Origin of the sequence: Paenibacillus xylanilyticus, assembly GCF_047246825.1 — a bacterium.
Classification (GTDB): Bacteria; Bacillota; Bacilli; order Paenibacillales; family Paenibacillaceae; genus Paenibacillus; species Paenibacillus xylanilyticus_B.
Genome location: NZ_JBFOLB010000008.1, coordinates 1 through 57,671 on the forward strand (window position 1 = coordinate 1; position 57,671 = coordinate 57,671).

Here is a 57,671-nt window from a genome sequence, read left to right on the forward strand (position 1 = left end):
AAGTGGCCAAACGCATCAGACTGTAAATCTGCTCCCGTACGGGTTCGGTGGTTCGAATCCATCATCCTCCACCAGTTCTATGAGTCATTAGCTCAGTTGGTAGAGCACCTGACTTTTAATCAGGGTGTCGAAGGTTCGAGCCCTTCATGACTCATCTTGTTAGAGAAGAGTGATTAATCATTAATGTGATTAATCACTCTTTTTTGTATGTATCCATTATGCCGTTGAGGACAGGTCAATGTGGATCAAAGGCGATATAGTGTAAGATATGATAAAATAGTAGAAAAAAAGCAGAGTGGTGGCGTTCATTACATGAAGCTCATACTTGGTCTTAAAGAACAAATTGAATCCATTATTGGTACGTCCTTGGATGAATATGAAATCACGGTAAACGGGTGGAATCAATCCGCAATGCAGTTAACCGGTGAGGACCGTGCTCAAAGCAATATGATTATGGTGGAAGGTGCAGAGGAAGGACAACTTGATCAGGAGATAGGCTCAGATATATTAACAAATGTGAACAGCTTGAAAACAGAGGAGCGCATCTATTTTAGAGTTAGGATAAATGAGAATGAAGGAACTGTAGTGTGTTGGGGATGTTCTGCAGGCTCCATAACAAATGAGACCAGGCGCTTAATCGAACTGCTGATTGCCAACAGCGCAGACAGGATCATTGAAGAACAGCCTGTAGTTTATGAAAACAATAGGGAGCAGCAGCTTGCTGAATTGGGCCAGTGGCTACGGCAGAAGATTGAGCATCCTTCGCGGCAGGAGGACATTCCGGCGCAATTTTCATTACGGGAAGAACTGCAATCTGAAAAGATACCATTTTTGCTGCAATGTGAGACACCAGATGCCCATCGTATTCGTTCGAAGGAACTGAACAAGTTATTGGGAAGTTATTTCGGCGAAGAAATTATGTTAATTCCTTTGGGAGAACAGGACTGGCTCTTTCTGAGTGATGAGCAAATTGTTACAGGTGAAGCCGAGGAGGATACACTTGAAGCAAGAAAAGAATTATTAAATGCGTTTTGTTTGGGGCTATACGAGCTGGTAGCGAGTGAATGGGCGGGTGTGTTCCATTTATCTGCATCCATGCCATGTATTCCGAAGCACCAATTATCGACGATTACAGCGTTGCTTCATGAGAGTATTCACTTGGGCAGAGCATTTCATGTAGCGCAGCATATCCATCTTCCATGGAAATTGCAACTGGAGCGTCTGGTGGAGAGTATCCCTGAGCAGCAGCGTCTTCGTTTCATCAAGGAAACGGGTAAGGATACGACGATTTTTGATGATAGCGAGACACTGGTAACGCTGGAGACCTATTTTAGTTTGGATTGTAATGTCAGTGAGACAGCAAAACGCCTTTTCATCCATCGTAATACGCTTATTTACCGTCTGGATAAGATCAAACAGGAGATCGGCTATGATGTGAGAAGCTTCGAAAGTGCTGTTCTGGTGCGGCTTTTGCTCCTTATGTACAAAGTGACGAAAAAGCTCTGATATTTTTGTGCAGTTTGCGAATAGTCAAACATCACAGCGTTGGGTTAATATAAAACTACAAAATGTATTCGATTACAAAATGATCTCTGAGGAGGCAACAATCATGGCTGGTGTACGTTTAGAGCATATTTTCAAAAAATACCCGGGTTCTGATAAAGCAACAGTAGTTGATATTAACCTGGACATCAAAGATAAAGAATTCTTGGTACTGGTTGGTCCGTCCGGTTGTGGTAAATCAACAACACTGCGTATGATCGCAGGCCTTGAGGAAATTTCTGAAGGTAAACTCTATATCGGTGACCGTGTCGTTAATGATGTTGCTCCTAAAGACCGCGATATCGCGATGGTATTCCAATCCTATGCCTTGTATCCGCATATGAGCGTATATCAAAACATGGCGTTTGGTTTGAAATTGCGTAAAGTGAAAAAAGACGAGATTGACAAACGTGTACGTGAAGCAGCTAAAATCCTGGATATCGAACATTTGCTTGAGCGTAAACCTAAGGCATTGTCCGGTGGTCAACGTCAGCGTGTCGCTCTGGGACGTGCGATTGTCCGTGATCCACAAGTCTTCTTGATGGATGAGCCGCTCTCCAACTTGGATGCTAAACTTCGTGGTCAGATGCGTGCAGAGATCACTAAGCTTGCAAAACGTTTGGAAACAACTGTTATCTACGTAACGCATGACCAGATCGAAGCCATGACCATGGGTGATCGGATCGTCGTTATGAAAGATGGTATCATTCAACAAGCAGCTTCTCCTGAAGAGCTGTATAACCACCCGGCTAACCTGTTCGTAGCAGGTTTCATCGGTTCCCCGACAATGAACTTTATCTCGGGTAAACTGGCTGAGCAAGGTGCTAACCTGCACTTCGTAGCTCCTGGCGTGGATGTTGAAATTCCGCAAGGTAAAGCACAAGTACTGAAATCAAGAGGATACATTGGCAAAGAAGTTATTCTGGGTGTTCGTCCAGAAGACATTCACGAAGAGCCAGTATTCCTGGAAGCATCCCCGAACTCTGTATTCTCTACACACGTAGACGTTACAGAGAACCTGGGTCACGAAATGCTCCTCTACTTGAGCGGTGTGGGTAACGATACTACGATCGCACGTGTAGACGGACGTTCCAATACTCGTGATGGTTCCACAGTTAAAATGGCAATTGACATGAACAAAGTTCATATCTTTGACAAAGAGACTGAAGTGAACGTTCTCCTTCAAGACTAATCATACTGGGATTCCTCGGATCCGATGGAACATCAGTTAACGCAATCATACATTGTATTCAGAGCCCCTTCCGTTGTTGCTGGAAGGGGCTTTTTTGATTCATGAACGGTCGTGGCCCGCGATTGCATTCATCCCCGAATTCATTTAAGATTATTTGAAGGTCGGTTTTACTTCATAGAATCTGTTACCTGAAACGAACAAGATGTATGCGCTAATAATGGAATGGAATTGACGCAAAAATGCTGATGTACATAGAGAGGCAGCGAATGCTGAAAGGAAGAGACAAATGGCGAAAAAAGTGAAAGTATCTGAATTGGTGCAGCAGTTCCAGCTTGAGGTTGTTTCCGGATCTCAAGGTTTGAAGAGAGTGATTACCGTAGACGATTTGAACCGCCCTGGCCTGGAAATGGCAGGTTATTTTGAATATCATCCAAAAGAACGGGTACAGCTGCTTGGAAGAACAGAGCTGGCCTTTTTTGCAATGTTGCCTGAAGAAGAGCGTCGTGACCGGATGCAGCGTCTATGCACGGAAGAAACGCCTTGTATCCTGGTGACTCGGGGACTGGAAGTACCACAGGAACTAATCGATATCAGTGAGGAGCAGAATCTGGCCGTGCTTCGCAGCAACATGGCTACGACGATCCTGTCCAGCCGGATTACCGGATTCCTTGAGGGTAAACTGGCGCCAACGGCAACGATTCATGGTGTACTGTGTGATGTGAACGGAGTTGGTATGCTGATTACAGGCAGCAGCGGTATTGGTAAGAGTGAAACGGCACTTGAATTGGTGAAACGTGGACACCGCCTGATTGCCGATGATGCAGTTGAAATCCGTCAAACATCAGACTTCCAGCTTCACGGAACGGCACCTGAGCTAATCCGCCACTTGCTTGAGATTCGGGGAGTAGGGATCATCAATGTGATGACATTGTTTGGTGCAGGTGCTGTGCGTAACAATAAACGGATCACCCTCGTGGTCCGTCTTGAAGCTTGGCAGCAGGATAAGCAATATGATCGCCTTGGTCTGGATGAAGAGACAACACGAATTATTGATACGGATGTACCTCTGGTAACCATTCCTGTTCGTCCAGGACGAAACTTGGCTGTAATTATTGAAGTAGCAGCAATGAACTATCGTCTCAAGCAAATGGGGCTTAATGCTGCTCTGCAATTCACCAACAAGCTGACAGCAACGATCTCGGAAGATATGGAAGACATGGACTAAGGAAATCTGAAGTGTGAAAGTAAAGAACTCAAATGCTTTAAAACATGGTTAATGCTTGGCCTGCTCTACTTCTTAAGGGATCAATGGAGCAGGTCCCATTTGGTCATGCATACAGATAAGCAAATTTTATAGGAGTGTGAATGAATGGACACATTATTACTGTTGAACCCGATTGCGTTCTCCATTGGAGCGTTAAAGGTTCACTGGTATGGGCTTATTCTCGGTACAGCGGCACTAGTAGGGCTGCTGCTTGTGATCCGGGAGGGGAAACGGTACAACATTCCGCAGGAAGTGTTTATGGACATGGTCCTGCTCGGTGTACCTTCTGCCATTATCGGAGCCCGTATATATTACGTAGCATTCCGATGGGATGATTATAAGGATAATTTCTGGGATGTCTTCAAGATATGGAATGGCGGTATTGCCATATACGGTGCGCTGATTGGTGCAATCATCTGTGCAGTCATTTTCTTCCGTCGCAAAGGATACAATTTCTGGCGTATGGCTGATATTTGTGCGCCAGGACTCATCGTTGGACAAATGATTGGGCGCTGGGGGAACTTTGTAAACCAGGAAGCCTACGGCGGGCCTGTGGAAGAGTCCTTTTTGCGGGACAAACTGCATTTGCCTGACTTTATCGTGAACCAGATGAATGTGGAAGGTGTATTCCATCATCCCGCATTTTTATATGAATCGATGTGGAGTCTTGTTGGTTTGGTCTTGTTACTGGTTTTGCGCCGGCAGAAGTTTCTACGTGCGGGTGAACTGTTTATGTCCTACTTTATTTGGTACTCCATCGGTCGTTTCTTCATAGAAGCACTGCGTACGGATAGTCTTGGCTTCCAGGCACCGCAGTGGCTTGCGTCGCTCGTCAACGGATTATGGTCTCCAATGACAGCAATGGGCTTCGAACAGGGTTATCTGGATCCAGCATACGGTAACGTGAGAATTTCACAATTGCTCGCCATTGGCATCATTATCGCAGCTATCATATTTATTGTAGTCAGAAGAGTAACAGGACGAGCTGATGCACGTTATAGCGATCCGATTGTATCGTCCAAGGTCCCATCCGAACCATCGGATGATATGCCGCAAGCAGGCCCGGTTGCCAGCAAAGAGAGTAAGGCAAGCCCAAGTCCCGTGAAAGAGGAGACGAAGCAAGCCGAGGAAAAAAAGGAGTAATGCAGCATGATTGAAACGGTGTTATTTGATCTGGACGGAACCATTATTGATACGAATGAGCTGATTATCAGCTCGTTCCTGCACGTCATGGAAGGCTGGGAGCATTCTGCCCCGTGGACACGTGAACAAATCATCCCACATATGGGAGGAACACTGGAGCAGCAGATGCGTACCTTCTCCGGACAGGAGGAAGTTGCCGAGTACGTAAAAGGGTATCGTGCTTATAATGATATCCATCATGAAGCGATGGTAAAACCATTTCCGCATGTGAATGAGGTTGTTGAATCTTTGCATCAGGCTGGAATTGTGATGGGAGTGGTAACAACCAAGATCCGTCCATCTACGCTTAAAGTGCTGGAACGTTTTGACCTGATGAAATATATGAAATCCATTGTGACGGTAACCGACGTAACACACCCGAAGCCTCATGCTGAACCTGTGCTGAAAGCGATGGAGGAGCTGGGTGCAGATCCAGCCAAAACATTAATGGTTGGTGACAGCCCGGTCGATATCCAATCTGCCAAAAATGCAGGTGCACTCGCGGCAGGCGTTGCCTGGTCTCTTAAGGGAGAAGCAGTATTGAGTGAATATGGCCCGGATTATATGCTGCACGATATGAAGGACTTGCTTACGCTGATCCGTACTGAAACGGAACGTTCATGAGAAAAGTCACCCGCTATCCGGTAGAAGGCCATAATGCACTCTGGCATATCTATAAAACGGTAAGTCCGTGGAAGGGTGTTCGTAACTTTATCTGGATCCAGTTGTCACGGTATTGCCCGATTCTTTCGGTTAAAAACTGGATCTATCGCCACATGCTTGGCATGAAGGTGGGCAAACATACGGCCTTTGGACTGATGGTGATGGTGGATGTGTTTTTCCCGGAGAAGATTACGGTAGGTGAGAACTCCGTCATTGGTTACAACACAACGATTCTGGCGCATGAGTATCTCATTAAAGAGTACAGATTGGGAGAAGTCATTATCGGCGAAAACGTGTTGATCGGTGCGAACACAACCATCCTGCCAGGGGTAACCATTGGGGATGGAGCTGTGGTCGCTGCAGGGGCAGTCGTTCATAAGGATGTGGCACCGGGAGCATTTGTCGGTGGAAATCCGCTTCGTGAGCTATCCCGTACGGTCGCCCCCTCTGAAATGGAGATGCTTGTGAAAACGGATGAGCGTGTCCATTAGTGTGGTAGCGGACAACGGGTAGACCCATGAAGGGTAGCACAAATAGGGTAGTACAAAATGCATTATAAACAGGAGGCACAATAGAACTGTGCTGTTGGTGAAGAGAAGCTGCTGAAGGCAGCTTTTTTCGTATACAGATATCGGTAGGCATGGCTTGCTTATGGCACAAGTTAAGCTGTCTGGCGCAGCAGGCTGGCAAGGGCATGGTATTGTTGACGATGTGGAGTCATTCATGTTATCATATCCCATATCCTTTAGTTTGTTAGCACTTTACCATATGAAAGTATTTGAGATAGTATAAATTCAGCATCAACTAATGAATCCAGAAATGCTGCCCGGCAGCATCTGCACAGAGTCCCTTTTTCCAGGGTAATAGAAGATAGAAATTGGGGATTTACGATACATAAATCCTGCCTGAAATAAGCCGTGTGCCACAACCAAACTACTGACTCGGGGTGAATGATACCAATGTCCAAACCAAAAGGCTTTGAAAAACCGACAGGTTTTCGTGACTATACACCGCTTGTGGTGAACAAGCTGAGAACGATTGAACGGAACGTACTGGAATGTATGGAACGCTGGGGTTATCGCCAGATTATGACGCCAACGATTGAATATTACGATACGGTGGGTGTAGCGAGTTCAACCTCGGATCGCAAATTGTTCAAACTGCTGAATAGCCGTGGAACAACGCTTGTACTGCGGTCGGATCTGACGGCGCCCATTGCACGAGTGGTATCTTCTCTTTTAAAAGATGAACAGCTCCCGCTGCGTCTGTCCTATCATGCGAATGTGTTTCGCTCCATTGAAGAAGAAGCAGGTCGTGAGGCTGAATTTTTCCAGACAGGCGTAGAGCTGGTAGGGGATGACTCACCGGAGGCGGATGCCGAAGTGGTTGCACTTGCGATTGCCTCGCTGCAGGCAGCGGGTGTGTCTTCTTTTAAGATAGCGATGGGTCATATGGGTTTTCTAAACGGTTTGCTGGAAGAAGTCATTCCAGGGCAGACGGTACAACAGGCCGCACTAAAAGAAGGGTTGCTCGGACGCGACTATGTTGGATATCGTCAATCGATCGAGGCCCTCAATCTGGAGCCAAAACTGAAAGAACAACTGGAAGCCATTCTGCGTTTGCGCGGTGGCAAAGAAGTGTGCGCACATGCAGCAGAACTGAGCGCAAGCGTAGAGGCAGCGCAATCGATTGCTCATTTGTGTGCTGTGTTTGAAGTACTGGAAGCATACGGTGTATCTGAACACGTACTGATTGATCTGACCATGATCGGTGATTTCTCCTATTATACAGGCATGACATTTGAAGGTTATGCGGCAGAGCTTGGATCTCCGGTATGCAGCGGGGGACGTTACGACAATCTGCTGCAGCAGTTCGGCCGTTCGCTTCCGGCAACAGGATTTGCACTGAAAACGAACCGGATTATTGATGGCGTACATGGCATTACGATAGAAGAGAACAAGCCTATACTTATCCAGTACAACAAGGCACGCCGAGCTGAAGCTCTGGCGGAAGCAGCCCGATTGCGCAGCAGCGGACAAAACGTGGTGACTCAACTTTTATCGGATCGTGAAATAACAGAACCTACAGCAGAGGTTTTTGCATCAACAGGGGGTAGCCCAGAGCGTTCCGCAAGGGACGTCTACGAGCAGGTTATCACCTATCAAGCTGAACAAGGAGGACGCTGAGATGTCGGATATTTTGAAGGTAGCCATGCCCAAGGGCCGGATCTATAAAAAGGCTTCCAAGCTCTTTCGCGAGGCGGGTCTGGATATTCCCGTTGATGTGGACGACACGCGCAAACTGGTCATTGAAGTGCCGGAAGCCGGGATGGAGTTCATCATGGCAAAGCCTGTGGACGTGCCAACGTATGTGGAGTACGGTGTAGCGGATATCGGGATTGTGGGCAAAGATGTGCTGCTTGAGGAGAATCGGGACGTCTACGAACTGCTCAATCTGGGTATCGCACAGTGCCGCATGTCGGTTATTGGGCTGCCGGATTGGACCCCAGGTATTCAGCAGCGTGTGGCAACGAAATATCCGAGAATTGCATCTCAATATTTCCGCGAACAGGGGCAGCAGGTGGAAGTGATTAAGCTGAACGGCTCGATCGAGCTCGCTCCCCTGATTGGGCTGGCTGACCGGATTGTCGATCTGGTGGAGACGGGACAGACACTGCGCGAGAACGGATTGGTTGAGATGACGGGTATTCTGGATATTACGAGCCGCCTTATTGCGAACCGGGTGAGTTATCGGATGAAAAACGGACGTATTCAGGCATTATGCGATGCGCTACAGCAGGTCATTCCATCGCCCAATGAAATCTCGGCGGGGAACCTTCAGGGATAATTCATCGGGCAAGAGGGATTAGAGGAACGGATTACGACTTATAGATGACGGGAATACAGGGCCAGGGAGGTAGAAGGCATGAAAATTGTACCTGCACGGGAATTTGATCTGAAGCGTGAAGTGGATTATGGTACACCTGAGCAAAACGAAACGGTCCGGCGCATTGTCAGTGACATTCGCCGGGAAGGGGATGCGGCGCTGCTGCGTTACACCGAGCAGCTGGACCGCACCAAACTGACGGCCGCGGGGCTACGTGTGCCGCAGGAAGAACTGCAGGCGGCTTACGCTGCTGTAGAGCCTTCCTTCGTGACGGCGATTCGACAAGCCGCCGCTAACATTCGTGCGTTCCACGAGAAACAGAAACGCAACTCGTGGATGGATTGGCAGCCGGACGGCAGTCTGCTGGGCCAGGTGATCCGGCCGCTGAAGCGGGTCGGCGTATATGTACCTGGCGGCAAAGCAGCGTATCCTTCGTCAGTGCTGATGAATGTGATTCCGGCACAGGTTGCAGGAGTGCCGGAAATTGTTATGGTGACGCCGCCGTCGACCAACGGTGGCGAAGGCATTAACCCGTACATTCTCGTGGCTGCTGCGGAAGCAGGCGTGAACGAGATGTACCGGGTTGGCGGCGCCCAGGCCATCGCCGCCCTCGCTTACGGCACGGAGAGCATTGCCCCGGTCGACAAGATCTGTGGACCGGGCAATATTTACGTGGCACTCGCGAAGCGCGAGGTATACGGCGCGGTCGATATCGACAGTATCGCCGGGCCGAGTGAAATCGTGGTGCTCGCCGATGAAACGGCGAACCCGGTGTATGCCGCTGCGGACCTGTTGTCGCAGGCGGAACATGACGAGATGGCATCGGCCATTCTCGTCACGACCTCGGCCGTGCTGGCGGAAGCCGTGCAGGCCGAAGTGCAGCGCCAGCTTGAAGCGCTGCCGCGGAAGGCTATCGCTGCTGCATCCGTGGAGCAGTATGGCGCGATTATTGTGGTCGATTCCATTGATGAAGGAATCGACGTGGTGAACCGGCTTGCACCAGAGCATCTGGAGATTTTGGTGCAGGAGCCGATGGCTTACGCTGGCCGGATTGAAAATGCCGGAGCGATCTTCCTCGGCCCGTACAGCTCAGAGCCGGTAGGGGATTATTTTGCTGGACCCAATCACATTATTCCGACCAACGGAACAGCCCGGTTCAGTTCACCGGTGGATGTGGATGACTTTATTAAAAAATCGAGTTTAATCTACTATAGCAAGGAAGCGCTGCTCCAAAACGGAGCGGCTATCATAGAACTGGCACGCCATGAGGGACTTGAAGGACACGCCCGTGCAATCGCTGTACGGTTAGAACAGGAAGGAAAGGCGGAATCGGACAATGGATAAGCAGAATAATGGTGTGGAACTTGAAAATAAAGGTGCGGTGCGCCAGGCAGAGGTTGATCGCAAGACGAACGAAACGAACATTCAATTGGCGTTTGCTGTGGACGGAAGCGGACAATCGACCATTGAGACGGACGTTCCTTTCCTGAACCATATGCTGGATCTGTTCACGAAGCACGGACAGTTTGATCTGAACGTACAGGCACGTGGAGACATTGATATTGACGATCATCACACCGTAGAGGATATCGGGATCTGCCTGGGTCAGACCCTTCGTGAAGCATTGGGAGACAAACGGGGTATCAAACGGTATGCCAGCGTTTTTGTACCGATGGATGAGGCACTTGCTCAAGTTGTAATCGATGTAAGCAACAGACCTCACTTTGAGTATCGTGCGCAGTATCCATCCCAGCAAGTGGGCAGCTTCTCCACGGAACTGGTGCATGAATTTTTGTGGAAACTGGCACTGGAAGCGCGGATTACATTGCATGTCATTGTACACTACGGTCAAAACACACATCACATGATTGAAGCAATCTTCAAGGCATTGGGACGTGCACTGGATGAAGCAACGATGATTGATCCGCGTGTAACAGGTGTGCCTTCCACGAAGGGAGTGCTGTAGACGATGGCGATTGCAATTGTCGATTACGGTATGGGGAACCTGCACAGCGTCGGCAAAGCGGTCGAACGTCTTGGCTATGAAGCGCTGGTGACCGGTGACCGGGAAGCAATTTTGGGTGCGGATGGTGTCATACTGCCTGGCGTCGGTGCATTTGGTGATGCAATGGTGCATTTGCGGGAGAGTGGACTGGACGCTGTAGTGAAAGAAGCAGCAGCTGGACCAAAGCCGCTGCTCGGCATCTGTCTGGGCATGCAACTGCTTTTTAGCTCCAGTGAGGAGCATGGGGAGCATACGGGGCTGGATATATTGCCAGGAAAAGTGGTGCGTTTCGCACCAGGAGAATTGAAGGTTCCCCACATGGGATGGAATCGGCTGGAGTTTCTTCACCCGGAAAATCCACTTTTCAGTGGGCTTGAAGCAGGTCATGTTTATTTTGTCCATTCCTATCATGCACGTACTGAAGTGGAGAGTGATCTGCTGGCCGTCACGGATTACGGCCACCCGGTTACTGCCATTGTCGGCAGAGGAACCAATTTCGGTATGCAGTTTCACCCGGAGAAGAGCGGCGAACTGGGCATGAAGCTGCTGGGTAATTTTCTGGCCCTGACGGATAAGCCTAATCAGGGTAAGTAGTGATTTTCTGAGCAGGAGATCCGTCATAGTTGAACACATGAACGGATAGGGCAGTCTTACGTAAACCGAAAACTGTAGATAAGCAGCAATACTCATAAAGTTTTATAAACCAATAAGAACAAATCAGGAGGCCTTGTATGTCATCTTTTATCATATATCCGGCAATTGATATCCGGGACGGCAAGTGTGTAAGACTGGTGCAGGGAGATTACAATCAGGAGACGGTATATAATGATGACCCGGTGCAAGTTGCCCTTTCCTGGGAAAAGCAAGGCGGTACATACGTTCATCTGGTCGATCTGGACGGCGCAAAAGCAGGTCATCCCGTTAATGACGAACTGATCGGGCGCATTGCATCCGCAGTGAACGTGCCTGTTCAGGTAGGTGGGGGACTTCGCACCGTAGCTGATGTGGAACGCTTGCTGGGTCTTGGCGTCAGCCGGCTTATTATCGGAACGGCAGCGATTGAAGATCGGGCGTTTACCGAAGAAGTATTGGGACGTTATGGAGATAAAGTGGCAATCGGTATTGATGCCCGAAACGGCTATGTAGCTACCCGGGGATGGTTGGAAACCTCAGAAGTACAGGCTGAAGTACTGGCGAAGGAACTCGCTGCATTCGGTGCCGAGACGTTTATCTTCACCGATATTTCCCGTGATGGCATGATGCAGGGGCCGAATGTGGAAGCCATTGTTTCTCTGGCCAAGGCAAGCGGACGTAATGTTATTGCTTCCGGAGGTGTAAGTGTGATGGATGATCTGCTTCGTCTGAGCCGTCATGCGGATGATGGAATTGGGGGAGCAATCGTCGGTAAGGCGCTATATACCGGCAGCATTGATCTGCCCGAAGCGGTGCGCGCAGTTAACAAGTAAAGGAATCGGGTAGAGAGGAAGAGGCGTATGCTGGCAAAAAGAATTATCCCCTGTCTGGACGTGAAGGACGGCCGGGTTGTTAAAGGCGTTAACTTCGTGAATCTCCGCGATGCGGGTGATCCGGTTGAGCTGGCGGCACTGTATGACCGTGTGGGTGCAGACGAACTGGTATTTCTCGATATTTCGGCTTCCGTGGAAGGTCGTGAAACGATGGAGGAAGTGGTGCGGCAGACCGCTGGCGAGATCGCTATTCCCTTTACTGTAGGTGGTGGCATCTCCAAAGTCGAAGACATGAAGCGAATTCTGCGTGCAGGTGCAGACAAAATTGCAGTCAACACGGCTGCTGTGCTTAACCCTCAGCTGATTGCCGATGGGGCTCGCCGCTTCGGTTCCCAGTGTATCGTGGTGGCGGTCGACGCCAAGTATAACGAAGCCTGGGGAGAGTGGGAGGTTTACACTCATGGTGGACGCAAACCTTCGGGAATCAAGGCGTTGGAATGGGTGAAACAGGCAGAAGCACTTGGAGCAGGCGAGATTTTGCTGACGAGCATGGATGCGGACGGAACCAAGGATGGATTCGATCTGAAGCTGACGGCAGCCGTATCGGAATCGGTGCGTATTCCCGTCATTGCCTCAGGCGGTGCGGGCAAGGAATCCCATTTCTACGATGTGTTTACGGCTGGCAAGGCTGATGCCGGACTCGCGGCAACGATATTTCATTATAAAGAAATCGCCGTACCGGCGTTAAAACAACATTTGAGAGAACAAGGGGTGGAGATCCGTGAGTAATGTAAGTAACGAGATCAGGGAGCGCTTATCCCTGGAGCAGGTTGTAGAGCACATTCGCTGGAGTGACGGGCTGGTACCTGCGATCGTGCAGGATGCCGAGACACGTCAGGTGCTGATGATGGCCTACATGAATCGGGAGTCGTTGAAATTGTCCCTGGAGTCCGGAGAAACCTGGTTCTGGTCACGTTCACGTCAGGAACTGTGGCACAAAGGGGCTACGTCGGGAAATGTACAGACAATTACTTCACTGAAATATGATTGCGATGGTGACACGCTGCTTGTGGAGGTTAAACCAAACGGGCCTGCCTGTCATACTGGAGAGGTAACTTGTTTCCACAATGAAATCGTGGGACTGCCTCAGAAATCTGCAGAACAAGACGGAAAAGAAGCAAACGACTCGGCAGGTTCACAAGCGGAAGGTCGCTTCGATGTGCTCGCTGAACTTGAATCCGTCATTGCTGAACGTGAACGTGAACGTCCGGAGGGCGCGTATACAACATACCTGTTTGACAAGGGCGTTGATAAAATACTGAAAAAAATCGGTGAAGAAGCGTCCGAGACCATCATCGCTGCCAAAAATAAAGATAATGACGAGCTTCGTCTGGAGGTCAGTGACCTGATGTATCACTTGCTTGTTCTGCTGCAGGAGCGCAAGCTGCCGCTGGACGACATTATGGCCGAGCTGAGCCGCCGTCATGAACGGCCTCGTCGCGATTAGGGGGTACTCCAGTGCGCATAGATTATCACACACACCATGAGCGCTGCGGTCATGCCGTGGGCAAGCTGGAGGCTTATGTGCAGCGGGGCGTGGAGATTGGACTGTCCCAGATTGGGCTGTCTGATCACATGCCTTTGCTGCATGTAGACCCGGCCAGTTATTATCCCGAAATGGCGATGCCTATGGACGAGCTGCCTCGATATGTGGAGGAGTGTTTCTCCCTGAAAGAGCGGTATCGCGGACAGATTGATGTACGTGTTGGTCTGGAGGGGGATTACATCGAAGGCTGGGAGAACGAAATCCGGTCAATCATTGAGCGTTATCCATGGGACTATGTCATCGGTTCGGTTCATTTTCTCGGGGAATGGGATATTACCGACTTCCGCCAGACCCATCACTGGGAAGGCAAAGATGTTCTGGAAGTATACCGTCAATATTATGATGCCGTATGTAAAGCAGCTGCAACAGGCATGTACGATATTATGGGTCACACAGACGTCATCAAGCGGTTTGGTTTCTCTCCATCACCAGAGCAGACGGAAGAGCGCATAGCATTGGAAGATGCTGCTTTGCAAGCCATAGCCAAGAGCGGCTGCGCCATGGAGCTTAATGCGTCTGGATTATCGAAGCCATGCGCTGAGATGTTCCCTGGCCGCCGGATGCTCACAGAGGCCATTAAGCTGGGGATTCCTCTCACACTTGGTTCCGATGCACACGATCCACTGAAACTGGGTGAACATTTGCCTGAAGCCGAAAAACTCCTACATGAGCTGGGCTGTACGGAGGTTGCTGTTTTTGAAAGCCGTCGTCGCTCGTTCGTTCCTTTAAATGTATAAGACAGTGGGGTATAATAAGGTTAGGAAATAACCTTGTACAATAAGGGATTATATAGGGACATTAACCCTCGGGAGGGGCATTATGCAACAGTCGTTACGTATTTTTTCCGGTTCATCGAACCCCAAGCTGGCAGAGCAGGTATGTGATAAGCTGGGTGTACAGTTGGGCAAGATCAAGCTGTCCCGGTTCAAGAGCGGAGAAATATACGTTCATTACGAAGAAACCATCCGTAACTGTGATGTGTTTCTGGTACAGTCACTGTCTCATCCAATTAATGAGCTGTTTGTTGAGCTGCTCGTTATGATTGATGCGGCCAAAAGGGCTTCTGCCCGCACAGTAAACATTATTGTTCCCTATTACGGATATGCCCGTCAGGAGCGTAAGTCTGCACCGCGTGAGCCGATCTCGGCCAAAATGGTGGCGGATGTCTTAACCACAGCCGGCGCAAACCGGGTAGTGACGATCGATCTGCATGCGGCAGCGATTCAGGGCTTCTTCAATATTCCTGTCGATCATATGACATCGCTTGATCTGATTAGTGAATACCTGCTCAGTAAAGGTATCGAAAATCCGGTGGTTGTATCCCCGGATGCAGGACGGGCTTCCATGGCGGAGAAGCTGGCGAATCGATTGGACTCCCCTTTTGCCATTATGATCAAAAAGCGTCCGAGCCACAACGAATCCATCATTACACATGTGATCGGAGATGTAGAAGGACGGACACCGATTATCATTGAAGATTTGATTGATACCGGAACAACGATTTTGAATGTTGTTGAAGGATTAAAGGAACGCGGTTCCAAAAATGTATATGTATGTGCAACACACGGTCTGTTCTCGGATGGTGCGCTGAGCAAGCTTAATCATCCATCCATTGCCGAGGTTGTTGTAACAGATTCCATTGCGCTGCCGGATGACCATCCGGAGTGTTTCAAAGTACTGCCTGTTGCCCCGATGCTGGCACGAGCGGTTCGCATTATTGTGGATGGCGGTTCCATGGCTACACTGTTTAAGGATTCGGGCATCTAAGCATGTTCATCCAGATTGGCTGGTCCGTGTTTGAGTAGTTAGCTGCTCAGCACGGTTTTTTTGTTTTTGTACCTGAATCCATTGTTGCTGTAATTCCTTACTTGGCTGTTCTGAAGCTTGTGCTATAATAACATCAAATTGTATCTATCGGAGTTTTCGAGAGTGTGCCAACCCCAGAGGGATGACAGCATATAATGTGATGAACAGTAGAACCACGGCTGATGTATATTGGCATGGTGGAGTGAGGAGTGGGGTCTATTGTCCCGTACTTGGTATTATCGGTTACTTTTTTCGTATTTTCCTATTTTTTTCCTTACCGTGACCATACTCATTTTTATCGCTTTTGTTTTCATTAATGACATCTCCAGGGAGGAAACGAGAAAGGCAGACCGTATCTCCTCCAGTTATCTGGCGGACAGCCTGGACCGCACTATTCGCGATATTGAACTGTCGGTAACAGAGGCGGTACAGAGTGAACAGGCGTATAAGCTCTATTTTAATAATCAAGGACAGCCAAGCAAGGATACGGTGTATACCATTGCTCAGAGTTTGCGGGAATTAACGAATTCCTCCTCGTGGATTCAATCCATATATTTATATGACAAGAAAAATGATAGCGCTTTAACGTCAAGCGGTTCAAGGGAAATAGACAGCTTTGCAGATCGGGAATGGATCAATCAAATTAGGTCTGGCTCTCTCACGCCGGGTTGGCAGCCTATTAGGGTATACGATGTTGAATCGGTTCAGCGTACCCCTATCCGTGTGCTCACGGTTAACAAGGACATGCCCCTGCCTTTTGGCACCGATGGTGTGCTCGTTATTAATATCAAAATGAGCAGTATTGAGCAGAGTATCGACAGCATGGTCAATGGACAGCTTTCCTTCATGACCGTCCTGGATCAAAAGGGTGAGACTGTATATAATGCGCATTCAGACAGTGATGGTGCTGAGGGAGGAAAACAATTAAATACTCTTTACCTCGAAAGACTTGGATGGACGCTCCATAGTGGCATTAAGGAGGGGAATTTGTTTGGCTGGGTATCGGTAATTTCCTACGTGTGGGTGTTCATCGCAGCCCTTACCGTCGTCTGCGCCATCATTTATATTGTCTATATTACACGTCGCAACTATAAACCCATTCAGATCATTATGAACCGAATTGAGGCCCATCAGATTAGGGCATTGGAGCAATCAGGCTCACGTGTTGATGAAATGAAGTTGATTGATGGTGTGCTGGAAAACCTGATCAACCACATGATGGATTATGACGAGAAAAGCAGGGAAAATGCGCTGCTGCAGCGCAGCAAGCTGTTCAACGATCTACTGCAAGGCGAGCATTTGGATCGTGCCACAGAACGATTAAAGGAGCTTTCCCCGTTAACAGACGTTGATCAATCATCATGTTTCACCGTTGTATTGGGCGAAATCAATCGTTATGAGAAGGGGTTCCAGGAACGATATACGCGAGGCGAGCAAAATACGTTAAAATTCGCACTCATGAACGTTCTGCAGGAACTTACACGCAATACGGGAATGCAATGCTGGATGGAATGGGTGAGTGCGGATCGAATTGCAATACTTTTTCAGTCCACAACTCATGGTGAAGATATGACAGAACAGATTCGTACAGTAGCGGAAGAATTCAGGTCCTGGGTGGAACAAAATCTCCGCATCTCCCTCAGCTTCGGGATCGGGCCAATTGCTGAGGGAATAAGAGCGATCCGGGAATCGTATACAGCTGCCGAAGCCGTAATGCAGCGCAAGCTTCTGATGAATGGCGATGTGGTTCTGGCCGGGTCTGGTGAAACATCGCAGCAATTGCTGGAAACCTACACGTATTTGCAGATGATAGCTGACTTTGTGAAGCGATTTCGAATGTCGAGCGGCCAGTGGCGGGATCAACTGGAGGAGATTTTCACGGCGTTTGAGCGTAACATGCTCCCCGATGACGATATACTCTCCTTAATCGAGGCCATGCTGCAGATGCTTCGCCGGGAAGTTGCGATGATGTCGGAGGAATTACAGGAGACATTATCAGAAGATAACTTGAACAAGTGGTTAAAAACGATGGAAGAGGCCGAGACCCTGGGGGATGTTAAAGCCATCCTGTTCGATGACCTGACCGATCTGTTCAGAACCTATGTATCCGTAACCGAAACGAAGAGTTATAGGGCACTGGTCAATGAGATGAAAACGTATATTGAAGAACAATTTGCGAATCCGGATCTTTCGCTGAAGCATCTGAGTGATCGGTTCCAGATATCGGGCAAACATGCCAGTTATTTGTTCAAAACCGAGTTTAACATGAAGTTTGTAGACTTCGTAACTGAGCTGCGGATGAAGGAAGTCGAGCGGCTTCTTATCAATACCGATTTTTCACTGCAGGACATTGCCTTGAAGGTCGGATACGCCAATGGGATTACGCTTGGGCGTGTATTCAAGCGGGTGGCAGGTATTACGCCAGGCGATTATCGCCGATTAAAGCGGGAGCATCCGGCGGACGAATAATGAAGAGAAAGAGATAAATAGATAAAGCTCTTATCTTATTACATCAGATATGCACAGGGCGGAATTCGTGCAGGCGCTCTCCGCCGGGAGAGCGTCATGCAGGGATTCCGTCCTTTTGCTGTTCGTACGAACCGGTAATTCTGACGAGGGCTTATTACTTTGGCTGAAGAATCCTGATTATTCCCGTTTGTTGCACGATCACGAATATAGGCAGTGTGTGAAAATGGTTTATTGTGGTCCGAATGCAGGTCAGTTGGGCTGGGACAGTGCCAAGTAGGGATGGCTGCTCGCATTGGACAAGGGAGCAATGAAAATAGTCAGTATACGAAAATCGTCGCTCGGGATAAACCATTATCCTTATGTAAGCGTTTACGAAACGAGTTTGTTGCCAATGTCAGGAGAGGTATGGAATACTCTGGGCAGGATTTAACCATTCACACAAGGGCAAAGGAGATGACACAAATGACAGGAAAAGCAACCAAAGGGAGTCTAAAGAAATGGGTAGGACTAGCGCTTACGATGGTAATGGGAGTTTCCTTGCTGGCTGGCTGTTCATCCGCATCGGAACAAGGCGGGGCAGACGGCAATGCTTCAGGCAATGGCGAGCGTGTCACCTTGAAAGTGGAAGTGTTTGATCGTGGTAACAGTCCTTCACCTTACACCATTACGAACAACTACTTATCGAAACTGGTGCAGGAGAAATTCGGTGACCCGAATAATATTGATGTACAATTCGTACCGATTCAGCGTTCGGAAGAAGTGACGAAGCTAAATGTTCTGATGGCCAGCAATACCGATGTTCCCGATATTGTTTTTGTATATGATTCAAGTGTTTTCTATCGCTATGCCCAGCAGGGTGGTCTGACGGATGTCGGAGAACTGCTGGATCAATATGGACCGAACCTGAAGAAATTCCTGGGCGAGGATACATTAAAGTTTGGACAGCTGGAAGGCCAGCAGTTTGCTATTCCAGGTAAACGTGCGATTACAGGCCGATACAGCTCGTACATTCGCAAGGATTGGCTGGATAAACTGGGGCTGCCACTCCCTACAACGACAGATGAGCTGTATACAACGTTGAAAGCGTTTAAAGAGAAGGACCCGGGTCAACTTGGCAGCAAAAACATTCCAATGGGAATGGCACTGGCTCCAGCTCAATTTGAAACGTTGATCTATTCTTTTATCAAGCCGGTTAGTGGTGATCTGACATATGCTCAGCGCTTTGAGCTGCCTCTGCACGAGGGCTTCAAGGATGCCATGAAGTTCTTGAATAAGCTGTACAACGAAGGCTTGATCAGCAAAGACTTCAGTCTCGATGAAGATAAAACCCAACTGGCTAAGGATGTACAGAACGGTAATATCGGCTATTGGTCTGAAGACGTCGATGCCATCTTCTATGCGGACGGAACCTTGGACAATCTGCGCAAAAATGTGGAGGGCAGCAACCTGGTTCCGGTCGATGCATATACCAACCCCAATGTAGACAACAAACATATTAAATCCCGTTACGGATCTAACGGCATGTACATTATGATTCCGAAGAGCAGCAAACGTGCTGTGGAAGCAATCAAATATCTGGATTGGATGGCCTCTGATAATAATCTGGTGGATATCCTCAATGGCGTGGAAGGCGAGAACTACGAACTGGTTGATGGCATTCCGGTTGTCAAAGAGGATGCTTCGCAGGAAGCCAAGGATCGTCTTTTCAATGCAGGGGATACGGCCATCATCTCGAACGGCAAAAATGTGGGCGACCAGGCCATGAATGAAAAAGCTTGGGTCATGGGATTCCCGCAGAACAATCAGGAAATGTTGAAGCAGTCCATTGATATCGCCAATACGGACACGGTAGGACCGATCATTTTCGATAAGCCAATAGAGGCAGAAATGAAATACGGTACGGCACTCAAAGATAAACTCAATGTCATTATTGTCAAAACAGCGATGGCGAAGCCGGAAGAATTCGAAGCGGTGTATGAGCGGGAAATGAGTGATTACATGTCACTTGGCGGCGAAGCGCTGAAGAAAGAACTTGAGCAGGCGGTTCAGGAGCTTGCTGCCAAATAAGTGCCTTACAACAACGAGTGATACAACGTACTGAAGTTACCGCATAATTTCTGAAGGGACGTGTGCCGTCAACTTAGGCGGCACTGCGTATCCTCGCGGATTGGAGGAGAACGACTTGACCCCATACTTGAAGAGGTATTGGCAATTGTACGCATTGATTTCCCTGCCCCTAATTTACTTCGTGATCTTTCGCTATGGACCGATGTACGGTGTACAGATCGCCTTTAAGGATTTCAACCTGTTTCAGGGCATTAGCGGCAGTGAGTGGATCGGTTTTGATGCTTTTCGCGAGGTATTCGCGATGCGGGATTTCTATACCACCCTGCGCAATACCTTTATGCTCAATTTCCTTGATCTGATCGTATCGTTTCCTGCTCCGATTATTTTGGCAATCATGCTTTATGAAATTCGGTTTAAATGGTTCAAAAAATTGTCTCAGACCATTCTGTACATCCCTCACTTCATTTCATGGGTGATTATCGGGGGAATCGTATACCAGCTGTTCGGTAACCAATCAGGTATGGTGAACGGTGTGCTGGAGAGCATGGGGCTGAACCCCATTCCATTTTTGACGGAGAAAAATCCATGGCTTGTAACCTACCTGTTTACCGGGGTCTGGCAAAGCGCTGGGTGGGGAACCATCCTGTATCTTGCTGCACTGACCGGCGTGAACAAGGAACTGTTCGAAGCAGCTGAGATTGATGGAGCAACGCGTCTTAAAAAGATCTGGCATATTACCTTGCCAAGCATCAAGCCGACGATTGTAACCTTGCTGATTCTTAATCTGGGGCACATGGTCACGATTGGATTTGATCGCCCTTATATTATCGGGAACACAGCGGTGCGTGAATATTCAGATGTACTCAGCACCTTCGTATACCGGATGGGTCTGGAATCCGGACAATACACATTGGCAACTGTGGTCGGACTGTTTCAGGCGGTTGTAGGTCTTATTTTCGTGCTAGGCTCCAATTTTATTTCGAAAAAGGTAACGGGTGAAGGGATTTTGTAGAGCAAGAGAACGTACAAAGGACAACAACCTGCTTTTCTGTAGATCATCAGTAAAGGAGTTGTGCGCATATGAGTGAACGCACCTCAAACCGGATTTTTGATATCGTTAATGTCTCCTTTATAACCTTGTTTGTCGTGTTCTGTCTGGCTCCTTTCCTGCACACGATTGCGATATCATTCAGCTCCAACCGTGCAATCACATCTGGAGAAGTGACCTTGTTTCCTAAGGAGTTCAATTGGGATGCATACGTCAAGGTGTTTTCCGACCAATCCATGCTTTATTCACTTGGTTACACTACGCTGTTGACGATTGCGACTACGGTGCTATGCATGGTGTTTACCATTGCTGCCGCATACCCGCTGACCAAGAAAAAGATGAAGGGCCGCAAGCTCTTTATGTATGTAATCATCATTACGATGTTCTTCAGCGGAGGCATCATTCCGGAGTATCTGCTGATTCGTGATCTGCACTTGCTGAATTCGGTATGGGCGCTGATTTTGCCGGGACTGGTCAGTCCGTTTAACCTGATTATCCTGATCTCCTTCTTCAATGGCATTCCGGAGAGTCTGGAGGAGTCGGCAGAGATTGATGGCAGCTCGCACATCCATACATTGTTTAAAATCATACTTCCACTCTCGATGCCGGTGATGGCTACCTTGTCTCTCTTCTATGCGGTGGGCCGCTGGAATGGATTCCAGGATTCCCTGATGTATATTAATGATCCGCAGCTGTATCCGCTGCAGCTCAAGCTGTTCCAAATGGTACAGAACAACATGGTGAGTGAACTGACCCAGATGGAGGGTGCGAACCGTGCGCCGCTCACACCGGAAAGCCTTAAGGCTGCCACCGTAATTTTTGCTACAGTACCGATTCTGCTCGTCTATCCATGGCTGCAGAAATATTTCGTTAGTGGTGCCATGCTTGGGGCAGTAAAAGGTTGATTTATATCCATAACAAACACATGTGAGGAAGGTTGCATCAGAGAAAGGAAGAGTGAGCTCGTATGCAGCAAAAGGACAAGGGTGAATATTCGTTCTCAACCTGTTGGAACATTAAGCGTCACCAGGCTGGCGAGGCCATGATCCGAGAAATTCACGAGCTTGGCTTCCGCCGTGTTGAACTTAACTACAATGTAACGAAGGAAATGCTAAGATCCATCGAACCGATGATTGAGCGCGGGAAGATTGGCATTTCCAGTGTTCACAATACGTTTCCTCATGTCCCGGATCCGGATTATGGTACAGATTCCGTATTACTCGGATTCGAGGACGAAACGAAGCGTCAAAAGGCTATCCAGCTGCTTGTCGGTTCTGCTGAATATGCCCATCGGTACGGTGCTGAAGCTGTTGTTGTACACCCCGGTGAGGTCCCCATTCCTGAGGAGATCAGCAAGGAGCTTGGACAGCTGTATAACGACGAGGGGAGAGATTCTTCAAAGTATCGCAGCAAATGGGAGGAATTCATGGAACGGCGGCAGGAACTCAGCTCCGGCTACGTACAGCAGATCATCCACAGTCTGGATGAAGTATGCAATCAGGCAGCTGCTAAAGGTCTGAATGTCCAATTCGGTATCGAGACCCGCTCCAGACCTCAGCAGATTCCTACGCTGGCTGAGGCCAAGACCATTATTAAGGCTCTTCGGGGAGCTCCGATTGGCATCTGGTATGATACCGGGCATGCCATCATGATGGATCGCCTGGGTCTCTACGACAGCGTGGGTGAGATGCAAGGGCTGATGGATGATATCGTAGGCGTTCATATCCATGAGACGCTTGGCCTTTCAGATCACTGGTGCCCTTATGTGCACAGTCAAGATATGCATTTCTACGATGCCTACCTGCCCATGATCCGCCGAGCAAGGGTCAAGGTGTATGAACTGAAATCGGCCTGCACACCAGAAGAAATTCATGAAAGTCATGAACTGCTGATGAAGAAGATGGATGCGGCAGGGGAGGGAATATGATGTTGGAAGCAGACCGCGCGCTGGATGAGTGCGCTGCGGCTGTTTCTTTGGCGATCGAGCCTAGCCACGCCCAACTACTCAGTTTGGAGGGAACTGCACATGTACAAACAACTGGTGGACAGCAATGACAAGGCGGTGGAGAGAGGCCTGTCCCGGCAGGTGCTTGATCCGAATAGCCGGTACTACGGGGGAACAATTGATCCTTATACAGGTATCGCCTGGGTCAATCATACGACCGGAACACCTACGGATATGTGTTACTGGGGGGCAGCGCTTGCCAATCCAGACTCTATCTATTATCGGAATGAGGAGTTATTAGACCGTCTTCTTCTGGCAACGGAGTTTGTGCTCCGTAATCAGCATGAAGATGGCTCCATATCTCCGGGATGGACCAACTATCACTCTCCGCCGGACACGGCATTTGTCGTTGTGGGATATGCCCAGCTGTATCAGCTGCTTCAGCAGCAGGCATGGGAGAAACTGCAGCCTGTGCTGGACAACATGCGGCTGTTCCTGGAGCGAACCGTCCCAGTCATGCTAACGGGAGGGTGTCATACTCCGAACCATCGCTGGGTGTTATGTGCGGCACTCGGCTTCCTGTATCAGCTGTTTGGCCTGGAGGAAGCTGTGAAGCGTGCAGAGCAGTGGCTGGCGGAAGGATTGGATATTACCCCGGACGGGGAGTGGACTGAACGGAGCAATGGCATCTATAACGCGGTCAGCGACATCATGTTAATCCATGCGGCTCGTTTGCTGAATCGGCCTGAACTTCTTGAGCCGGTTAGACTCAATTTGCGCATGATGGTGTATCTAGTACATCCTACAGGCGAGATTGTTACGGATTACTCGGGTCGTCAGGATCTGGGTAGTTTTCATGATCTGTCTCCTTATTACCTGCCTTATGCCATTCTTGCCCGGGTGGACAATGATCCGCTCTTTGCCGGCATGGCGAATTGGGCGGGTAATTCATTGACAGACCCCGGTGTCTGTTCAGTGAATGCGCTCATCCGGTTATTACTGGAGCCGGAGTTGCAGCAGGCATGCGAGGTGGAGGATGAGCTGCCTGAGAAATATGAGATCATGCTGAACGAACACTTTACGCGAGCCGGCTACTTACAGCAGATGGCTTCGGCAGGCCATCATGGACACATCTCTCATAGCCGGATGCATACAGACTTTGGTGCACCTGTTGCACGTATCCGCTCTCAAAATATAAGCGTGACGATCATGACGGAAGTACCTTCCTTTTTTGCCCTTAGACATGGTGCGGTACGTCTGCTGGCTGTTCAGCTCGCCTCCTATTTCAACCCAGGCTATGTGCCGATGCAGGAGATGACCCGAATGCCCGCAGGCGCAGGGTACCGTCTGACTGGCGAGCAGAAAAAAGGCTATTATGCTCCAATTCCCGCAAATCAGCTCCCTGAGACAGTGCGGACTGCCACCAGTCCGTGGTATGTTTTGCCTCATCAGAACCGAGAACTTACCCATGAACAGACATTCCTCACAAAGGCGGAGGTTGTACCGACGGAGAAGGGTTGGAGACTGGACCTGTCAGGCGCCGAGCCAGAGGAGATCATGATGCAGTTGTCCTTTGTATTCGGAGATGAGGGAGAGCTGTCCTCTGGCGAATTACTGGAGACGGATGGAGGACATTATCTATGGAAGGGCGGAACGCTCCGTTATTCCTGCGGGGAAGACTGGATTGAGCTGACCGGAGGAGAGATGGGGCATCTGACTGCAACGGTACGCGAGGCGAAGCTGCCGGATAAGTGCAAGGTTGTACTGGTCAACTTCATGACCCCGTTTCGAAAGACGATAAATATTACACTTTCACCGACGATGGCCATGAAGTTATGAATCGGGGTGTACCACCATTTTCAAAATAAAGAGTCCATATTACATAAAAGATGCCATTTCATCCGAAAAGGAGGCCCGAATGGCATCTTTTTTTGTGCAATTTTTGCATAAAGCTCTTGAAACTACATGTTGAGAAGACAGCCTTCAGATGTGGTATACTGGAGAGTATGAATGAAAGCAAAGAGGAGGTGCCTTGGAAGATGAAGGGCAAGCTAGTGCGGGCAGAGGGACACCTTGCCAATATTATACCGATTCACTTGGATGCATCTTTCTTTTTCGAGAGAGCTGTCCGCTCGCTGGACCGTAATCATGTTGACAAGGCATTAAAATATTTTCGTAAAGCTGTTGAATATGAACCGGAGAACCCGGTGAATCATTGCAATATGGCGGGTATATTATCTGAGAAGGGAGATTACGAAGCTTCCAATGCCGTTCTGGCGCATGTGCTGGATGTGGTAGATGCGTCCATGACGGAATGTTATTTCTATATGGCGAACAATTATGCGAATATGGATCGGTTTGAGGAAGCGGAGCAGGCACTTGTTACGTATTTGGAGGAGGACCCCCAAGGGCAGTTCATGACGGAAGCCGAAGAAATGATGGAACTTCTGTATTATGAGCTGGATCGGCCGGCCAAACTGAACCGGATCAAATCCCGCAAAGGTGTGGTTGAGCATGATCAGGCGAGAGAACTCCTTGAAGAAGGGAAATTCGCACAGGCGGCCGAGCTTCTGGAAGGCATGTCACCTGACTATCCTGACTATTTGGCAGCCCGGAACAATCTTGCCCTTGCCTACTACTATATGGGGCTGTTCCCGAAGGCGAGAGAGACGATTGCAGAGGTGTTGGAGCAGGAGCCAGGGAATTTGCATGCCCTGTGTAATCTCGCGATCTTTCACCAGAATGAGAATCGGGCCGATCAAGTGCTGCTTTTAATTAAAAAACTGCGTGTCATCGTGCCTTTCCAGCAGGAGCAAGTGTATAAACTGGCCACCACGATGGGGATTCTTGGTCAGCACGATTCAGCCTATGTCCATTTCCGCCGACTGCTGAAGGATGAAGAGACGGCAGCCGATCCGGCGCTAGCTCATTATGCGGCTGTGGCAGCTTATAATACGGAGCGCTACGATGTTGCTGAGCGGCTATGGCGTCACGTGTCCAAGCTTGATCCGGGGTCAGAGGTGTCCAAGTTCTATCTGTCCGGTCTTGATGCGGTTCGGCAAGGGGAACTGGAGCCAGAGAAGCTTAGCTATCACTACCATCTGCCGTTTGACGAACAGTTCAGACAATGGGAGAACTACGGCAGTGGCATACCGGAAGAGATGAAAAATGACCCGCTCATCCGTTCATCGTTCTTCTGGGCGCTGCGCCATGGAGATCGTGCGACCAAGCTTCAGGTCATTCATGCTCTGGCGATGATCGGCGATTATGAAGTACAGCAGGCACTGCAATCTTTTATCCAGGAGCCTGATGAAGATCAGGATCTGGTCGCTGCTGCTGAGTCCGTATTGAACGGACTTCATATGAAAGAGCAGGATCAGCGCAAGTCCCATGATCAGCAACCGGTATCTGGAGCGGCTGTAAAACCATTTCAGAAGGTCCAGTCGAGCACAGAACATGCCAAGTCTGAAACCACTTCGCACTGGCAAGCTGTAGTCGAACGTGCTCTACAGATGACTGAAGCAAAAGCGGAGTTACAACAGGAAATGGAGCGGATCTGGACGGACTATGTATCCAGAGTGCATCCTGAAGTGCCAGGTACCAAACAAATTGAAGGCTGGGCTGCGGGACTGGAATATTTGGCTGCCAAAATTCACAGTCGTCCCGTTACCTATCAAAGCATAGCGGAACGATACGGCATATCGGCTTCAACCGTTAGCAAATATGCGCGGCAAATTGTTCGGGTATGTGGAAGCATCCCGCCAACAGTATAGTTTATTCTGGAATGCCATGTGCCATGTTCCTAGTTGGCCGTATAGATTAGCGATACCATGCGCTTAGAGACAGTTTGAGAAAGATCGGAATTTCATGAAGGATACAATTGCCTGCAAAACGGGTAAACTTAACGAATAGGCTTCGTCATATCACTCTAGAAGTTTTCCAGTCAACACACTCTCAACCTTATCAAGGAGGCTGTATCTATATGTCTAAATACAGAACGATTGTGATCGGAACCGGACCTGCAGGTTTGACAGCAGCAATATACCTGGCTCGTGCCAACCTGAACCCGTTGGTTATCGAAGGTCTTCAACCCGGAGGCCAGCTGACAACAACCACGGAGGTTGAAAACTTCCCAGGTTTCCCGCAGGGCATTATGGGTCCGGAATTAATGGACAACATGCGGAAGCAAGCGGAGCGTTTTGGAGCGGAATTCAAGAATGGCTGGGTGGAGGAAGTGGACTTCAGCAAGCCGCCATTCAAGGTGAAAGTCGGAGGCATTGGTGAACTAGAGGCTGAATCGATTATTATCTCTACTGGTGCTTCTGCCCGTTATCTCGGTATTCCGGGAGAGCAGGAGAACGTTGGTCGCGGCGTAAGTACATGCGCAACATGTGACGGGTTCTTTTTCCGCGGCAAGAAGATCATCGTAGTGGGTGGTGGCGATTCCGCGATGGAGGAAGCCAGCTTCCTGACCCGTTTTGCAACAGATGTTACGCTGGTTCACCGCCGGGACGAATTGCGGGCATCGAAGATCATGCAGGATCGGGCGCGCAGCAATGAGAAGGTGAAATGGGCTCTGAACCGGACACCGCTCGAAGTTGTACCTGAAGCACTTGGAGTCAAAGGACTGAAGGTGCGCAATAACGAGACAGGCCAAGAGGAACTGCTGGAAGCGGACGGTGTATTTGTTGCCATCGGTCACACGCCTAACACCGGGTTCCTGGGCAATCAGATTGCTCTGGACGATCACGGATACATCGTGGTGAAACCGGGAACAACCGAGACGAACATTCCGGGTGTATTCGCCTGCGGTGACGTTCAGGATACGAAATATCGCCAAGCCATTACGGCTGCAGGGTCTGGTTGTATGGCAGCAATGGACTGTGAGAAGTTCCTTGAAGGCAGCATTGTCCATGATTGGAGCGAAACACTGGATAAGTAAGCATGACCATGGCACTGTGATGCATAAACTGTAAATAAGAGACAACGGGAAGTCTCATCAAGTGAGAGAAGCCGGGAGGCTTCTCTTTTTTTGAAACCAAGTGGGCATGAGATCGTATACATAATGGGCATATTAGCTGCGAGGTGAAGATTTTGGGGGAAATGATAAAAGAGTGGTTACAGAGTGCAACAGTCAGACGCTTTTTGATTCTGCTGTTGTTTTGTTTGGTCCTATTCAGCATGGGGAGTATGCTGCATATGATCCTGCTGCTATTTCTGGTGACGTATGTCATGAATCGATTGCAGCAGTTTATTACGGGCAAATTAAATCGGCTATTTCCGATCAATTATAAAGTCGTCGTCATACTGCTCTATCTGATCGTGATTGCAGCCATCGTGCTGGGCATATCGAGATATTCACCGAGAATCGTCAATCAGGTTATCCAGTTAACCAATGAGATCATGACATTTTTTGATACTGCAGAGGGGGATAATCTGGCAGCCAAAGTGGCCAGCTTCCTTCAATCCTATGACATCAAGAACTATGCAAACGATGCGCTGAAATATATTTTTGCTCTGAGTAAGTGGTTGGAATTTATTCTGCTGGTCATTATTCTCAGTTTGTTCTTCCTGCTGCAGAAGCGGGAAATCGTCAAATTCACATCCAAGTTCAAAACAAGCAAGATTGGCTGGTTCTACAATGAAGTAGCATACCTCGGGGACAAATTCGTATCGTCTTTCGGTAAAGTCATTGAAGCACAGCTGCTGATCGCCGTATTCAATACAGCCTTGACCATTCTGGGCCTATGGATACTGGGATTCCCTTATTTGTTCGCTCTGACGATTCTCGTCTTCCTGCTCAGCCTTGTACCGGTAGCGGGAGTCATTATTTCACTGGTGCCACTGTGCCTGATCGGCTACCAGATGGGCGGAATACAGCTGAGCATTATCGTCATCGTCATGATTGTTATCATTCATGCACTGGAAACGTACTTCCTTAATCCAAAACTGATGGCACACAAAACCAAGCTGCCGATGTTCTACACGTTTATCGTACTCATTCTGTCTCAGCATTTCCTGGGGATCTGGGGATTGATTATCGGTATACCGATTTTTGTCTTCCTGCTCGATATCCTGGATGTGAACAAGATGGAGAAGACCGAAGAACCCGTACGTGTAGAAACCAAGCTATGACGATTGAGGCACAACACATGATTTAGTGGCTTTATAGCTTTAAAAAAGACAAAACGCCTCCCTTGATGGGAAGGCGTTTTTTGCTGTACATGGACCAGAGGCGGCATTTACGTGTATGTAGTTCGAGCGGGGCAGGGTAATAGCTGCGCACCATTCGGATAACCTCCCGTACAGTAAGACCATCCATAACACTCACATCCTGAAGCATGACACCGATTCGCTCGCGGACTTGTTTATGGTCTGGTGACATTCCCAGAACAGTCACCTTGCCCGAGGAGGGACTGGACAGACCGAGCATCATTTTCATGGTTGTTGTTTTGCCTGCACCGTTTGGGCCGAGGATGGCAACAATGGAACCACGGTTAATCTTCAGGGAGAGGTTGTTGACGGCCAGCTTGCTGCCGAACCGCTTGTTGACCTGTTCAAGCTGTATAATCGTTGAATTCAAGTTCATATGTATTCACGTCCCTTGTCTGTTCTCTAAGATAATTTCATCTTACCGAACGAACTGCGACGGGATTAGTAAGAGTTGTCATGACTTCCAGGTGACAACTGTCATCTTTTACGCATGGAACGAGTGATCATGAAATATCATGAGTTGAGGCTTCCCTTTCTACCAGGGAAGCTTGGAAGCCTGCGTTTTAATAGAAGACAGGAGAGGTTGTATACGGATTCATGATGTTGATGTGATGTTGTTCACAATCGCGGCGAAGCGTTCTGTATCAATGGTCTTATCGTCTTGACCCAGGCGTATCCTTCAATTATAGTTGGTACGTAGGATTAAACTATTTTAGATAGATAAAGGTGGCTTGCGGCATGTCTGAGAAAATCTACGTTGGGGTCGATCTCGGCGGAACAGCAATCAAGGTCGGTATATGCAATGAACAAGGTCAGCTTATGCATACGTATGAAGGACCGACAGAAGTGGATAAGGGCGTAGACACGGTCATCGCCAACATCGAGAAGTATGTCCGTCATATCGTTGCCGAATCGCCGTACAGCTGGGAACAGCTTGAAGGTGTAGGGGCTGGGGTGGCCGGGTTCACGAATGTACGCGAGGGAATTATCGTTCTCGCTCCTAACATCGGATTTCGGAATGTAGCCATTCGTTCCATACTGGAAGAACGTCTGGGCAAGCCCGTCAAAATAGATAACGATGCTAACGTTGCTGCGCTGGGTGAAGCTTGGGCTGGTGCCGGTAAGGGCGTGGACAACTGTGTATGCTACACGCTGGGCACAGGTGTTGGCGGAGGTTTGATACTGAATGGCAAGATATATCAGGGATTCTCGGGTATGGCGGGAGAACTTGGGCATGTCAGCGTTGTACCTGATCTGGAAGCCATCCAGTGTGGTTGTGGTAAAATGGGATGTGTCGAAACGGTATCATCTGCAACGGGCATTATCCGTATGGCAAAAGATGCGGTAGAACGCGGCGATCATACGTCACTGGCGCTCGTGGACAAAATTGCAGCCAAGGAAGTATTCGATGCAGCCAAAGCTGGCGATGAAGTTGCCCTGCGCATTGTAAATCGTGCGGCATTTTATCTGGGTAAATCGATGGCAGCTGTCGCTGCAGTCATGAATCCGGAAATGTTCATTATCGGGGGCGGTGTATCCAAAGCCGGTAATATTCTGTTTGATGAGGTGCGTGCTGTATTTGCGAAGCTGACACCAGAACCGCTGCAGGAGGGTGTTCAGATTCTGGAAGCCACTCTGGGTAACGATGCAGGAATTGTTGGCGCGGCAGGACTTCTCTTGCGTTCTTAGTAACCTCGGACCATATGATTAGGCAGCAATATGATAAGGAGGGGACATTTATGCTTGAAGGTGAAGTTTCACCGGGCACAGGCGCCACGCTCATTATCATTACGGGCATGTCCGGAGCAGGCAAAACGATTGCGGTACAGAGCCTGGAAGATCTCGGCTTTTTCTGCGTGGATAATCTGCCACCGGTGTTGATTCCGAAGTTTGCAGAACTGATTGAACAATCGAACGGCAAAATTGGTAAGGTAGCCCTCGTAATTGACCTGCGGGGACGGGAATTCTTTACGGCTTTGTCCGAGTCTTTGAACTATATAAAAGATCATTTTACCATTCATTGCGAAATTTTATTCCTGGATGCGACCGATTCCGTCCTTGTGCAGCGCTACAAGGAGAGCAGACGCAGACATCCACTGGCTCCTGAGGGCATGCCGCTTGACGGCATCCGTCTGGAGCGCAAGATGCTGGAAGAACTCAAGAATTCGGCCACCCAGGTATTGAACACAAGTACGATGAAGCCGGCACAACTGAAAGAGCGAATTATCTCCCGTTTTTCTCATTTGGAAAGTCATATGCTGTCGGTGAATATCACGTCGTTCGGATTTAAATACGGGATTCCGATTGATGCAGATCTGGTGTTTGATGTTCGTTTCCTGCCTAATCCGCATTATATTGAACATTTACGTCCGAATACGGGGCAAAATAGTGATGTATATGAATATGTCATGAAATGGCCCGAAACGCAGGCGTTTTTGACTAAACTGCTGGATATGCTGCACTTCCTGATTCCGCAATACCGGAAGGAAGGCAAGAGTCAGGTTATTATTGGGATTGGATGTACCGGAGGCAAGCATCGTTCTGTAGCCATATCAGAATATTTGGGCAAAATGTTGGGAAGTAGCGAAACAGAAGCTGTTACCGTGAGCCATCGCGACGCTGACCGTGATCGTCATTGAAGAGGGTGAAGGGATGAAAGAAGCCGGACCACGAAGAGAACGTCCGAGAATTGTTGTAATGGGCGGCGGAACCGGGTTATCCGTGATGCTGCGCGGTTTGAAAGAGAAGCCGCTGGACATCACGGCCATCGTCACGGTTGCAGATGACGGTGGAAGTTCAGGCATCCTGCGCAGTGAACTGCAAATGCCGCCTCCGGGCGACATCCGTAACGTGCTTACGGCGCTGGCTGATGTAGAGCCATTGCTTTCGGATATGCTCAATTATCGTTTTAATACAGGCGCGGGGCTTGCAGGCCACAGCCTGGGCAATCTCATTTTGGCTGCAATGACGGATATTTCAGGCGACTTCGTAACCGCAGTGCGGGAACTTAGCCGCGTGTTTGCCGTTCGCGGTGAGGTATTACCGGCAGCAGGGCAGGCGGTTGTGCTGCATGCGGAGATGGAGGATGGATCGATCATTACAGGCGAGTCCAAAATCCCTGAAGCAGGCGGGCGCATCAAACGTGTTTTCCTTGAACCGGATCACGTGGAGCCGTTGCCAGAGGCCGTGGAAGCCATTCGTCAGGCAGATGCGATCCTGATTGGGCCAGGAAGCTTATATACGAGCATTCTGCCTAATTTGCTGGTACCTAAACTGGCAGAGGCTGTCGTTGAAGCAGAAGCTGTAAAGATGTTTATTTGTAATGTGATGACACAGCCAGGAGAGACGGATAACTACACGGTAAGTGATCACCTCAAGGCGGTTCACGAGCATGTGGGGCACCAGCTCTTCGACTATGTTATCGTTAATAATGGTGATATTCCGCTGCAAGTGCAGAATAAGTATGCGGAAAAAGGAGCCAAACCGGTTGTTCTGGATATGGATGTACTCAAGAGTTCCGGCTATCAAGTGGTTGCGGATACGCTTGTTTTGTTTAAAACCTATCTGCGTCATGATGCCGATAAGCTAAGTCACCACATCTACCAGCTGGTACAAAATTGGATGTTACGGAAGAGGTGAAGTCCCATGTCGTTTGCAGCACAGACCAAAAAAGAATTAACCATGATTGAGAGCGAACCGTGCTGCGAAAAGGCGGAACTTTCAGCCCTCATCCGTATGCTTGGTGCGGTGCAGTTATCGAATAAAAAAGTCATCTTGGATATTTCGACGGAGAATGCCGCGATCGCAAGGCGGGCATACTCTCTGCTTAAAAAGCATTTTCAAGTGCATACGGAATTGCTAGTCCGCAAAAAAATGCGGCTGAAAAAGAACAATGTATATATTGTTCGTATTCCGTCCATGGTACAGGAGATATTAAAGGATCTGTACATTGTATCGGAAGGCTTTTTGTTTACTCCAGGAATTAATCAGGAGCTGTTACGGAAAAACTGTTGTAAGCGGGCATATCTTCGCGGTGCATTCATGGCGGGTGGCTCGGTCAACAATCCGGAAGGTTCCTCATATCATCTGGAAATTGCATCCATGTATGAAGAGCACTGTCAGGCCCTCGTGGATCTGGCCAATGAATTTCATCTTAATGCCCGGTGTATAGAACGTAAAAAAGGATTCATCCTATACATTAAGGAAGGCGAGAAAATTATTGAATTGCTCAGCATCATTGGTGCACATCAGGCCCTGTTCAAGTTCGAGGATGTACGGATTATGCGCGATATGCGTAATTCCGTCAACCGGATCGTTAACTGCGAGACGGCCAATCTGAACAAGACGATCGGGGCTGCCGTGAGACAGATCGACAATATCAAGTTGCTGCAAAAGGAAGTGGGATTGGAGTCACTGCCGGAGAAGCTGCGTGAAGTGGCCGAGGTTAGGCTGGCCCATCCTGACATTAATCTGAAGGAAGTTGGCGAGCTCTTGAAGGGCACCGTCAGCAAATCAGGTGTTAACCATCGGCTTCGCAAGATTGACGAACTGGCCGAAAAAGTGCGAAATGAGCGTCACGGTTAACGGATTTTACACGGAGGTAAATAATCAGAAAAGATCTGGTTTTTTTCTTCTAGTGTCCTGTACGGGTTAATGGTATAATGTTATAAATATAATTGTGTATTTAATGTCTAGATTTCATAATAGGGGGTAAGTTTCCATGACAAAGCACCCGGTAGTTGTCCGTTTGAAAACGGGTCTCCATGCCAGACCTGCGGCACTGTTCGTTCAAGAAGCGAATAAGTACTCATCTGAAGTGTTCGTCGAGAAGGACGACAAAAAAGTTAATGCAAAAAGTATCATGGGGATCATGAGCCTTGCAATCAGTACTGGTACGGAAATCCACATTAGTGCTGAAGGCGCGGACGCCGAACAGGCTGTAAACGCTTTAGTAAGTCTGGTGAGCAAGGAAGAACTTGAAAACCAATAAGATATGATTACCATTACATGAAGAAGTCCCGCAAGGGGCTTTTTTGCGTTTCCGGGATAGTCAAGTGCAACATTTTGGAATAAGCCTCGTCTGTTAAGTATCAAACCGCTTTGAATTTGAGATGTTAGACATAAGGAGGCTAAGGTAATGGGTAAACAATGGATGAAGCCGCTTGGTGCGGTGTTGGTTGCAGGTACATTGCTTGTTGGTGGAACAGCGTGGGTGGCACCGGGGAATTATGCCTACGCTGCTGAAGTGCAAGGGGTACAGCAGAACGTGATTAATGTGGTGGGCAAAGGCGAAATCCAGGTGAAACCTGATATCGCTTATCTGTCGATCGGTGTGAATAGTACTGCGGAGACTGCTGCTTCTGCTCAAAAAGCAAATGCCGCCAAAATTCAAAAGGTGTCCAACCTGCTGAAAAATACGTGGAAAATCAGTGCGGACGATATTCAGACCAGTCAGTTCTATGTGCAGCCAAACTACACGTATAACGATAAGGAAGGTCAAAAAATTAAAGGGTACACTGCTCATCACACATTGACCATAACGTATCGCGACATGGACAAGATCGGTGAATTGCTGGATGCCGCTTCGGGCGCAGGGGCCAACAATATTGAAAGTGTACGCTTTACGGTAGAAAATCCGGAAAACTTCGAAGCACAAGTGATCGAAAAAGCGGTAGCCAATGCAGATGTGAAAGCAGGTGCGATTGCCAAAGCTGTTAAGCGTCAATTGGGTGCTGTGCTGTCGGTGAGCCAAGGCGACGCCAATGTCCCTGTGTTCTATGCAACTGAAAGTTCAATGGTCAAAGATATGGCAGAGTCTGCTGCAGGTACAGAAATTGAAACAGGTCAGGTAAAAGTCAGCACTACGCTGAATATCACGTATGAAATGAAATAAAACATCAATCAATTCATGCAAAGGCTTTGTCCGGCGGACAGGGTCTTTTTTTATTATAAAGTGGAGATTTTCAAGAAGTAGACATTAGTGCGCTTACTCCATGGCAAGTAAGCTGCAGATTGATGTCTTTTTTGTATAATTGTTCGTGACAAAACCTTTACCAATGGGATCAGGATCGGACAACATTGTAACTGGTGCTGTAAACCTTTCCTGAATTGGGTTAATTATAATAGAGAGGTGAGCGTATGAGATATGCGATCAGAATACATACGCTATGAACCCCAGGCGAATTTGAGAGGAGTTTTATATATGACATCATGGAAAAAGTGGACAAGTGCATTGCTCGCAGCAGGAATTATTGTAGGTAGTGGAGCGGTATGGCAGGATAACTCCGTGCAGGCAGCCTCGGTAACATCCAAAGTAACGGCATCTACAGACGTGACATTGAAGTCAGCAGGCAAAACCCTTACACAAAAAGGGCTTCTGCTAGGTGGATCAACGTGGGTATCCCTCACAGCTGTTAAGGATGTGGCTGGTGGAACACTAACATATAACGCAAAAACAAAAGAGTACGCACTGACTGCAGCGAACAACACGATGAGAATCAGTCTGGCTGATGGCGAGCCGACATTAAGAGTGAACAATTATTATCCCAACGTTGAAGCGAAGTTGATCAAGGGACGCCTGTACATTCCTTTTTCCGCAATGAGAGATTATTTGGGAGTTCAAGGCAGTTGGAATGGTAAAACCAAAACACTCGCACTCAGCAAAGTGGAACAAAACAGCGTGAAAGTGAAAGCAGCGACAGTAAAAGTCAGCATCAAAAATGCTGAAGTGGATATTCAGTACCCGCAGGTAAGCGGACTCGCTAGTGATGAAGCCGAAGCGGCAATCAACAAAGTGTTGAAAGACGAAGTGGATACATTTGTGGCTGATTTCAAAAAGCAGACTGCAGAATATGGGTCCGCAACCGCAGACCGCCCATACGCATTTGAGAGCACTTATGTGGTGACCTATAACGAAAATGGTGTCCTGGGACTGGTTACTCAACGTTACGAGGATTATGCCGGAGCGCATGGTATGACGACAAGAACAGGTCACACCTTTGCGCTGGATACTGGTAAAGAACTGAGCCTGGATGATGTACTGCAAAACAACAAGTCGATGCGTGAGACGCTTGGCAAAAAAGTAGGCGAACAGCTTAAGGCTCGCGGTGGTTACCTCGAAGGTTATAACGGATTGAACAAAGATCAGGACTTCTATGTAACACCAACAGGCGTCGTGGTATTCTTCCAATTGTATGAATACACCGCTTATGCAGAGGGTTTCCCGGAGTTCCCGTTCACCTACAAAGAGCTGCTTCCTAAAGGTACAGAGCCATTCAGTGGTGTGACATCAGAGAAATAATCTCAGATTAGCGTATTTGCAGACCTTATATGGCCGAATATGAGTTAATGATCAACGGAATTATCTTTATTAAATAAAAAGAGCGCCCCTCGTCATGTTCGTGACAAGGGGCGCTTCTTCATATGTCCAGGTCAATCAGGTTTTGCTGATTGTCTGTCCATCTCTTCCGTAAATATCCGCTTCGGCTTAGATGCCTTGGGAGCCTACGTTTTCGATAACTTTATCAATGATACCGTAATCTGCAGCTTCAGCAGCACTCATGAAGTAGTCACGGTCTGTATCTTTCTCGATACGCTCCAGGGGTTGACCTGTACGCTCAGCAATGATGCGATTCAAGGTATCACGCATTTTCAGGATGCGGCGGGCACGGATTTCGATATCCGAAGCCTGACCTTGAGCTCCGCCCAGCGGCTGGTGAATCATGATTTCACTGTTCGGCAGGGCAAAACGTTTGCCTTTTGCACCAGCGTTCAACAGGAATGCACCCATGGAAGCTGCCATACCTACACAGATGGTAGATACATCAGGTTTGATAAATTGCATTGTATCGTAAATGGCCATACCGGCTGTAATCGATCCGCCTGGGCTGTTGATGTATAGATGAATGTCTTTCTCCGGATCTTCCGCAGCGAGGAACAACATCTGTGCCATGATGGCATTCGCAACAACGTCATTTACATCGCTGCCTAGGAAGATGATACGATCCTTCAGCAATCTGGAATAGATGTCATAGGCGCGCTCACCGCGGTTGCTCTGTTCAACGACCATAGGAATATAACTCACGTGAAAAACCTCCTCGGAAATGTTCATGGAATAGTGTATCTATTTAAACTGTTACCGTATTACCCACATCATAAACAATTTCAAACAAAAAGTCAAAGAAAGTCAAACTAACTTTGAAAAAAAAGAAACCTTTACGGTTCCATTGGTTAAAAGGGTTATGAGCTGCTAATCAAGAATGGCGCGCCCGCCAAGAATCGAACTTGGATCTCAGGCTTCGGAGGCCTACGTCATATCCATTGGACCACGGGCGCACATTTATGTGACAGCAATAATGATTATAGCTCATGAGATGCTGAATTGCAAGAGGGTGATCATGCTTATGGTTTGGATTGGTCCGAATTTGATCATGATGATGAAGAATGGATAAAGAGAGCATTTAAGTAAATGCTAAGAAAGATTTTGGACAGGCTGCATGAAGCTTGTTCATCAAGACTTCAGAAGCGATATATAGATGGAATTTTCGGTTTTCTTCTATATATGGTAGGTATGAGGGCCGCCTCGTCGTGAAAGTTGAAGATTGTGAAAATAAGCGCGTACAATGGGCCCAAAACGTTGTGAAATAAGGCTTTTGAAACACTTGCATGTCGCGTCAGTTTTAGGTAGAATAGACGTGGGACTTAAAAAGTTAACCCGGGACATTTTAGGGCCATGAAAGAAAGCTTGGAACGAGAAGCTTGCGGGAGTGGAAAGCATGCGAACGATTTTAGAAGTGCAAAAGCAGCTTCTGCCTGATCTCATGGATGTCTTGAAGAAGAGGTATACGATTCTGCACCAAATCATGTTATCGGATGTGATCGGGCGGAGAACGTTAGCCAATTCCATGCAGATGACCGAGCGGGTTCTGAGGGCTGAGACCGATTTGTTAAAGGCTCAGGGACTTATTGAAATTGACAGTGCAGGAATGAAGATCAGTGAGGCTGGGCATGATTTGCTGCAGCAGTTAGAGCCCGTGGCCAAAGAGCTGTTCGGATTATCCGAGCTGGAAGAACGCATCAAGCAAGCCTACGGTCTGCAAAAGGTAGTTGTCGTTCCCGGCGATTCGGACATTTCTCCATTTGCCAAACGGGAACTGGGTAAGGCCGGAGCGAAGGCTCTTGGTCAAGTGATGAATGATAACGACGTTGTTGCCGTTACTGGCGGTTCAACAACAGCAGAAGTAGCAGAGCAGCTGACTCCGCCAACATCGCTAAAAGGTGTCTGGTTCGTACCGGCACGCGGTGGATTGGGAGAAAGCCTCGAGATTCAGGCCAATACGATTGCGTCGACAATGGCAAAACGGGTAGGAGCGCAATACAAACTCCTGCATGTGCCGGATTTGCTGAGTGATCATGCCTATGAATCGTTAATTCAGGACCCTAGTGTCCAGGAGATTCTTCAGCTGATCAGACAGTCACGAATCGTGATTCACGGGATCGGTGATGCCGTGGAGATGGCGCGAAGACGCAAACTTGCAACGGAGATCGTAGAAGAGCTTCAAGAGCAAGGTGCCGTATCTGAATCCTTCGGTTATTATTTTAACGATCAGGGTGAAGTGGTACATACCATGCTCACTCTGGGCATGCGACTTCAGGATATTGAACGGACCGATGTAGTGATCGGGATTGCGGGCGGCAAAAGCAAAGCGGCTGCCATTCATTCCGTACTGCGATTCGGACAGGAGGATATTCTGATTATTGATGAGGCTGCTGCCGAAGTCATCGTTGCCGAAATGGAATAGGTTTTGTTTTACCACAACTCTTGTTGTCTTGACGGACTTCACCGTCTGTCTTGAATATATAAGCTTCATAAAAAAAATTAAATCAAAACTTGGGAGGAACTTACTCATGATTAAAGTAGGTATTAACGGTTTTGGACGTATTGGTCGCTTGGCATTCCGCCGCATTCAAAATGTAGAGGGCATTGAAGTAGTAGCAATCAACGACTTGACTGACGCTAAAATGCTGGCTCATTTGCTTAAATATGATACAACTCAAGGTCGCTTCGATGGCGATGTTGAAGTACACGATGGCTTCTTCAAAGTGAACGGCAAAGAAGTTAAAGTACTCGCTAACCGTAACCCAGAAGAACTTCCTTGGGGCGACCTGGGCGTAGACATCGTTCTGGAATGTACTGGTTTCTTCACAACTAAAGAAGCAGCTGAGAAACACTTGAAAGGCGGAGCTAAGAAAGTTGTTATTTCCGCACCAGCTACTGGCGACATGAAAACCATCGTTTACAACGTAAACCATGAAATCCTCGACGGTACTGAAACTGTAATCTCCGGCGCATCTTGCACAACAAACTGCCTGGCTCCTATGGCTAAAACACTGCAAGACAAATTCGGAATCGTTCAAGGTTTGATGACTACAATTCACGCTTACACTGGCGACCAAAACACATTGGATGCTCCACACCCTAAAGGTGACTTCCGTCGTGCTCGCGCAGCGGCTGAAAACATCATCCCTAACACAACTGGTGCTGCTAAAGCAATCGGTTTGGTTATCCCTGAACTGCAAGGTAAACTCGACGGTGCAGCTCAACGTGTACCAGTAGCTACTGGTTCCCTGACTGAGCTCGTAACTGTTCTTGGACAAAAAGTAACTGCTGAAGAAGTTAACGCAGCAATGAAAGAAGCTTCCGATCCACAAACTTTCGGATACACTGAAGACGAAATCGTATCTTCCGATATCCAAGGTATCACTTTCGGTTCCCTGTTTGATGCAACTCAAACTAAAGTTCTGACTGTGGGCGACCAACAACTGGTTAAAACTGTAGCTTGGTATGACAACGAAATGTCCTACACTGCTCAACTGGTTCGCACTTTGGAGCACTTTGCAAAAATGATCAAGTAATATCTGCAATAACATAGAGCGGAAACAGATGCTATTGTTTCCGCTCTTTATCTATCAACCTTTTGCAAATTTCTCAAAAACACCAGGACTGACAGGGGATTTGGGCCCTTGATTGGTCCAACAAATACATGGGTGCGGAGGAAATACAGATGAACAAAAAAAGTGTACGCGATATCGAATTGACAGGAAAACGGGCTTTCGTCCGTGTAGATTTCAATGTACCGCTCGAAGATGGTAAAATTACAGATGACAAACGTATTCGTGCAACGCTGCCTACGATCAACTACTTGATTGAAAAAGGCGCTAAAGTCATTCTTGCAAGCCACATGGGTCGTCCTAACGGCGAAGTGGTTGAATCCTTGCGTTTGACTCCAGCAGCTGAGCGGTTGTCTGAATTGCTTGGTAAAACCGTTGTTAAAGCTGACGATTCCGTTGGTGACGCTGTTAAAGCTCAAGTTGCTGAACTGAACGACGGTGACGTATTGTTGCTCGAAAACGTTCGTTTCCACGCAGGCGAAGAGAAAAACGATCCGGAACTTGCAAAACAATTTGCGGAACTGGCTGACGTTTTCGTTAACGATGCATTCGGTGCAGCTCACAGAGCACACGCTTCTACAGAAGGCATTGCTCACTTGCTGCCAGCGGTATCCGGTCTCTTGATGGAAAAAGAACTTGAAGTGTTGGGTAAAGCGATCTCCAACCCTGAGCGTCCTTTCACAGCCATCATTGGCGGATCCAAAGTTAAGGACAAAATCGATGTTATCGACAACCTGCTGAACATTGCAGACAACGTAATCATCGGTGGTGGCTTGTCTTACACGTTCATGAAGGCTCAAGGCCACGAGGTAGGACAATCCTTGTTGGACGAGTCCAAACTGGATGTAGCTCTGGGCTTCATCGAAAAAGCGAAAAAACTGGGTAAAAACTTCTACCTGCCAGTAGATATCGTTATTTCGGATGACTTCAGCGCTAACGCAAACACCAAAATCGTTGAAGTTGGCGACATTCCTGCGGATTGGGAAGGTATCGACATCGGTCCTAAAACACGTGAGATTTATGCTGACGTCGTTAAAAACTCCAAACTCGTAGTATGGAACGGACCAATGGGCGTATTTGAAATCGAGCCTTTCTCCCACGGTACTCGTGCAGTAGCTCAAGCTTGTGCTGAGACAGAAGCATACACCGTAATTGGTGGTGGTGACTCCGCAGCAGCAGCTGAGAAGTTCAAACTGGCTGACAAAATGGACCACATCTCTACAGGTGGCGGTGCATCGCTGGAATTCATGGAAGGCAAAGTGCTTCCAGGTGTAGTTGCATTGAACGACAAGTAAGTTTTAAGCTATAGCATGAAGGAGTTGAAAACCATGAGAACACCGATTATCGCAGGTAACTGGAAAATGTTCAAAACGGTTTCCGAATCCAATGACTTCATTCAGGAAGTTAAAGGAAAAGCCGAAGTTGAAGGCGTGGAGACTGTAATCTGTGCACCGTTTACGAATCTGCCTACATTGGTAGAAGCTGTGAAAGGCACAAACATCAAAATTGGTGCTCAAAATCTTCACTTTGAAGACAACGGTGCATTCACTGGTGAAATCAGCGGCGTAATGCTGAAAGACCTGGGTGTGGATTATGTAATCATTGGTCACTCGGAGCGCCGTCAATATTTTGCGGAAACCGATGAGACTGTCAATAAAAAGTTGCATGCAGCATTCCGTCACGGATTGACTCCAATCTTCTGTCTTGGTGAGACGCTTGAAGAGCGTGAAGCTGATCAAACGAAAGACGTATGCAAAGTGCAAACGGAAGCTGCTTTTGCAGGTTTGTCTGCAGATCAAGCAGCACAAGTGGTTATCGCTTATGAACCAATCTGGGCGATTGGTACAGGTAAATCCTCCACATCTCTAGATGCGAATGAAGTTATTGCTTACATCCGCAGCCTGGTGAAGGATCTGTACGATGAGAAGGTTGCTAATGCGGTTCGTATTCAATACGGCGGCAGTGTTAAACCAGAGAACGTAACAGAATACCTCGGACAAAGCGACATCGACGGCGCGCTTGTTGGCGGTGCCAGCTTGCAGCCGGCTTCGTTCATCGCGCTTGTTGAGGGGGCGAAGTAATGACAGCTCCAAAACCTGTAGCACTGATCATCATGGATGGCTTCGGTCTTCGTAACACGGTGGAAGGCAACGCAGTAGCGCAAGCCAAAAAACCGAATTACGATCGCTTTATGAGCCAATTCCCACACACAACTCTCACTGCTTGTGGTGAAGCTGTAGGTTTGCCGGAAGGGCAAATGGGGAACTCCGAGGTAGGTCACCTGAACATTGGTGCCGGCCGGATCGTATACCAGGATTTGACCCGTATCTCCAAGTCGATTCGTGACGGTGAGTTTTTCGACAATGAAACACTTGTCAAAGCTGTACGCGAAGCGAAGCAAAACGGTAAAAAGCTTCACCTCTACGGTTTGTTGTCTGATGGCGGCGTACATAGTCACATCGACCACCTGTTTGCCATGCTGGATCTGGCCAAAAAAGAAGAAATGAATGATGTATATATTCATGCCTTCCTGGATGGCCGTGATGTTATGCCGGACAGTGGTAAAGACTTCATGAAGAAGCTGATCGCCAAAATTGAGGAAGTCGGTGTAGGAAAAATCGCAACGGTTCAAGGTCGCTATTATGCGATGGACCGTGACAAACGTTGGGAACGAGTTGAGAAATCATACCGTGCCATCGTTTATGGTGATGGACCAAAATACATCGATCCACTCAGAGCGGTTGAAGAATCGTATGAGAAATCCGTATTTGACGAGTTCGTTGAGCCAACGGTTATCGTTAAAGCGGATGGTGAGCCGGTAGGTTTGGTGGAAAGCGGCGATTCCGTTATCTTCCTGAACTTCCGTCCTGACCGTGCGATTCAGCTGTCGCAAGTATTCACGAACAAGGATTTCCGTGGATTTGACCGCGGACCGAAGTTCCCAGAAGGCTTGCACTTTGTGTGCCTAACATTGTTCAGTGAAACCGTTGAAGGTTATGTGGCTTACTCGCCTAAAAACCTCGACAATACACTGGGTGAAGTTCTGGTACAGAACAACAAAAAACAGCTGCGTATTGCTGAAACCGAGAAATACCCGCATGTTACCTTCTTCTTCAGCGGTGGACGCGATGTTGAGCTTCCAGGCGAAACGCGTGTGCTGATCAACTCGCCAAAAGTTGCAACATACGACCTGCAACCAGAGATGAGCGCTTATGAAGTGGCTGACGCATGTGTACGCGAGATTGAAGCGGACAAACATGATGCAATCATCCTGAACTTCGCCAACCCTGATATGGTTGGACACTCCGGCATGCTGGAGCCTACCATCAAGGCGGTTGAAGTGACAGATGAGTGCATGGGACGTGTTGTTGACGCAGTACTCGCTAAAGGCGGCGTTGTACTGATCACAGCTGACCATGGTAACGCGGATATGGTATTCGATGAGCAAGGACGTCCGTTCACTGCTCATACAACGAACCCGGTTCCATTTATCGTTACAGACCCTAACGTAACCTTGCGTGAAGGTGGAATCCTGGCCGATATCGCGCCAACGATTCTGGACCTGATGCAATTGCCTAAACCGGAAGAAATGACAGGTACATCTGTTATCGCTACCCGTAAATAATTCGTTTTAATAGGTTGTCGAATAGACAAAGTGGAACCTGGAACGAAGCGGGCAGAACCAATCTGAAGAAGCGAAGCGTTCGCCTTTATCACATGATTCCAACTTATGACGATAAGTTCAAAGGAATCAGGGGATAACAGCGATCGGAAGATGGTACTGCATGCGGAGTGGTTTGGTGAAACTTAATTATTCTGAACGTATTAAAAATAAATTCAAATTAAAAGGAGATTATCACTCATGACTATTATTTCTGACGTGTACGCTCGCGAAGTCCTCGACTCCCGCGGTAACCCTACAGTAGAAGTTGAAGTATACCTGGAGTCCGGCGCAATCGGACGCGCAATCGTTCCATCCGGTGCATCCACTGGTGCCCACGAAGCAGTTGAGCTTCGCGATGGTGACAAATCCCGCTACCTGGGTAAAGGCGTTCTGCAAGCTGTTAAAAACGTAAACGAAACAATCGCTCCAGAAGTAATCGGTATGGACGCTTTGGATCAACTGGGTATCGACAAAATGATGATCGCTTTGGATGGTACGCCAAACAAAGGCAAACTGGGTGCTAACGCAATCCTGGCCGTATCCATGGCTGTAGCTCGCGCAGCTGCTGACGCTCTGGACTTGCCATTGTACGTTTACCTGGGCGGATTCAACGCTAAAGCACTGCCAGTACCAATGATGAACATCATCAACGGTGGTGAGCATGCTGACAACAACATCGACGTTCAAGAGTTCATGGTTCTTCCTGTTGGAGCACCAACGTTCAAAGAAGCTCTTCGCGTAGGCGCGGAAATCTTCCACAACCTGAAATCCGTACTGAGCTCCAAAGGCTTGAACACAGCTGTAGGTGACGAAGGCGGCTTCGCACCGAACCTCAGTTCGAACGAAGAAGCAATCACGACAATCATCGAAGCGATTGAAAAAGCAGGTTACAAACCAGGCGTTGACGTATTCCTGGGTATGGACGTAGCTTCCACTGAGTTCTACAAAGATGGTAAATACACACTTGCTGGCGAAGGTAAATCTTACACTTCCGCTGAGTATGTTGACCTTCTGGCTTCATGGGTTGAGAAATACCCAATCATCACAATCGAAGACGGTATGTCCGAAGACGACTGGGATGGCTGGAAATTGCTCACAGAGAAATTGGGAGACAAAGTACAACTCGTTGGTGACGACTTGTTCGTAACGAACACAGAGCGTCTTGCTAAAGGTATCGAAGAAGGTATCGGTAACTCCATCCTGATCAAAGTGAACCAAATCGGTACACTCACTGAAACATTCGATGCAATCGAAATGGCTAAACGTGCAGGATACACAGCTGTAATCTCCCACCGTTCCGGTGAGTCCGAAGACAGCACAATCGCTGACATCGCTGTTGCGACTAATGCAGGACAAATCAAAACAGGTGCTCCATCCCGTACAGACCGTATCGCGAAGTACAACCAATTGCTCCGCATCGAGGATCAACTGGGCGAACTGGCTCAATACAATGGTCTCAAAGGATTTTACAACCTCAAAAAATAAGTTGTCTTCTGAAGACTCTAGGGCAAGCCGGGCAACCGGCTTGTCCTTTTTATTAGGCGCTTATCATTAATCCCACAATATTCAGTAGCGAATTGGTGTGGATATTAATGGGTGATGTGAAGATTGGCACTACTTGTATCACGCTAATAGCTGTGGTACAATTAAAGTAACTGTTTTTATGGTGAGATGTTATGCCCACATGGGTAGGAGGTGGAAAGAATGGATATTGCTTTGAAATTGCTGCTCGTTGTCTTCTCGATCGGTCTAATCACTGTAGTATTGCTGCAGCACGGGAAAAGCGCTGGTTTGGCGGGTGCCATCTCCGGTGGTGCGGAACATCTTTTCGGTAAAACGAAAGCGCGCGGATTGGATCTTTTCCTGCAACGTGCAACCGTTGTACTGGGTGCAGGATTTATGATCTTGGCTATCGTTGTTACGGTTATTTCCAAGTAAGGATTGATGCTGTAGCGTTTCGGTAATTCAAGTTTATATGATTGAACGACCAAAGATGATAAACCTTCGTTTCGAGAAGAAACGGAGGTTTTTTAATAAATTGGCGTCTGACCAAAGTTTTCCACCCGCTTATTTCTCAACCTATTCAATCTTCCGTTTCATTCCTCTCCCTTATCGTTTTCCTTCCTGTTTACTTCGTCCGATTATGTCTTATCTGATCTGCTTACCAATACGCTCTGCTTCATTCGTTTTGATCTCAACAGATCTGAAGGGTTTGTAAGGGTTTATAATTTAAGAAACAAATGAAAACGTGTATCAAATAGGTGACTGTGATGTATGGAAGCCGATGATGCAGGTATGGTTTTGAGGGTTGGTTTATTTTGCGGGGTACGGATGCGCTGGATTGAATTCGTGTATACTAGGGTATGAGATAGTGAGGGCTTGTGTTACATGGCAAGAATTTGCAAGGAATTTGATACATAAAGACAGATACAAACATGATTACACTTTTACGTTTCCCGAGGTGAATATTAATGATAACAGAACAACAATTGCTCGACTTCATGCGGGAAACCGCTTATAAACCGATGACTTATCAGGAGCTGGAACAGCACTTCGAGATTGAAGACGCCGCTGATTTCAAAGCCTTTTTGATTATGTTGAATACGCTGGAGGAATCCGGCAAAATCCTGTTGACCCGTAACAATCGCTACGGCATGCCAGAACGCATGGACCTGGTTCGCGGTCGGTTGCAGGCACATGCAAAGGGGTTTGCTTTTCTCATCCCCGAAGATAAAGAGCATCCGGATGTATACATCCATGCCAACGATATGAAGAGTGCAATGAACGGGGACACGGTCCTCGTTAAAGTGACATCCCAAGGTCCTTCTAATGGGCGTTTGGAGGGCGAGATTGTCCGCATTGTCACACGTGCAGTAACACAAGTGGTTGGTGTATTCCAAAGCCATGAAGTGTATGGATTCGTCATCCCTGACGATAAACGGATTAATCGTGATATCTTTATTCCGCGCACGAACTTTGCCGGGGCAGTGGATGGGCAAAAAGTCGTTGCAAAAATCGTGAGCTACCCAGAAGGTCGTGCTGCCGCGGAAGGTGAAATTATCGAGATTCTCGGACATAAGGATGATCCGGGTATCGATATCTTGTCCGTTATCCGCAAGCATCAGCTGCCTGAAGCGTTCCCGGATGAAGTGGTGGAAGAGGCTGAACAGGCTCCAGAATCCATTACGGATGAAGAGATCGTACAACAGGGCCGCCGTGACTTGCGTGGCTTGAACATCGTAACCATTGATGGTGAAGACGCCAAGGATTTGGATGATGCCGTTAATGTGGAGAAGCTGCCAAACGGAAACTACCGCCTGGGTGTTCATATTGCTGATGTCGGCTACTATGTGCGCGAGAATTCCAAACTGGATCAGGAAGCATACAATCGCGGATGCAGTGTGTACTTGGTAGACCGTGTTATTCCGATGCTGCCGCATCGTCTGTCGAACGGGATTTGCAGTTTGAACCCGCAGGTGGATCGCCTTACGCTGTCCTGTGAGATGGAGTTCAACGACCAGATGAAGGTTGTGAACCACGACATTTTCACGAGTGTGATCAAAACCAAAGAGCGGATGACATATTCCAATGTTCGCAAAATTCTCGAAGGCGAAGAGCCTGAATTGCTGGAACGTTACAAGGATCTGGTGGATGACTTCCATCTGATGAAAGAGATCGCCTTGAAGCTTCGCGCAATGCGTATGCGCCGGGGTGCGGTTGATTTTGATTTTGAAGAATCCAAAATCATTGTGGACGAAGAAGGCAAACCGGTCGATATCGTGAAACGCGAGCGTTCGATTGCAGAGCAAATCATTGAGGAGTTCATGCTTGCGGCCAACGAAACGGTGGCAGAGCACTTCCACTGGCTGAAGGTTCCGTTTATCTATCGTGTGCATGAAGATCCCGATCAGGAGAAATTGCAAAATTTCCTCGCCTTTGCGGCGAATTTTGGACACCACGTTAAAGGACGCGGTAACGCGATCCACCCACGTGCGCTTCAATCCCTGCTTGAGGATATCAATGGAACGAAGGAACAAACGGTCATCAGTACGATGATGCTGCGTTCCATGAAGCAGGCGAAGTATGATGCCGAGATGTCGGGTCACTTTGGCCTCGCGGCAGAGTTCTACAGTCACTTTACGTCTCCGATCCGTCGTTATCCCGATCTCGTCATTCACCGTGTCATTCGGGAAGTGATTGAGAACAAGGGTGCATTGCCTGAAAATCGTCAGGAATACCTGGCAGCACGCATGTCTGACATTGCTCAACAATCGTCTGAGCGTGAGCGTGTAGCTGTTGAAGCCGAGCGGGATACGGAGAAAATGAAGAAAGCCGAGTACATGCTCGATAAAGTTGGCGAAGAGTTTGAAGGCATGATCAGCAGTGTAACCAGCTTCGGTATGTTCATTGAACTGGAGAACACGGTTGAGGGCTTGATTCGCCTGAGTGCATTGACGGACGACTATTACCATTTTGACGATCAGCATATGGCTCTGATTGGTGAACGTACCTCGAAGGTGTTCCGCATCGGTGATGAGGTGAAAATTCGTGTTGCACGCGTAAGCATGGAGGAGTACACCATTGACTTCGAAATGGTCGACATGAAACCTCGCAGCGAACGACCAGGCGGCTTTGGTGGTAGCAACCGTGGCGGCAAGGGCGGTCGTCCTGCTGGCGGTGGTGGACGCAGTGGGGCCAAAGGTGGTGCTGGTGGATTCAGCGGTTCACGCGGCGGCAAAGGCAGCGGCAACCGCGGTGGAAGAGCACCAGAGGAGAGCAGCAAGGGTGGCCGCGGCAGCTTCAGCGGCAAGGTCGGTGGCAAACCGAAAGGTGAGCGTCGCGCTGGAGATACCAGTGCTTCGACTGGTCGCGGAAAAGGTACTGGAGCGGTAAGCTTTGGTTTTGGCTCGGGTAAAGGTGGATACAGCTCGGGAACTTCCAGTCAGGATAGCGCTACTGGTGTCCAAGGAAATGAACTGAACAGCGCCGGTAACAGCCGTGGCGAGAGCAGCTTCAAATCCGGCAAAGGCGGAGGTAAAGGCAGCAAAGGCGGCGGCGGACGCAAGAAGACGTCACCTAGCGGTATCTTTATTGGCGAAGCAGCTACACCGGGAGGTGCGCAGGAAGGCGGAGCTCCGCGTCGTAAACGGAAAAAGAACAAAGGTGCATCTACTAATGGAACGGCAGCTTTTGTACGGAAGAAGAAAAAGTAATACCGTTTCGCACAGCATAAAATTTGTGTAATGAGAAGGGGCGGCGTATGCCGCTCTTTCTTGATTTTAACAGCGGTCCTTGCTACAATTAAGGTCTGGCATAGGGTACCTGGGCATCATCGGGTGCGCGGCTATAGAGCATGGTACCGTCTTATTTTACGGAGAAGGAGTGAGGACATGGGCAAGAATGATGGACAGAGTAAAGTGCTTGCACAGAATAAAAAGGCTTCCCATGACTACTTCATTGAAGATACGTATGAAGCGGGCATGGTGCTTACCGGAACGGAGATCAAATCTCTTCGCAACGGCCGTGCGAATATTGGAGATGCGTTTGCCACGATTCGCAACGGTGAAATTCACATTCATAATATGCATATTAGTCCTTTTGAACAAGGGAACCGACATAATCCACTTGATCCAACGCGTACGCGTAAACTGCTGCTGCATAAATCCCAGATTCACAAGCTGCTTGGGCTGTCGAAGCAGGAAGGGTACAGCATTGTGCCGCTGAAAATCTACGTGCGTAATGGATACGCGAAGCTGCTGCTTGGCCTGGGTAAAGGTAAGAAGCAGTACGACAAACGTGAATCTGCTGCGAAACGGGATGCACAACGTGATATTCAACGGGCAATGCGCGAGAAGCAGAAGATCGCTCGTTGATTTGGAATTGCTTCGGTGTTGCAGGATGCTCTTATAAGTCAGCAGTACGTGAAGTAAACGTGGGAAGTAAGGTGAGGATCTCAAGTTTGCCCATTTCGGGGAAAAGCTTGAGATTTTTATTTTTAGTGAGACAACTTGTGTTTCGGCATTCGGGATGAGCAAAAGTCTATAGGTGTGGAGAGGTAAGATGAAATTTGGATCGTAATCGCAGTGTGAATCAGGATTACACTATATTCGGCTGCTCTCTGCGTAGTCAGTACAGTTCTTGGGTAAGATACAGTAGGTACAAGTAGTTCGCGACCTCAAGTTGGTTAACTTTACTTCGTCTGAGGGACGCGGTATAATATGTAGACGATTGAGCCTCATATGATGCATTGGTTAAACTTGCACAGATGCTCAGCCTGCTGGAATGACTTCCAGTAATCTATACTATATCTGCAATCTGTCCTGTGATATGATTATTCATGTAGCAGACAGGAATGCCGAGTTTGAAAGAGCATCTTTTTACCTTGGAGGAAAAAGATGTGCAGCACCTTTGCTCCGTATTCACGGATTAATCCTGGAGCCCTTCTTATATGAGGGGGCGTTTATGGATTCGACGGGGATAGTTCGAGCATGGGTAGCGGGTAGTGGGGACGCGTCCGCTTCATCAACGCTAAAGCCTATTAAACGGCAAACAACAAAACAACTACGCTTTCGCAGCCTAAGAAACTGTGTGCGTGCTTCTAACCTGCATCGCCCATGTGACAGGATTAGGGGCTAACAAGTAGTGGGATACGCTGTCACATCTCCGCCTGGGGTGTGCTGAAGAAGACAATCAGGCTGACCCAACGTATAGCCGGTTACGGGGCGATACTCGGGTGACATCAAAACTGTGACTACACCCGTAGAAGCTTATGTGTCGTTATCTTCGGACAGGGGTTCGACTCCCCTCGCCTCCATTAGAGCGAAACAAGAAAGCCATCGGCCAGATTATCTGGTTGGTGGCTTTTCGGTTTATATGAAGCGTAAGCTGATAAAAATGGCTAAGGATAAGGATTTTATTTTCCTCACAATTCCTTGATAACCTCTACATATCGATCAAACTCGGTTTGACTCATTTTATCACTCATTTGTAAAAGGACATTGTCTTGAGCATAGGCATGCGAATGGGGCATGAGTGTTGATTTTCCGGGTTCCTCATAATAATCCATTAGCTTCTCAAGAGCTGTTTCATTCTCAAACAAGAATAGATACCCACCTTCCCCTTCACCCAGGTCCGGAACTAGAATGCGCTGCACATCTTTAAAACCTAAGTTAGCCAATCCGTGCTCTTCACGGATAGACCCCGTTGGAGTTTCGATCTCAAGTCCAGCTTCTTGAAACTTAGTAGCAATATGATCAAGAGTAATCGCAGGCTGACTCTCACTCGAAGAGCAAGCAGCAGTTATGCTTAGGATTAGGCCTAATACGAAAACCAAACCAAAGTACTTTTTCAAGTCATTTACCCTCCTGTTGAAAAATATAAGTAATTGTAGTTTACCATAATTGGATATTTTAACTAGAGACATCGCTGTTTATTCTCATATCAACTAGTAATACATAACTCCAACAAACTAGCATACCTTTTATAACGTGCCTCTTATCTTGAATTTTTGCTTCGTACCAGAGAGTCATTTATAATGAGAAGCTAGACTAGACTGCGTTAGGAGGAAACAATGGATTTTATCAAAAATCAACTAGACGGAACGGGCATGAGTGAACAAACCATTGGCATTCTTTCGAACATCATCATGGTTATTTTTATAGCGGTGGTCTCCATCCTGGCGAATTATGTAGCCAAAAAAATCGTGCTGAAGACGATTCATCATATCGTCAATAATAATCGGTACAAATGGGGCCACATCATTGTGGAGAAAAAACTGTTCCACAAGCTATCGCATCTCGTGCCGGCTATTATCATCTATTATTCTGCTTATATCTTTCCATCCTATCAGGCCTTGATTGAGAAGGCTGCAATGACCTACATGATTGTGGTCATGATTACTGTATTTAATGCGCTGCTCAATGTGTTTGATGACATTTATCGTTCCTATGAAGTCTCTAAGATCAGGCCGATTAAGGGATACATCCAGGTAGCGAAGATTATTCTATTCATCATTGGGGGCATTATCGTCATCTCGAGCCTCATCGGTCAGAATCCGTTGCTTATTCTTAGTGGGCTTGGTGCTTTGTCGGCCGTACTGATGTTGGTCTTCAAGGACTCCATCCTGGGCTTGGTCGCAGGCGTTCAATTATCCTCAAATGATATGGTGCGTGTAGGCGACTGGATTGAAATGCCGAAATATAATGCAGACGGCGACGTTATCGACATTACACTAAATACGGTAAAGGTTATGAATTTTGATAAAACGATCACGATGATTCCAAGCTATGCCCTCATCTCGGATTCGTTCAGGAACTGGAGAGGCATGCAGGTATCCGGGGGCAGAAGGATTAAGCGAAGCGTCTATATCGACACGAGCAGCATTACCTTTTGCACCGAAGAAATGATTAAGGAGTTCCAGAAGATCCACTACCTTACGGAATATATCGATACAAAACTAAATGAAATTAACGAGTACAACATGGAACACCAGATTAATACAGCAAGCAAAGTAAACGGAAGACAACTGACCAATGTGGGGGTGTTCCGGGAATACATCCATCAATATTTGAGGAATCATCCAAAAATCCATAAGGATATGACGCTGATTGTGAGACAGTTAGCGCCGGGAGATAACGGACTGCCACTTGAAATCTATGCCTTCAGCAACGACATCACCTGGGCTGTGTATGAATCGGTTCAAGCGGATATCTTTGATCACATCTTTGCCGTTGCGCCGACTTTTGGCCTTCGTGCTTTCCAAAATCCAACGGGCCATGATATCGTTCAGCTGAAGGAAAGCCCGCAATTTTCACGGGGATATTGAGAAATCTTTTGAAAAGTATATCGAAGTATTATGCATGTTTATCGTAGATCTGCGCCTTCGGGCATCCATTTGATTCAAGCGTGTATGGAGGGGTAGAATAAACGAGAGGGCACATATATCTTTTTCCATATCGTTTCGTATACCTTTCGTAAAGGAGAGTCTCCAGATGAATCATCACATTCCGGAATATACGTTGAATGATGGCTTGAAAGTACCAGCGATTGGGTTCGGTACCTATAGCTTAAAAGGTGCAGAAGGCGTTAAATCCATAGTATCCGCACTGGATACAGGTTACCGATTGATTGATACCGCCTACAACTATGAGAACGAGGCGACTGTCGGAAAGGCAATCAAGCAGAGTTCGGTTTCCAGAGAAGAGCTGCTGATCTCCTCCAAGCTGCCGGGGCGTTACCACGATTATAAGAAGGCTCTCGTAGCTATTGAGGAGTCCCTATACCGAGCAGATCTGGATTATTATGACCTATACCTGATTCACTGGCCGAATCCGAAACAGGATAAGTATGTAGAGGCCTGGCAGGCACTCATTGAGGCCAAGAAACGCGGATATATCCGTTCTATTGGGGTCAGTAATTTTCTTCCCGAACATAATGAACGCCTGATTAAAGAGACTGGGGTAGCACCAAGTCTGAACCAAATTGAACTCCATCCGTTTTTTGATCAAGTGGATCAGCGGAAGAAGGATTCGGAGCATGGTATTGTGAACGAGTCCTGGAGTCCCATTGGGCGTGGTAATGATGCTGTACAGGATATCGTAAAAGATGAGAAGATTCTCCGTATCGCCGAGGCTCACGGGAAAACAGCGACCCAGGTTATTTTGCGCTGGCATACCCAGCTGGGGTCCATTCCGATTCCTAAAGCAAGCTCCCTCCAACATCAGAAAGAAAATATCGATATTTTCGATTTTGAGCTGAGCGAGAAGGAGATGGAAGTCATCTCATCTTACAGTCGTGAGGATGGACGGTTGTGGGGACAGGACCCGAGCGAATACGAAGAGTTTTAAGTGTTATAAAAGAACCGTGCAATTCACCGTATGGTGAGGAGAACGAACAAGAGTACGAAGGAAACGAAGCCTCCTGATCTGCAGAGATGTAGATAGGGGGCTTTTTGTCATGTGTTTGTTCATCCAATCGACCGTACCAGACGGTCTACAGGAGGGGGTGCCTGGCATTTTTTCGCTCGCTGTTATCCTGAGAATATGATCTTGAACTTTTGCCTGCATGTGCAAATCCTGCGCCGGATAAGGAAATATCAAATTTTGGATATCTCAGCAAGAATGGAGGATAGCCATAATGGCGGCCAGGCAGTAACTTTATGAAGAGGGCTCAGCACAAAGGAGTCCGACATCTTACACGAACACATGGGGGGACGTGAAGCGATGAAACGGTCATGGAGAAGACGGCTGACGATTGGAATCTGCCTAATGATGGGATTGACTGTCCTTGCAGGCTGCTCAGGAGACAATGGAAATGCGGGTGAGGCAGAAGGAGACGGTCCTACACCAATTTCAATCTGGATGTCGATGAACACGAATGCTTCCATTACGCTCAAGAGCATGAATGAAATCACGGCGATTAAGGAATGGGAGAAGAAGACCAACACCAAAATCGAATTCCAGCATCCTGCGGTGGGTGCCGAGACCGAACAGTTCAATGTCATGATTGCCTCGAATCAGCTGCCTGATGCCATGTTTGTAAATGGAGATTACGCCAAGCTGTTCAATGATGGCATCATCATCCGGCTTAACGAACTCATTGATGAATACGCTCCCAATTTGAAAAAGATCCTTGAGGAGAACCCCGAGGTCGCCAAACAGTTGAAAGCGGACAATGGAGATATCTATGCCATTCCGCATCTGCGTCTGGGGGAATACAAAACCTTCGGCGGTACATTCATCCGTCAGGATTGGCTCGATGAGCTGAAGCTGGAGAAACCGGAAACGCTGGAGGAATGGGAAACCGTACTTAAAGCGTTCAAAGAGAAAAAAGGCGTGTCTGCGCCCCTGTTGTTCGGTGCACCACCTAAAATGACAACGATGGGACCCGCTGCTCCGACCTATTTGGAGGCTTACGGCATTACAAACAATACGTTTATCAGAGATGGCAAAGTAGTCTACGGACCAATCGAGCCGGAATACAAGGAATTCCTGACAATGTTCCATCGCTGGTATCAGGAAGGACTGATTGATCCCGATTTTGCCACCAATGACCAAAAAACATATGATGCCAAAATTTTGAGTGGTCAGGCGGGTGCATTTTTCACCTTCATCGGTGGAGGTGTGGGCCGCTATCTGCCCGCTCTGCAGGAAACCGATCCGAACGCCAATCTGACAGCCGTCCAATATCCGGTGCGGAACAAGGGCGATGAGCCAATGTTTACGGGACGTTCCTGGGAATGGAGCAGTAGCGGCGTCGTAATCACCAATAGCAACAAACATCCGGAGGAAACGGTCAAAGCACTCGATTATTTCTTCAGTGAAGAAGGACATATGCTGAAAAATTTCGGTGTGGAGGGCCTCACCTATACGATGAAGGACGGTTATCCGACCTATACCGATGAGATTTTGAAAAATCCGGATGGATTGTCAGTTGCCCAAGCGATGGCCAAACATTTTATTGCCAACTACCCCTTCGTGGGTGAAGATGACGACCGGTACAATGAGCAGTATTACCAGCTCCAGCAGCAGAAGGATGCTGCGGTCCTGTTCTCCAAATACAGCGAGAATACACTGAAGGTAGGGCTTCCTCCTACCAGTCTGACAACAGAAGAATCTACGGAATACAGCAAAATTATGAGTGACATAGGAACCTACCGGGACGAAATGTTCGTCAAGTTTGTCATTGGGGTCGAGCCAATTGAGAACTTTGACAAGTTTGTCGAGCAGATCAACAAGTTCAACGTCAAACGAGCCCTTGAAATTCAGCAGGCTGCGCTGGACCGCTATAACGCCAGATAAGGAAGAGAAGATCGTGGGGTTGAACCATTTCAACCTCACGGCTGCCCTCTTTGAATGAAAAAGGAAGGGGATGGAGAAGGTGTCGCACAAGCTTTCCTTGTTATGGCTCAATTACAAAAAGAATAAAGCGATCTATTGGATGGCTCTTCCCGTCGTTTTATATTTTCTTATCTTCAAATATCTGCCGATGTACGGAGCGATCATTGCGTTCAAGGATTACTCAGTGGGCAAAGGAATATGGGGCAGTGACTGGGTAGGGCTGCAGCACTTCCGGGATTTCTTTCAGAGTTATTACTTCTGGCGGATTCTGAAAAACACCCTTGTGTTGAGCTTTTATCAGCTGTTATTTGGTTTCCCTGCACCGATTCTGCTTGCACTGCTTCTGAATGAGATTAGAAATGAAATCTTCAAGCGCACGGTGCAAACCGTCTCGTACATTCCGCATTTTATCTCGATTGTGGTCATCTGCGGCATGATTGTGGATTTCTCATCCCGCGATGGGCTGTTTAACACCATTATTGGTTACTTTGGCGGTCAGAGCAGTGCGCTTCTCAGTGATCCGGCCAATTTCCGGACCATTTATACGGCTTCATCCATCTGGCAGGAGCTTGGCTTCTCCAGCATCATATATTTGGCTGCTCTTAGCGGAATCAATCCGGAGCTCTATGACGCTGCGAATGTGGATGGGGCGAGCCGCCTTCGTCAGGTCTGGCATATTACGCTGCCCGGCATCATTCCAATGATTTTGATTCTTCTAATACTCCGCATTGGCGGACTGATGGAGATTGGCTTCGAGAAAATTATTCTGCTCTATAATCCAAATGTGTATGATACGGCCGATGTCATCTCGACATTTGTCTATCGCAAAGGGATTAGTGAAAGTGCCGAGTTCAGCTATACGACCGCAGTAGGTTTGTTTCAATCCGTCATTAACTTTACGCTGCTAATCGGGGCCAACCGCCTGTCCAAAGCGATATCCAATACCAAGCTATTTTAGTCAGGAATGAGGTGGGGGAGGGAATTCAATGAAAATAAAACGATCAATCGGGGAGCGGCTGTTTGGTGGTGCCAACGCCATCCTGATGACCGGCCTGATTGTTGTAACCTTGTATCCGCTGCTGCATGTGCTGAATGCATCGTTTAGCGATTCCGGTCAGCTCATGGCCCACAGAGGACTGCTGCTCTTTCCCAAGGGTCTGACACTCGAGAGTTACAAGCTCGTTCTCAGCAATCCGAACATTCTGTCCGGGTACCGAAACACCATATTCATTGTTGTTGTGGGTACTGCGCTGAATCTGCTGTTTACCATTCTGGGGGCATATACCTTGTCTCGCAAAAGCTTCATGCTCCGCAATCCGATTATGCTGGCGATCGTATTTACGATGTTTTTCAACGGCGGAATCATACCGTCCTACCTGTTGATCAACAATACGCTTCACATGGGGAACAGCCTGTGGGCCCTGATTGTACCCGGTTTGATCAGCAGCTATAATCTGATTATTATGCGTACATCGTTTCAGGAAATCTCGGAAAGTCTGCTGGAGTCAGCCCGGATGGACGGGGCAGGAGAAATGCTCATTCTCTGGCGGATTGTGGTGCCATTGTCCATGCCGGTTATTGCAGTGATGATTCTCTTTTATGGGGTCAGCCATTGGAATTCATGGTTCAGTGCCATCCTGTACATTCGGGATCGAAATCTGTTTCCGCTTCAGCTGGTCCTGCGCGAAATTCTGATCCAGAACAGTACGGACTCCATGACGACAGGAGCTTCAGCTGTGGACAAAGAGGCAATCGGGGAAAGTGTAAAATATGCAACCGTCATGGTGGCCACACTCCCTATTTTGTTTATCTATCCATTTCTGCAGAAATACTTTGTCAAAGGTGTTATGATCGGAGCAATCAAGG

At 48.0% G+C, this 57,671-nt stretch carries 49 protein-coding genes, 2 tRNA genes and 1 other RNA gene (1 of these 52 running past the window's edge); 48 read left to right on the top strand and 4 right to left on the bottom strand.

Annotated elements, in window-relative coordinates; all coding sequences use genetic code 11:
• The first annotated feature begins 81 nt into the window (after positions 1-81).
• The 26 genes from AB3N00_RS27495 to AB3N00_RS27620 all read left to right on the top strand — a co-directional run bounded on the left by AB3N00_RS27495 (position 82) and on the right by AB3N00_RS27620 (position 29,276).
• Positions 82-154 (top strand) — tRNA-Lys (locus tag AB3N00_RS27495).
• A gap of 158 nt (positions 155-312) precedes the next feature.
• Positions 313-1,506, top strand: coding sequence for a PucR family transcriptional regulator (locus AB3N00_RS27500; RefSeq protein WP_413037373.1), 1,194 nt, complete (start codon positions 313-315; stop codon positions 1,504-1,506).
• A 103-nt stretch (positions 1,507-1,609) separates the two neighbouring features.
• Positions 1,610-2,734 carry an ABC transporter ATP-binding protein gene (locus tag AB3N00_RS27505; RefSeq protein ID WP_095292957.1) on the top strand — a complete coding sequence of 375 codons (1,125 nt, stop codon included), beginning with the start codon at positions 1,610-1,612 and terminating at the stop codon, positions 2,732-2,734.
• Positions 2,735-3,020: 286 nt separating this feature from the next.
• A complete protein-coding gene (gene hprK / locus AB3N00_RS27510; protein WP_175394304.1) occupies positions 3,021-3,959 on the top strand; it encodes an HPr(Ser) kinase/phosphatase in 939 nt (312 codons plus the stop codon).
• A 144-nt stretch (positions 3,960-4,103) separates the two neighbouring features.
• Positions 4,104-5,141, top strand: coding sequence for a prolipoprotein diacylglyceryl transferase (lgt, locus tag AB3N00_RS27515; protein ID WP_413037374.1), 1,038 nt, complete (start codon positions 4,104-4,106; stop codon positions 5,139-5,141).
• A gap of 6 nt (positions 5,142-5,147) precedes the next feature.
• Entirely contained in the window at positions 5,148-5,804 is a 657-nt protein-coding gene (gene ppaX / locus AB3N00_RS27520) for a pyrophosphatase PpaX (RefSeq protein WP_413037375.1), read from the top strand.
• Entirely contained in the window at positions 5,801-6,334 is a 534-nt protein-coding gene (locus AB3N00_RS27525) for an acyltransferase (protein ID WP_413037376.1), read from the top strand. The genes ppaX and AB3N00_RS27525 overlap by 4 nt, the downstream gene beginning before the upstream one ends.
• Positions 6,335-6,802: 468 nt before the next feature.
• Positions 6,803-8,029, top strand: a complete 1,227-nt coding sequence (locus tag AB3N00_RS27530) for an ATP phosphoribosyltransferase regulatory subunit (RefSeq protein WP_413037377.1) — start codon at positions 6,803-6,805, stop codon at positions 8,027-8,029.
• Position 8,030: 1 nt separating this feature from the next.
• On the top strand, positions 8,031-8,690 hold the full coding sequence (hisG, locus tag AB3N00_RS27535; protein WP_175394308.1) for an ATP phosphoribosyltransferase: 660 nt from the start codon (positions 8,031-8,033) through the stop codon (positions 8,688-8,690).
• A 78-nt stretch (positions 8,691-8,768) separates the two neighbouring features.
• Entirely contained in the window at positions 8,769-10,073 is a 1,305-nt protein-coding gene (hisD, locus tag AB3N00_RS27540) for a histidinol dehydrogenase (protein WP_413037378.1), read from the top strand.
• Positions 10,066-10,695 carry an imidazoleglycerol-phosphate dehydratase HisB gene (gene hisB / locus AB3N00_RS27545; protein ID WP_413037379.1) on the top strand — a complete coding sequence of 210 codons (630 nt, stop codon included), beginning with the start codon at positions 10,066-10,068 and terminating at the stop codon, positions 10,693-10,695. The genes hisD and hisB overlap by 8 nt, the downstream gene beginning before the upstream one ends.
• Before the next feature lie 3 nt (positions 10,696-10,698).
• Positions 10,699-11,328, top strand: a complete 630-nt coding sequence (hisH, locus tag AB3N00_RS27550; protein WP_413037380.1) for an imidazole glycerol phosphate synthase subunit HisH — start codon at positions 10,699-10,701, stop codon at positions 11,326-11,328.
• Positions 11,329-11,465: 137 nt separating this feature from the next.
• Positions 11,466-12,200 (top strand): 1-(5-phosphoribosyl)-5-[(5-phosphoribosylamino)methylideneamino]imidazole-4-carboxamide isomerase, encoded by a 735-nt coding sequence (gene hisA, locus AB3N00_RS27555; protein ID WP_413037381.1) that lies wholly within the window; start codon positions 11,466-11,468, stop codon positions 12,198-12,200.
• A gap of 27 nt (positions 12,201-12,227) precedes the next feature.
• A complete protein-coding gene (hisF, locus tag AB3N00_RS27560; RefSeq protein WP_413037382.1) occupies positions 12,228-12,989 on the top strand; it encodes an imidazole glycerol phosphate synthase subunit HisF in 762 nt (253 codons plus the stop codon).
• Positions 12,982-13,707 carry a bifunctional phosphoribosyl-AMP cyclohydrolase/phosphoribosyl-ATP diphosphatase HisIE gene (gene hisIE / locus AB3N00_RS27565; protein ID WP_413037383.1) on the top strand — a complete coding sequence of 242 codons (726 nt, stop codon included), beginning with the start codon at positions 12,982-12,984 and terminating at the stop codon, positions 13,705-13,707. The genes hisF and hisIE overlap by 8 nt, the downstream gene beginning before the upstream one ends.
• An 11-nt stretch (positions 13,708-13,718) precedes the next feature.
• The gene (gene hisJ, locus AB3N00_RS27570) at positions 13,719-14,543 is read left to right on the top strand and encodes a histidinol-phosphatase HisJ (protein WP_413037384.1); all 825 of its coding nucleotides are present in this window, start codon (positions 13,719-13,721) and stop codon (positions 14,541-14,543) included.
• Between the two features lie 82 nt (positions 14,544-14,625).
• Entirely contained in the window at positions 14,626-15,573 is a 948-nt protein-coding gene (locus AB3N00_RS27575) for a ribose-phosphate diphosphokinase (RefSeq protein ID WP_175394315.1), read from the top strand.
• A gap of 258 nt (positions 15,574-15,831) precedes the next feature.
• Positions 15,832-18,081: a helix-turn-helix domain-containing protein gene (locus tag AB3N00_RS27580; RefSeq protein WP_413037385.1), complete on the top strand. Its 2,250-nt coding sequence runs from the start codon at positions 15,832-15,834 to the stop codon at positions 18,079-18,081.
• 462 nt (positions 18,082-18,543) lie between these two features.
• Positions 18,544-20,148 carry an extracellular solute-binding protein gene (locus tag AB3N00_RS27585; protein ID WP_413037386.1) on the top strand — a complete coding sequence of 535 codons (1,605 nt, stop codon included), beginning with the start codon at positions 18,544-18,546 and terminating at the stop codon, positions 20,146-20,148.
• Between the two features lie 127 nt (positions 20,149-20,275).
• Positions 20,276-21,160 carry an ABC transporter permease gene (locus tag AB3N00_RS27590; protein WP_413037387.1) on the top strand — a complete coding sequence of 295 codons (885 nt, stop codon included), beginning with the start codon at positions 20,276-20,278 and terminating at the stop codon, positions 21,158-21,160.
• Positions 21,161-21,228: 68 nt separating this feature from the next.
• A complete protein-coding gene (locus AB3N00_RS27595) occupies positions 21,229-22,101 on the top strand; it encodes a carbohydrate ABC transporter permease (protein WP_413037388.1) in 873 nt (290 codons plus the stop codon).
• Between the two features lie 62 nt (positions 22,102-22,163).
• A complete protein-coding gene (locus tag AB3N00_RS27600) occupies positions 22,164-23,123 on the top strand; it encodes a sugar phosphate isomerase/epimerase family protein (protein WP_413037389.1) in 960 nt (319 codons plus the stop codon).
• 99 nt (positions 23,124-23,222) lie between these two features.
• Positions 23,223-24,980: a hypothetical protein gene (locus AB3N00_RS27605; RefSeq protein ID WP_413037390.1), complete on the top strand. Its 1,758-nt coding sequence runs from the start codon at positions 23,223-23,225 to the stop codon at positions 24,978-24,980.
• A gap of 200 nt (positions 24,981-25,180) precedes the next feature.
• Positions 25,181-26,914: a tetratricopeptide repeat protein gene (locus AB3N00_RS27610; RefSeq protein WP_413037391.1), complete on the top strand. Its 1,734-nt coding sequence runs from the start codon at positions 25,181-25,183 to the stop codon at positions 26,912-26,914.
• Positions 26,915-27,123: 209 nt separating this feature from the next.
• On the top strand, positions 27,124-28,083 hold the full coding sequence (trxB, locus tag AB3N00_RS27615) for a thioredoxin-disulfide reductase (RefSeq protein WP_175394322.1): 960 nt from the start codon (positions 27,124-27,126) through the stop codon (positions 28,081-28,083).
• Positions 28,084-28,244: 161 nt separating this feature from the next.
• On the top strand, positions 28,245-29,276 hold the full coding sequence (locus tag AB3N00_RS27620) for an AI-2E family transporter (RefSeq protein ID WP_413037465.1): 1,032 nt from the start codon (positions 28,245-28,247) through the stop codon (positions 29,274-29,276).
• Between the two features lie 31 nt (positions 29,277-29,307).
• Here AB3N00_RS27620 and AB3N00_RS27625 read toward each other — a convergent pair whose 3' ends face one another.
• A complete protein-coding gene (locus AB3N00_RS27625) occupies positions 29,308-29,730 on the bottom strand; it encodes an ATP-binding cassette domain-containing protein (RefSeq protein WP_413037392.1) in 423 nt (140 codons plus the stop codon).
• Between the two features lie 362 nt (positions 29,731-30,092).
• On the opposite strand from AB3N00_RS27625, the gene AB3N00_RS27630 reads away from it, so the two are divergent.
• The 7 genes from AB3N00_RS27630 (at position 30,093) to AB3N00_RS27660 (ending at position 36,654) form a co-directional block, all read left to right on the top strand.
• Positions 30,093-31,043: an ROK family glucokinase gene (locus AB3N00_RS27630; protein ID WP_095293009.1), complete on the top strand. Its 951-nt coding sequence runs from the start codon at positions 30,093-30,095 to the stop codon at positions 31,041-31,043.
• Positions 31,044-31,093: 50 nt separating this feature from the next.
• The gene (gene rapZ, locus AB3N00_RS27635; RefSeq protein ID WP_053782949.1) at positions 31,094-31,993 is read left to right on the top strand and encodes an RNase adapter RapZ; all 900 of its coding nucleotides are present in this window, start codon (positions 31,094-31,096) and stop codon (positions 31,991-31,993) included.
• Positions 31,994-32,006: 13 nt separating this feature from the next.
• On the top strand, positions 32,007-32,993 hold the full coding sequence (locus AB3N00_RS27640) for a gluconeogenesis factor YvcK family protein (protein WP_175394328.1): 987 nt from the start codon (positions 32,007-32,009) through the stop codon (positions 32,991-32,993).
• Between the two features lie 6 nt (positions 32,994-32,999).
• Positions 33,000-33,938: a DNA-binding protein WhiA gene (whiA, locus tag AB3N00_RS27645; protein ID WP_095293015.1), complete on the top strand. Its 939-nt coding sequence runs from the start codon at positions 33,000-33,002 to the stop codon at positions 33,936-33,938.
• Positions 33,939-34,074: 136 nt separating this feature from the next.
• A complete protein-coding gene (locus AB3N00_RS27650) occupies positions 34,075-34,344 on the top strand; it encodes an HPr family phosphocarrier protein (protein ID WP_056695263.1) in 270 nt (89 codons plus the stop codon).
• Between the two features lie 147 nt (positions 34,345-34,491).
• On the top strand, positions 34,492-35,247 hold the full coding sequence (locus AB3N00_RS27655; protein WP_413037393.1) for an SIMPL domain-containing protein: 756 nt from the start codon (positions 34,492-34,494) through the stop codon (positions 35,245-35,247).
• Between the two features lie 309 nt (positions 35,248-35,556).
• Positions 35,557-36,654 carry a PdaC/SigV domain-containing protein gene (locus AB3N00_RS27660; RefSeq protein WP_413037394.1) on the top strand — a complete coding sequence of 366 codons (1,098 nt, stop codon included), beginning with the start codon at positions 35,557-35,559 and terminating at the stop codon, positions 36,652-36,654.
• Positions 36,655-36,840: 186 nt separating this feature from the next.
• On the opposite strand, the gene clpP is transcribed toward AB3N00_RS27660, so the two are convergent.
• Both clpP and AB3N00_RS27670 read right to left on the bottom strand, forming a co-directional pair.
• Positions 36,841-37,437: an ATP-dependent Clp endopeptidase proteolytic subunit ClpP gene (gene clpP, locus AB3N00_RS27665; RefSeq protein ID WP_413037395.1), complete on the bottom strand. Its 597-nt coding sequence runs from the start codon at positions 37,435-37,437 to the stop codon at positions 36,841-36,843.
• A gap of 176 nt (positions 37,438-37,613) precedes the next feature.
• A tRNA-Arg gene (locus tag AB3N00_RS27670) sits at positions 37,614-37,688 on the bottom strand.
• Between the two features lie 440 nt (positions 37,689-38,128).
• Between AB3N00_RS27670 and AB3N00_RS27675 the strand changes: the two genes are divergently transcribed.
• The 10 genes from AB3N00_RS27675 (at position 38,129) to ssrA (ending at position 50,785) form a co-directional block, all read left to right on the top strand.
• Complete coding sequence (locus AB3N00_RS27675) at positions 38,129-39,154, top strand: sugar-binding transcriptional regulator (protein WP_175394332.1); 1,026 nt, start codon at positions 38,129-38,131, stop codon at positions 39,152-39,154.
• Between the two features lie 106 nt (positions 39,155-39,260).
• The gene (gene gap / locus AB3N00_RS27680) at positions 39,261-40,268 is read left to right on the top strand and encodes a type I glyceraldehyde-3-phosphate dehydrogenase (protein ID WP_175394333.1); all 1,008 of its coding nucleotides are present in this window, start codon (positions 39,261-39,263) and stop codon (positions 40,266-40,268) included.
• 149 nt (positions 40,269-40,417) lie between these two features.
• Positions 40,418-41,599 carry a phosphoglycerate kinase gene (locus AB3N00_RS27685; protein ID WP_413037396.1) on the top strand — a complete coding sequence of 394 codons (1,182 nt, stop codon included), beginning with the start codon at positions 40,418-40,420 and terminating at the stop codon, positions 41,597-41,599.
• Positions 41,600-41,632: 33 nt separating this feature from the next.
• On the top strand, positions 41,633-42,385 hold the full coding sequence (gene tpiA, locus AB3N00_RS27690; protein WP_413037397.1) for a triose-phosphate isomerase: 753 nt from the start codon (positions 41,633-41,635) through the stop codon (positions 42,383-42,385).
• Positions 42,385-43,929 (top strand): 2,3-bisphosphoglycerate-independent phosphoglycerate mutase, encoded by a 1,545-nt coding sequence (gpmI, locus tag AB3N00_RS27695; RefSeq protein WP_413037398.1) that lies wholly within the window; start codon positions 42,385-42,387, stop codon positions 43,927-43,929. The genes tpiA and gpmI overlap by 1 nt, the downstream gene beginning before the upstream one ends.
• Positions 43,930-44,166: 237 nt before the next feature.
• Positions 44,167-45,453, top strand: coding sequence for a phosphopyruvate hydratase (gene eno, locus AB3N00_RS27700; RefSeq protein WP_175394337.1), 1,287 nt, complete (start codon positions 44,167-44,169; stop codon positions 45,451-45,453).
• A gap of 219 nt (positions 45,454-45,672) precedes the next feature.
• Positions 45,673-45,906 carry a preprotein translocase subunit SecG gene (gene secG / locus AB3N00_RS27705; RefSeq protein WP_095362032.1) on the top strand — a complete coding sequence of 78 codons (234 nt, stop codon included), beginning with the start codon at positions 45,673-45,675 and terminating at the stop codon, positions 45,904-45,906.
• A 533-nt stretch (positions 45,907-46,439) separates the two neighbouring features.
• Positions 46,440-49,181 (top strand): ribonuclease R, encoded by a 2,742-nt coding sequence (gene rnr / locus AB3N00_RS27710; protein WP_413037399.1) that lies wholly within the window; start codon positions 46,440-46,442, stop codon positions 49,179-49,181.
• 177 nt (positions 49,182-49,358) lie between these two features.
• Entirely contained in the window at positions 49,359-49,841 is a 483-nt protein-coding gene (gene smpB / locus AB3N00_RS27715) for an SsrA-binding protein SmpB (protein WP_413037400.1), read from the top strand.
• A gap of 579 nt (positions 49,842-50,420) precedes the next feature.
• Positions 50,421-50,785, top strand: a transfer-messenger RNA (tmRNA) gene (ssrA, locus tag AB3N00_RS27720).
• Positions 50,786-50,890: 105 nt separating this feature from the next.
• Here the strand turns inward: ssrA and AB3N00_RS27725 are convergent.
• Positions 50,891-51,319, bottom strand: coding sequence for a stress protein (locus tag AB3N00_RS27725; protein WP_413037401.1), 429 nt, complete (start codon positions 51,317-51,319; stop codon positions 50,891-50,893).
• A 219-nt stretch (positions 51,320-51,538) separates the two neighbouring features.
• On the opposite strand from AB3N00_RS27725, the gene AB3N00_RS27730 reads away from it, so the two are divergent.
• The 5 genes from AB3N00_RS27730 to AB3N00_RS27750 form a co-directional block, all read left to right on the top strand.
• A complete protein-coding gene (locus AB3N00_RS27730) occupies positions 51,539-52,792 on the top strand; it encodes a mechanosensitive ion channel family protein (RefSeq protein WP_413037402.1) in 1,254 nt (417 codons plus the stop codon).
• Between the two features lie 166 nt (positions 52,793-52,958).
• Positions 52,959-53,813 carry an aldo/keto reductase gene (locus tag AB3N00_RS27735; RefSeq protein ID WP_413037403.1) on the top strand — a complete coding sequence of 285 codons (855 nt, stop codon included), beginning with the start codon at positions 52,959-52,961 and terminating at the stop codon, positions 53,811-53,813.
• Positions 53,814-54,188: 375 nt separating this feature from the next.
• Positions 54,189-55,766, top strand: coding sequence for an extracellular solute-binding protein (locus AB3N00_RS27740; protein WP_413037404.1), 1,578 nt, complete (start codon positions 54,189-54,191; stop codon positions 55,764-55,766).
• Positions 55,767-55,836: 70 nt separating this feature from the next.
• The gene (locus AB3N00_RS27745) at positions 55,837-56,763 is read left to right on the top strand and encodes an ABC transporter permease subunit (RefSeq protein ID WP_175397143.1); all 927 of its coding nucleotides are present in this window, start codon (positions 55,837-55,839) and stop codon (positions 56,761-56,763) included.
• 28 nt (positions 56,764-56,791) lie between these two features.
• Positions 56,792-57,671, top strand: the 5' portion of a protein-coding gene (locus AB3N00_RS27750; RefSeq protein ID WP_175397142.1) for a carbohydrate ABC transporter permease. The gene runs 5 nt beyond the window's last position; the window shows 880 of its 885 coding nt (coding positions 1-880); it begins with the start codon at positions 56,792-56,794; its stop codon lies beyond the right edge, outside the window.

Coding starts and splice junctions, on each gene's coding strand:
- AB3N00_RS27500 (WP_413037373.1), top strand. CDS start 313: ATGAAGCTCATACTTGGTCTTAAAGAACAAATTGAATCCATTATTGGT.
- AB3N00_RS27505 (WP_095292957.1), top strand. CDS start 1,610: ATGGCTGGTGTACGTTTAGAGCATATTTTCAAAAAATACCCGGGTTCT.
- hprK (WP_175394304.1), top strand. CDS start 3,021: ATGGCGAAAAAAGTGAAAGTATCTGAATTGGTGCAGCAGTTCCAGCTT.
- lgt (WP_413037374.1), top strand. CDS start 4,104: ATGGACACATTATTACTGTTGAACCCGATTGCGTTCTCCATTGGAGCG.
- ppaX (WP_413037375.1), top strand. CDS start 5,148: ATGATTGAAACGGTGTTATTTGATCTGGACGGAACCATTATTGATACG.
- AB3N00_RS27525 (WP_413037376.1), top strand. CDS start 5,801: ATGAGAAAAGTCACCCGCTATCCGGTAGAAGGCCATAATGCACTCTGG.
- AB3N00_RS27530 (WP_413037377.1), top strand. CDS start 6,803: ATGTCCAAACCAAAAGGCTTTGAAAAACCGACAGGTTTTCGTGACTAT.
- hisG (WP_175394308.1), top strand. CDS start 8,031: ATGTCGGATATTTTGAAGGTAGCCATGCCCAAGGGCCGGATCTATAAA.
- hisD (WP_413037378.1), top strand. CDS start 8,769: ATGAAAATTGTACCTGCACGGGAATTTGATCTGAAGCGTGAAGTGGAT.
- hisB (WP_413037379.1), top strand. CDS start 10,066: ATGGATAAGCAGAATAATGGTGTGGAACTTGAAAATAAAGGTGCGGTG.
- hisH (WP_413037380.1), top strand. CDS start 10,699: ATGGCGATTGCAATTGTCGATTACGGTATGGGGAACCTGCACAGCGTC.
- hisA (WP_413037381.1), top strand. CDS start 11,466: ATGTCATCTTTTATCATATATCCGGCAATTGATATCCGGGACGGCAAG.
- hisF (WP_413037382.1), top strand. CDS start 12,228: ATGCTGGCAAAAAGAATTATCCCCTGTCTGGACGTGAAGGACGGCCGG.
- AB3N00_RS27575 (WP_175394315.1), top strand. CDS start 14,626: ATGCAACAGTCGTTACGTATTTTTTCCGGTTCATCGAACCCCAAGCTG.
- AB3N00_RS27585 (WP_413037386.1), top strand. CDS start 18,544: ATGACAGGAAAAGCAACCAAAGGGAGTCTAAAGAAATGGGTAGGACTA.
- AB3N00_RS27595 (WP_413037388.1), top strand. CDS start 21,229: ATGAGTGAACGCACCTCAAACCGGATTTTTGATATCGTTAATGTCTCC.
- AB3N00_RS27600 (WP_413037389.1), top strand. CDS start 22,164: ATGCAGCAAAAGGACAAGGGTGAATATTCGTTCTCAACCTGTTGGAAC.
- AB3N00_RS27605 (WP_413037390.1), top strand. CDS start 23,223: ATGTACAAACAACTGGTGGACAGCAATGACAAGGCGGTGGAGAGAGGC.
- AB3N00_RS27610 (WP_413037391.1), top strand. CDS start 25,181: ATGAAGGGCAAGCTAGTGCGGGCAGAGGGACACCTTGCCAATATTATA.
- trxB (WP_175394322.1), top strand. CDS start 27,124: ATGTCTAAATACAGAACGATTGTGATCGGAACCGGACCTGCAGGTTTG.
- AB3N00_RS27620 (WP_413037465.1), top strand. CDS start 28,245: ATGATAAAAGAGTGGTTACAGAGTGCAACAGTCAGACGCTTTTTGATT.
- AB3N00_RS27625 (WP_413037392.1), bottom strand. CDS start 29,730: ATGAACTTGAATTCAACGATTATACAGCTTGAACAGGTCAACAAGCGG.
- AB3N00_RS27630 (WP_095293009.1), top strand. CDS start 30,093: ATGTCTGAGAAAATCTACGTTGGGGTCGATCTCGGCGGAACAGCAATC.
- rapZ (WP_053782949.1), top strand. CDS start 31,094: ATGCTTGAAGGTGAAGTTTCACCGGGCACAGGCGCCACGCTCATTATC.
- AB3N00_RS27640 (WP_175394328.1), top strand. CDS start 32,007: ATGAAAGAAGCCGGACCACGAAGAGAACGTCCGAGAATTGTTGTAATG.
- whiA (WP_095293015.1), top strand. CDS start 33,000: ATGTCGTTTGCAGCACAGACCAAAAAAGAATTAACCATGATTGAGAGC.
- AB3N00_RS27650 (WP_056695263.1), top strand. CDS start 34,075: ATGACAAAGCACCCGGTAGTTGTCCGTTTGAAAACGGGTCTCCATGCC.
- AB3N00_RS27655 (WP_413037393.1), top strand. CDS start 34,492: ATGGGTAAACAATGGATGAAGCCGCTTGGTGCGGTGTTGGTTGCAGGT.
- AB3N00_RS27660 (WP_413037394.1), top strand. CDS start 35,557: ATGACATCATGGAAAAAGTGGACAAGTGCATTGCTCGCAGCAGGAATT.
- AB3N00_RS27675 (WP_175394332.1), top strand. CDS start 38,129: ATGCGAACGATTTTAGAAGTGCAAAAGCAGCTTCTGCCTGATCTCATG.
- gap (WP_175394333.1), top strand. CDS start 39,261: ATGATTAAAGTAGGTATTAACGGTTTTGGACGTATTGGTCGCTTGGCA.
- AB3N00_RS27685 (WP_413037396.1), top strand. CDS start 40,418: ATGAACAAAAAAAGTGTACGCGATATCGAATTGACAGGAAAACGGGCT.
- tpiA (WP_413037397.1), top strand. CDS start 41,633: ATGAGAACACCGATTATCGCAGGTAACTGGAAAATGTTCAAAACGGTT.
- gpmI (WP_413037398.1), top strand. CDS start 42,385: ATGACAGCTCCAAAACCTGTAGCACTGATCATCATGGATGGCTTCGGT.
- eno (WP_175394337.1), top strand. CDS start 44,167: ATGACTATTATTTCTGACGTGTACGCTCGCGAAGTCCTCGACTCCCGC.
- secG (WP_095362032.1), top strand. CDS start 45,673: ATGGATATTGCTTTGAAATTGCTGCTCGTTGTCTTCTCGATCGGTCTA.
- rnr (WP_413037399.1), top strand. CDS start 46,440: ATGATAACAGAACAACAATTGCTCGACTTCATGCGGGAAACCGCTTAT.
- smpB (WP_413037400.1), top strand. CDS start 49,359: ATGGGCAAGAATGATGGACAGAGTAAAGTGCTTGCACAGAATAAAAAG.
- AB3N00_RS27730 (WP_413037402.1), top strand. CDS start 51,539: ATGGATTTTATCAAAAATCAACTAGACGGAACGGGCATGAGTGAACAA.
- AB3N00_RS27735 (WP_413037403.1), top strand. CDS start 52,959: ATGAATCATCACATTCCGGAATATACGTTGAATGATGGCTTGAAAGTA.
- AB3N00_RS27740 (WP_413037404.1), top strand. CDS start 54,189: ATGAAACGGTCATGGAGAAGACGGCTGACGATTGGAATCTGCCTAATG.
- AB3N00_RS27745 (WP_175397143.1), top strand. CDS start 55,837: ATGGAGAAGGTGTCGCACAAGCTTTCCTTGTTATGGCTCAATTACAAA.